Origin of the sequence: Paenibacillus sp. MER 180 (assembly GCF_023713665.1) — a bacterium.
GTDB lineage: Bacteria > Bacillota > Bacilli > Paenibacillales > Paenibacillaceae > Paenibacillus_B > Paenibacillus_B suaedae.
Genome location: NZ_JAMAVT010000021.1, coordinates 1 through 57,671, shown reverse-complemented (window position 1 = coordinate 57,671; position 57,671 = coordinate 1). Strand labels below are relative to the sequence as shown.

At 44.3% G+C, this 57,671-nt stretch carries 59 protein-coding genes and 3 pseudogenes (1 of these 62 running past the window's edge); 46 read left to right on the top strand and 16 right to left on the bottom strand.

The features are described from left to right. Positions 1-4,720: the 5' portion of a non-ribosomal peptide synthetase/type I polyketide synthase gene (locus tag M3661_RS25270; RefSeq protein WP_251489622.1), read on the bottom strand. The gene continues 5,234 nt to the left of window position 1, outside the view; only the first 4,720 of its 9,954 coding nucleotides appear in the window; the start codon lies at positions 4,718-4,720; its stop codon lies beyond the left edge, outside the window. A 315-nt stretch (positions 4,721-5,035) separates the two neighbouring features. Here M3661_RS25270 and M3661_RS25265 point away from each other — a divergent pair, with 315 nt between their 5' ends. The 4 genes from M3661_RS25265 (at position 5,036) to M3661_RS25250 (ending at position 10,087) form a co-directional block, all read left to right on the top strand. Beyond that, on the top strand, positions 5,036-5,719 hold the full coding sequence (locus M3661_RS25265; protein ID WP_065290734.1) for a response regulator transcription factor: 684 nt from the start codon (positions 5,036-5,038) through the stop codon (positions 5,717-5,719). Beyond that, on the top strand, positions 5,720-6,721 hold the full coding sequence (locus tag M3661_RS25260) for a sensor histidine kinase (RefSeq protein WP_251489620.1): 1,002 nt from the start codon (positions 5,720-5,722) through the stop codon (positions 6,719-6,721). Positions 6,722-6,815: 94 nt separating this feature from the next. Then, positions 6,816-7,499: an ABC transporter ATP-binding protein gene (locus M3661_RS25255; RefSeq protein WP_251489618.1), complete on the top strand. Its 684-nt coding sequence runs from the start codon at positions 6,816-6,818 to the stop codon at positions 7,497-7,499. Next, a complete protein-coding gene (locus M3661_RS25250) occupies positions 7,496-10,087 on the top strand; it encodes an ABC transporter permease (protein ID WP_251489616.1) in 2,592 nt (863 codons plus the stop codon). Before M3661_RS25255 ends, M3661_RS25250 begins: the two co-directional genes overlap by 4 nt. A gap of 86 nt (positions 10,088-10,173) precedes the next feature. Here the strand turns inward: M3661_RS25250 and M3661_RS25245 are convergent, their stop codons facing one another. After that, complete coding sequence (locus tag M3661_RS25245; RefSeq protein WP_251489614.1) at positions 10,174-11,514, bottom strand: lytic polysaccharide monooxygenase; 1,341 nt, start codon at positions 11,512-11,514, stop codon at positions 10,174-10,176. Between the two features lie 855 nt (positions 11,515-12,369). Between M3661_RS25245 and M3661_RS25240 the strand changes: the two genes are divergently transcribed. Both M3661_RS25240 and M3661_RS25235 read left to right on the top strand, forming a co-directional pair. Continuing rightward, a complete protein-coding gene (locus M3661_RS25240; protein WP_251489612.1) occupies positions 12,370-13,185 on the top strand; it encodes a lipase family protein in 816 nt (271 codons plus the stop codon). A gap of 35 nt (positions 13,186-13,220) precedes the next feature. Beyond that, complete coding sequence (locus tag M3661_RS25235; RefSeq protein WP_251489610.1) at positions 13,221-14,072, top strand: lipase family protein; 852 nt, start codon at positions 13,221-13,223, stop codon at positions 14,070-14,072. 201 nt (positions 14,073-14,273) lie between these two features. On the opposite strand, the gene M3661_RS25230 is transcribed toward M3661_RS25235, so the two are convergent. From M3661_RS25230 to M3661_RS25215, 4 genes are all read right to left on the bottom strand, one after another. Further along, positions 14,274-14,588 (bottom strand): hypothetical protein, encoded by a 315-nt coding sequence (locus tag M3661_RS25230; RefSeq protein ID WP_175400479.1) that lies wholly within the window; start codon positions 14,586-14,588, stop codon positions 14,274-14,276. Positions 14,589-14,800: 212 nt separating this feature from the next. Further along, positions 14,801-15,808 carry an alpha/beta hydrolase family protein gene (locus M3661_RS25225; protein ID WP_251489608.1) on the bottom strand — a complete coding sequence of 336 codons (1,008 nt, stop codon included), beginning with the start codon at positions 15,806-15,808 and terminating at the stop codon, positions 14,801-14,803. Between the two features lie 26 nt (positions 15,809-15,834). Then, a complete protein-coding gene (locus M3661_RS25220) occupies positions 15,835-16,467 on the bottom strand; it encodes a GNAT family N-acetyltransferase (protein WP_251489606.1) in 633 nt (210 codons plus the stop codon). Then, positions 16,442-17,254, bottom strand: coding sequence for a helix-turn-helix domain-containing protein (locus tag M3661_RS25215; RefSeq protein ID WP_251489604.1), 813 nt, complete (start codon positions 17,252-17,254; stop codon positions 16,442-16,444). Before M3661_RS25215 ends, M3661_RS25220 begins: the two co-directional genes overlap by 26 nt. Positions 17,255-17,632: 378 nt before the next feature. Here M3661_RS25215 and M3661_RS25210 point away from each other — a divergent pair, with 378 nt between their 5' ends. The 6 genes from M3661_RS25210 to M3661_RS25185 all read left to right on the top strand — a co-directional run bounded on the left by M3661_RS25210 (position 17,633) and on the right by M3661_RS25185 (position 22,983). Continuing rightward, the gene (locus M3661_RS25210) at positions 17,633-18,307 is read left to right on the top strand and encodes a hypothetical protein (protein WP_251489602.1); all 675 of its coding nucleotides are present in this window, start codon (positions 17,633-17,635) and stop codon (positions 18,305-18,307) included. Between the two features lie 91 nt (positions 18,308-18,398). Then, complete coding sequence (locus tag M3661_RS25205; protein WP_251489600.1) at positions 18,399-18,731, top strand: hypothetical protein; 333 nt, start codon at positions 18,399-18,401, stop codon at positions 18,729-18,731. 52 nt (positions 18,732-18,783) lie between these two features. After that, on the top strand, positions 18,784-20,079 hold the full coding sequence (locus tag M3661_RS25200; RefSeq protein ID WP_251489598.1) for a DUF1963 domain-containing protein: 1,296 nt from the start codon (positions 18,784-18,786) through the stop codon (positions 20,077-20,079). Between the two features lie 75 nt (positions 20,080-20,154). Then, positions 20,155-21,822: a DUF6138 family protein gene (locus tag M3661_RS25195; protein WP_251489595.1), complete on the top strand. Its 1,668-nt coding sequence runs from the start codon at positions 20,155-20,157 to the stop codon at positions 21,820-21,822. 121 nt (positions 21,823-21,943) lie between these two features. Next, positions 21,944-22,408: a DMP19 family protein gene (locus M3661_RS25190; RefSeq protein ID WP_251489593.1), complete on the top strand. Its 465-nt coding sequence runs from the start codon at positions 21,944-21,946 to the stop codon at positions 22,406-22,408. Between the two features lie 14 nt (positions 22,409-22,422). Then, positions 22,423-22,983: an SMI1/KNR4 family protein gene (locus M3661_RS25185; protein WP_251489591.1), complete on the top strand. Its 561-nt coding sequence runs from the start codon at positions 22,423-22,425 to the stop codon at positions 22,981-22,983. 136 nt (positions 22,984-23,119) lie between these two features. On the opposite strand, the gene M3661_RS25180 is transcribed toward M3661_RS25185, so the two are convergent. After that, a complete protein-coding gene (locus M3661_RS25180; protein ID WP_065290719.1) occupies positions 23,120-24,502 on the bottom strand; it encodes an SMI1/KNR4 family protein in 1,383 nt (460 codons plus the stop codon). Positions 24,503-24,686: 184 nt separating this feature from the next. Next, complete coding sequence (locus tag M3661_RS25175; protein WP_065290718.1) at positions 24,687-25,118, bottom strand: MarR family winged helix-turn-helix transcriptional regulator; 432 nt, start codon at positions 25,116-25,118, stop codon at positions 24,687-24,689. A gap of 230 nt (positions 25,119-25,348) precedes the next feature. Between M3661_RS25175 and M3661_RS25170 the strand changes: the two genes are divergently transcribed. Beyond that, on the top strand, positions 25,349-25,987 hold the full coding sequence (locus tag M3661_RS25170) for a nitroreductase family protein (protein ID WP_065290717.1): 639 nt from the start codon (positions 25,349-25,351) through the stop codon (positions 25,985-25,987). Positions 25,988-26,036: 49 nt separating this feature from the next. After that, positions 26,037-26,333 (top strand): putative quinol monooxygenase, encoded by a 297-nt coding sequence (locus tag M3661_RS25165; RefSeq protein ID WP_065290716.1) that lies wholly within the window; start codon positions 26,037-26,039, stop codon positions 26,331-26,333. Between the two features lie 87 nt (positions 26,334-26,420). On the opposite strand, the gene M3661_RS25160 is transcribed toward M3661_RS25165, so the two are convergent. After that, positions 26,421-26,984 (bottom strand): SMI1/KNR4 family protein, encoded by a 564-nt coding sequence (locus tag M3661_RS25160; RefSeq protein ID WP_065290715.1) that lies wholly within the window; start codon positions 26,982-26,984, stop codon positions 26,421-26,423. Between the two features lie 28 nt (positions 26,985-27,012). Continuing rightward, positions 27,013-27,456 (bottom strand): Lrp/AsnC family transcriptional regulator, encoded by a 444-nt coding sequence (locus tag M3661_RS25155; RefSeq protein ID WP_065290714.1) that lies wholly within the window; start codon positions 27,454-27,456, stop codon positions 27,013-27,015. A 143-nt stretch (positions 27,457-27,599) separates the two neighbouring features. Here M3661_RS25155 and M3661_RS25150 point away from each other — a divergent pair, with 143 nt between their 5' ends. The 3 genes from M3661_RS25150 (at position 27,600) to M3661_RS25140 (ending at position 29,387) form a co-directional block, all read left to right on the top strand. Beyond that, complete coding sequence (locus M3661_RS25150; RefSeq protein ID WP_065290713.1) at positions 27,600-28,181, top strand: DJ-1/PfpI family protein; 582 nt, start codon at positions 27,600-27,602, stop codon at positions 28,179-28,181. A 158-nt stretch (positions 28,182-28,339) separates the two neighbouring features. After that, positions 28,340-29,107 carry a GNAT family N-acetyltransferase gene (locus tag M3661_RS25145; RefSeq protein ID WP_251489589.1) on the top strand — a complete coding sequence of 256 codons (768 nt, stop codon included), beginning with the start codon at positions 28,340-28,342 and terminating at the stop codon, positions 29,105-29,107. Between the two features lie 67 nt (positions 29,108-29,174). Further along, a complete protein-coding gene (locus M3661_RS25140) occupies positions 29,175-29,387 on the top strand; it encodes a hypothetical protein (protein WP_175400478.1) in 213 nt (70 codons plus the stop codon). A gap of 98 nt (positions 29,388-29,485) precedes the next feature. On the opposite strand, the gene M3661_RS25135 is transcribed toward M3661_RS25140, so the two are convergent. After that, positions 29,486-30,079 carry a GNAT family N-acetyltransferase gene (locus tag M3661_RS25135; RefSeq protein WP_065290711.1) on the bottom strand — a complete coding sequence of 198 codons (594 nt, stop codon included), beginning with the start codon at positions 30,077-30,079 and terminating at the stop codon, positions 29,486-29,488. A gap of 113 nt (positions 30,080-30,192) precedes the next feature. Between M3661_RS25135 and M3661_RS25130 the strand changes: the two genes are divergently transcribed. From M3661_RS25130 to M3661_RS25100, 7 genes are all read left to right on the top strand, one after another. Then, positions 30,193-30,444, top strand: coding sequence for a phospholipase D-like domain-containing protein (locus M3661_RS25130; RefSeq protein ID WP_065290710.1), 252 nt, complete (start codon positions 30,193-30,195; stop codon positions 30,442-30,444). Between the two features lie 168 nt (positions 30,445-30,612). After that, on the top strand, positions 30,613-32,241 hold the full coding sequence (locus M3661_RS25125) for an ATP-binding protein (RefSeq protein ID WP_065290709.1): 1,629 nt from the start codon (positions 30,613-30,615) through the stop codon (positions 32,239-32,241). After that, positions 32,238-32,957: a response regulator gene (locus M3661_RS25120; protein WP_251489587.1), complete on the top strand. Its 720-nt coding sequence runs from the start codon at positions 32,238-32,240 to the stop codon at positions 32,955-32,957. Before M3661_RS25125 ends, M3661_RS25120 begins: the two co-directional genes overlap by 4 nt. Before the next feature lie 168 nt (positions 32,958-33,125). Beyond that, positions 33,126-34,457: a CitMHS family transporter gene (locus M3661_RS25115; protein WP_065290707.1), complete on the top strand. Its 1,332-nt coding sequence runs from the start codon at positions 33,126-33,128 to the stop codon at positions 34,455-34,457. Between the two features lie 183 nt (positions 34,458-34,640). Continuing rightward, the gene (locus tag M3661_RS25110; RefSeq protein WP_065290706.1) at positions 34,641-35,204 is read left to right on the top strand and encodes a sigma-70 family RNA polymerase sigma factor; all 564 of its coding nucleotides are present in this window, start codon (positions 34,641-34,643) and stop codon (positions 35,202-35,204) included. Continuing rightward, positions 35,170-36,459 (top strand): DUF4179 domain-containing protein, encoded by a 1,290-nt coding sequence (locus M3661_RS25105; protein ID WP_251489585.1) that lies wholly within the window; start codon positions 35,170-35,172, stop codon positions 36,457-36,459. Before M3661_RS25110 ends, M3661_RS25105 begins: the two co-directional genes overlap by 35 nt. 339 nt (positions 36,460-36,798) lie before the next feature. After that, positions 36,799-38,217 (top strand): MFS transporter, encoded by a 1,419-nt coding sequence (locus M3661_RS25100; protein ID WP_083189082.1) that lies wholly within the window; start codon positions 36,799-36,801, stop codon positions 38,215-38,217. A gap of 260 nt (positions 38,218-38,477) precedes the next feature. Here M3661_RS25100 and M3661_RS25095 read toward each other — a convergent pair whose 3' ends face one another. After that, positions 38,478-38,726 carry a hypothetical protein gene (locus M3661_RS25095; RefSeq protein WP_021255691.1) on the bottom strand — a complete coding sequence of 83 codons (249 nt, stop codon included), beginning with the start codon at positions 38,724-38,726 and terminating at the stop codon, positions 38,478-38,480. Positions 38,727-39,190: 464 nt separating this feature from the next. Between M3661_RS25095 and M3661_RS25090 the strand changes: the two genes are divergently transcribed. The 8 genes and pseudogenes from M3661_RS25090 to M3661_RS30875 all read left to right on the top strand — a co-directional run. Then, positions 39,191-39,496, top strand: a complete 306-nt coding sequence (locus tag M3661_RS25090; protein ID WP_251489583.1) for a hypothetical protein — start codon at positions 39,191-39,193, stop codon at positions 39,494-39,496. Between the two features lie 90 nt (positions 39,497-39,586). Then, entirely contained in the window at positions 39,587-40,144 is a 558-nt protein-coding gene (locus tag M3661_RS25085; protein WP_251489550.1) for a hypothetical protein, read from the top strand. Positions 40,145-40,225: 81 nt separating this feature from the next. Further along, positions 40,226-40,699 (top strand): VOC family protein, encoded by a 474-nt coding sequence (locus tag M3661_RS25080; RefSeq protein WP_251489546.1) that lies wholly within the window; start codon positions 40,226-40,228, stop codon positions 40,697-40,699. Positions 40,700-40,790: 91 nt separating this feature from the next. Then, entirely contained in the window at positions 40,791-41,681 is an 891-nt protein-coding gene (locus M3661_RS25075; RefSeq protein WP_251489545.1) for an alpha/beta hydrolase family protein, read from the top strand. A gap of 343 nt (positions 41,682-42,024) precedes the next feature. Next, positions 42,025-42,924: a GNAT family N-acetyltransferase gene (locus M3661_RS25070; protein ID WP_251489544.1), complete on the top strand. Its 900-nt coding sequence runs from the start codon at positions 42,025-42,027 to the stop codon at positions 42,922-42,924. Further along, positions 42,921-43,730: an aminoglycoside 3'-phosphotransferase gene (locus M3661_RS25065; RefSeq protein WP_311279635.1), complete on the top strand. Its 810-nt coding sequence runs from the start codon at positions 42,921-42,923 to the stop codon at positions 43,728-43,730. The genes M3661_RS25070 and M3661_RS25065 overlap by 4 nt, the downstream gene beginning before the upstream one ends. A gap of 84 nt (positions 43,731-43,814) precedes the next feature. After that, a complete protein-coding gene (locus tag M3661_RS25060) occupies positions 43,815-44,414 on the top strand; it encodes a DJ-1/PfpI family protein (protein ID WP_251489542.1) in 600 nt (199 codons plus the stop codon). Positions 44,415-45,002: 588 nt separating this feature from the next. Continuing rightward, a pseudogene (locus M3661_RS30875) lies at positions 45,003-45,077 on the top strand (IS3 family transposase); the annotation flags it as partial. Between the two features lie 343 nt (positions 45,078-45,420). Here the strand turns inward: M3661_RS30875 and M3661_RS25055 are convergent. From M3661_RS25055 to M3661_RS30870, 4 genes are all read right to left on the bottom strand, one after another. Continuing rightward, positions 45,421-46,773 (bottom strand): DJ-1/PfpI family protein, encoded by a 1,353-nt coding sequence (locus tag M3661_RS25055; RefSeq protein WP_251489541.1) that lies wholly within the window; start codon positions 46,771-46,773, stop codon positions 45,421-45,423. A gap of 248 nt (positions 46,774-47,021) precedes the next feature. Next, complete coding sequence (locus M3661_RS25050) at positions 47,022-47,504, bottom strand: hypothetical protein (RefSeq protein WP_251489540.1); 483 nt, start codon at positions 47,502-47,504, stop codon at positions 47,022-47,024. An 80-nt stretch (positions 47,505-47,584) separates the two neighbouring features. Further along, complete coding sequence (locus M3661_RS25045) at positions 47,585-47,797, bottom strand: hypothetical protein (protein WP_251489539.1); 213 nt, start codon at positions 47,795-47,797, stop codon at positions 47,585-47,587. Positions 47,798-47,921: 124 nt separating this feature from the next. Beyond that, a complete protein-coding gene (locus tag M3661_RS30870) occupies positions 47,922-48,071 on the bottom strand; it encodes a TetR-like C-terminal domain-containing protein (RefSeq protein WP_397376556.1) in 150 nt (49 codons plus the stop codon). A gap of 758 nt (positions 48,072-48,829) precedes the next feature. Here M3661_RS30870 and M3661_RS25040 point away from each other — a divergent pair. The 14 genes and pseudogenes from M3661_RS25040 to M3661_RS24975 all read left to right on the top strand — a co-directional run bounded on the left by M3661_RS25040 (position 48,830) and on the right by M3661_RS24975 (position 57,465). Continuing rightward, the gene (locus tag M3661_RS25040) at positions 48,830-49,411 is read left to right on the top strand and encodes a hypothetical protein (protein WP_251489538.1); all 582 of its coding nucleotides are present in this window, start codon (positions 48,830-48,832) and stop codon (positions 49,409-49,411) included. A gap of 687 nt (positions 49,412-50,098) precedes the next feature. Beyond that, positions 50,099-50,494 (top strand): VOC family protein, encoded by a 396-nt coding sequence (locus tag M3661_RS25035; protein ID WP_065293342.1) that lies wholly within the window; start codon positions 50,099-50,101, stop codon positions 50,492-50,494. Positions 50,495-50,532: 38 nt separating this feature from the next. Further along, on the top strand, positions 50,533-50,943 hold the full coding sequence (locus tag M3661_RS25030; RefSeq protein WP_065293341.1) for a VOC family protein: 411 nt from the start codon (positions 50,533-50,535) through the stop codon (positions 50,941-50,943). 19 nt (positions 50,944-50,962) lie between these two features. Beyond that, positions 50,963-51,409 (top strand): GyrI-like domain-containing protein, encoded by a 447-nt coding sequence (locus M3661_RS25025; RefSeq protein ID WP_251489537.1) that lies wholly within the window; start codon positions 50,963-50,965, stop codon positions 51,407-51,409. 9 nt (positions 51,410-51,418) lie between these two features. Further along, a pseudogene (locus M3661_RS30865) lies at positions 51,419-51,508 on the top strand (VOC family protein); the annotation flags it as partial. Between the two features lie 110 nt (positions 51,509-51,618). After that, positions 51,619-52,020 carry a VOC family protein gene (locus M3661_RS25015; protein WP_251489536.1) on the top strand — a complete coding sequence of 134 codons (402 nt, stop codon included), beginning with the start codon at positions 51,619-51,621 and terminating at the stop codon, positions 52,018-52,020. A 35-nt stretch (positions 52,021-52,055) separates the two neighbouring features. Continuing rightward, positions 52,056-52,475: an AMP-binding protein gene (locus M3661_RS25010; protein ID WP_251489535.1), complete on the top strand. Its 420-nt coding sequence runs from the start codon at positions 52,056-52,058 to the stop codon at positions 52,473-52,475. Then, positions 52,472-52,909, top strand: coding sequence for an AMP-binding protein (locus M3661_RS25005; RefSeq protein WP_251489534.1), 438 nt, complete (start codon positions 52,472-52,474; stop codon positions 52,907-52,909). Before M3661_RS25010 ends, M3661_RS25005 begins: the two co-directional genes overlap by 4 nt. A 23-nt stretch (positions 52,910-52,932) precedes the next feature. Then, positions 52,933-53,112 carry a hypothetical protein gene (locus tag M3661_RS25000; RefSeq protein WP_251489533.1) on the top strand — a complete coding sequence of 60 codons (180 nt, stop codon included), beginning with the start codon at positions 52,933-52,935 and terminating at the stop codon, positions 53,110-53,112. A gap of 120 nt (positions 53,113-53,232) precedes the next feature. Further along, entirely contained in the window at positions 53,233-53,730 is a 498-nt protein-coding gene (locus M3661_RS24995) for a serine hydrolase domain-containing protein (protein ID WP_251489532.1), read from the top strand. Positions 53,731-53,879: 149 nt separating this feature from the next. Continuing rightward, positions 53,880-54,845: a 2,3-diaminopropionate biosynthesis protein SbnB gene (gene sbnB, locus M3661_RS24990; RefSeq protein ID WP_251489531.1), complete on the top strand. Its 966-nt coding sequence runs from the start codon at positions 53,880-53,882 to the stop codon at positions 54,843-54,845. Between the two features lie 36 nt (positions 54,846-54,881). Next, positions 54,882-55,490: pseudogene (locus tag M3661_RS24985) on the top strand (iron-containing alcohol dehydrogenase); the annotation flags it as partial. A 677-nt stretch (positions 55,491-56,167) separates the two neighbouring features. Further along, positions 56,168-56,800 carry a class I SAM-dependent methyltransferase gene (locus M3661_RS24980; protein ID WP_251489530.1) on the top strand — a complete coding sequence of 211 codons (633 nt, stop codon included), beginning with the start codon at positions 56,168-56,170 and terminating at the stop codon, positions 56,798-56,800. Positions 56,801-56,946: 146 nt separating this feature from the next. Continuing rightward, positions 56,947-57,465, top strand: coding sequence for a DinB family protein (locus M3661_RS24975; RefSeq protein WP_251489529.1), 519 nt, complete (start codon positions 56,947-56,949; stop codon positions 57,463-57,465). Positions 57,466-57,671: the final 206 nt, after the last annotated feature.

Below are 57,671 nucleotides of genomic sequence, written 5' to 3'. Positions count from 1 at the left end.
GATTCAGCAACTGGGCGAATATTCCCTTGATCTCCATCATAATAGAAGTTCTGATATTGCTATCTTGGGTTGTTTTCACCAACTTTTCCTCCTTTGGCGATTCCGGATTCATATGACCGCCTTGCCAGCATTTTGTATAAGCAAACGGATAGTTCGGCAATTGCGCGCATTCATGAGTGTCCAATTGGTAGAGTGCCTCAAACTGGACTTGTCCGCCGGCGACGTACAGATTGCCTACAGCTTCGAGCAGCGAATATTCATCATCCCTTCCTTTTAGGAGAGAAGGAATCCATTTATAGGAACCATCATTGAATTCTCGCTGTCCAATCCGGGACAGTACGGCATGAGCACCGATTTCCAGAAAGATATTGCACCCGTCATTTACCAACGTATATAAAGAGTCTTTGAACCGAACAGCTTCCCGCGTATGCCTGATCCAATACTCGGCGGTAATTGACCCGATGAAATCGCCGGTTACGTTAGAGACAAGCGGAATTTGGGGAGGATTGAATTTTAATCGTTTTATGATATCGTAATAGTCTTGCAGCATTGGCTCGACTAATTGCGAATGAAATCCATAGTTTACCTCAAGCGGTACGGAATGAACGCCTGCCCGCTGCAGGTGGTTCGTAGCTTCAGCCACATCATCCGGGGCGCCTGCAATGACAAAGTTATTGCTGCTATTAATGGCGGAGATTTCTACGTTCGAATGGGCGTGAAGCACGCTTACCAGTTCATCCATATCTCCCATGACTGCCGCCATTGCTCCAGGATCGCACTTTTGTGTCATGAGCTTTCCTCGCTCGGCAACTACGGCCAAAGCATCATCAAGAGAAAATACCCCTGCAATGCATGCCGCCACATATTCGCCCACGCTATGTCCGACAACCGCAGCAGGTTCGATTCCAAGCGATAGCCATACTTGTGCTAGAGAGTACTCGATCGCGAAAAGAGCGCACTGCGTGTAGTCTGTACGGTGAAGGAGAGCTGACGCAGAATTATTTTCTACATCATAAATGACATCCAGGATAGAATGATCCAAACGCTCCTTTACTAAATCGGCACATCGATTCATGTTCTTGCGAAACACTTCTGAGCTTGCATACAAGTCGCGGGTCATATTAACATATTGGCTTCCTTGTCCCGTAAACATAAAAACGATTTTTGGAGAGTGGACGAGACTGCCTGCAATGTCGTCCACCCCGCGCGCGGAGAAGCTCCGGACTTTTTCATGTATCTCTTCAAGTGAGCCGCCAACGAATGATGCCCTGTGTAGGAATGCCGTTCGGCGGGTATTGGCCGTTCCGCATATGGCTCCTAATTGCTCCGAGGATGCATGCTGTAAATAGGAATCGTACGTGGAAGCGATTCTAACTAATCCGTCCGCGGTAGGGGATGATAATGTCAACAGATGCGCTCTCGATTCCATGGCATTGTTAGCTCGCTTAACGTCACGGGCGGGTGCCTCCTGCACAATAACGTGGGCATTCGTTCCGCCAAATCCGAACGAGCTTACCCCGGCTGCTTTTACAGGTTTGATCCAGCTTTCCGTCTCAACAGGGATGCGGAGGCGGGATCGATCGAGACTAATGTATCGATTTAGCCTGGTCATGTGTAAATGGGCAGGGATTTCGCCGTGTTGAATCGCCAGTACCGTTTTGATAAGTCCGGCAATGCCGGCAGCCGCTTCGAGATGTCCGATATTCGTTTTGACGGAACCAAGATAGCAGATGTCGTAATCGTTGAATCCTGCCGACGGACAACCATAAATCTCTTTAATTGCCTCAGCTTCAATAGGATCTCCCAAAGGCGTACCGGTGCCATGGGCCTCTACATAGCCGATGTCTGCAGGCTTCAGCTGCGCCTGCTCCATTGCTTTGCGTATCACTTGTCTTTGCGCGATCCCGTTAGGCGCGGTTAAGCCGTTGCTGCGACCGTCTTGATTAACGGCCGTTCCTTTAATGACAGCATGAATCCGGTCACCATCCGCAATCGCATCCTTTAAACGCTTCAAGATAACGACCCCGCAGCCTTCTCCGCGGACATAACCGTTGGCTCTTTCGTCGAATGTCTTGCATGTTCCGTCCTCAGACAGCATTTTGGCTTCCTGCAATCCTTCCGTGATGCTGGCGGAAAGCAATAAATTTACCCCTCCGGCTACTGCCGCATCGCATTCCCCGTTCAGTAGGCTTTGGCTTGCATAATGAATGGCCACTAATGACGACGAACAAGCAGAATCGATACACATGCTTGGACCTCGAAAATCATAAAAATACGAAATACGATTGGCGATTATGCTCAGCGCACCACCTGACACTTGATACGGCTCGGACTCATTCGTTTTGCTTGGTTTTGGCAAATAGATATAATCGGTTGCGCTGGCCCCTATAAATACACCTGTTGCGCTGCCCTTAAGATGAGCGGGGTTGATGTTGGCATTTTCGAATGCTCTCCATGTCACCTCCAGCAACAGCCGTTGTTGGGGATCCATGCTTGCCGCCTCTCTAGGGGAGATGGCGAAGAATTCACTGTCGAATAGTTCGATGCCTTCCAGAAATCCGCCGAACATATGAAAATTCGGATTTATTCCGCATAGCGCTTTCCTTTTGTCGTCCATATCGGAAATCGCGTTTTTTCCGCCCTTCAAAAGTTCCCAATATGCCGCGATGCCGTCCGCCCCAGGAAATTTCCCTTCCATGCCGACGATAGCGATTGAATCATCAATCGATCCGCGATCTGCATCAGGCTCTTGGACGGAAGGTTGGCTTGCGATAGAGTCTAGGTATTGCGCAAGCTTATTTGGCGTCGGATAGTCCCAGATTAAGGCAGGGGACAGCGTCATACCCAACCGGTCGGCAACATGATCGATCATTCTGACCGCCTCTAACGAATCCAGGCCGAATCTGACAAAGGATTCATGTTCGTTCAGATTGGTCTTGGCATTGCAATGATGATGCAAATAGGACATGATCATTTCTAGGGTTGAAGATTTTCGCTCCGTGGAAACAGGGGCAGGACTGATGTTGTCGCTTTCCTTCGCCTGCGAAGCGGCATAATTCTGTGCCAACTTGTACCTTTGCACTTTACCGCTTGTCGTTTTCGGCATTTGACGAATCGGTATTGCCTTTGCGATTTTCCAGCCTCCGCGCTGGAACAAATGGTCTACCAAGCTTTCGGAGAGCGAGGCGAAGTGAGCATCATTTTTTTTGCTGACGACAAATACGACGATATCATCCTCACCTCTCTCCTTGTTGTATACGCCGCAGGCAGCGATCTTCCCTAATTCAACGCCCTCGACTTCTTCCGCTGTCCGTTCAATATCATGCGGATAAATATTCTGGCCGTTCACAATAATCATGTCTTTGTAACGCCCTGTCATAACTAGATTTCCATCGATGAAAAAACCTAAATCTCCCGTTCTGACCCATTGATCCGCCGTGAACATGTCGGCAGTAGTCTCTCGGTTATTGTAATAACCAGCAGTTACATTTTTTCCTTGTATTTGAATATGGCCGATTACCTTATCCGGCAGAATGCGATCATGATCGTCGCAGATTCGGATCGCACAGTCATCAATTGCATGTCCAACTTCGACAAAGGTAAGAGTATGTTCAGTGGATCTGTCCGAAATGGCAATCTCTTGGCCAATGTTTAATAAGCTGCGATCCAGGTGAATCGGCGCAAACTCAGTTTTGCCATCAGTGAGGGAGACGGCAACAGTTGCCTCGGCTAGGCCATAAGCTGGCCTTATGCTTGTCCGCTGCAATCCATATGGCGCCATCTTATCCAAAAACTCATTGCAAAGCTCTGATGATATGGGTTCGGCACCATTTACAATAATTCGAAGTCTAGATAAATCCCAATCGGCGGCAATCTCAGGCTTGAACATTTTCAGAAAGTATTTGTAGCCGAAATTAGGGGAAGAAGTGATGGTAATATTGTGGTCGTTTATTTTTTTGAACCAAAGCGTCGGTCTGCGTATAAACACGGATGTCGGCATGATGTATTGATTTACGCCTTTGATGAGCGGGGTGATATGGAAGGAGATCAGCCCCATGTCATGAGTTAACGGCATCCATGACAAAAAGGAGTCGTCATCCCTCGTTTCGAACCGATTATTGATCGCACGCGTGTTGGAGTATACATTTTCATGCGTCACAATGACTCCTTTTGGATTGCCCGTTGAACCGGAAGAGAACTGAATGAAAGCAATCGTACGGGACGAACCTTGATGCATCGTTCCGTGGGCGGGGAGGGAACACTCCAACGCTTCCAGATACACAGTCTTATCGGCTATCATGTCCATGTCGTGCAATGTTTGTCGGTTATCGGAGACGTGCGCGCGCAATCTTTCCATTACAGGCGGCGAAGTTGCAAGGTAAGGGTTTTGGAGTGTATCCCAGATTTTAAAAAACTTGTTTTTGTGCTCCGCATTGCTGCCAACCGAGACGGGTACGGCAATGATTCCGCCTAGTATGCAGGCCCAGAACAAAAAAATAAAGTGCTCCGATTCGTCATCGTTCAATTGAAATACAAGCTCGTCGCCAGCACGAATGCCGTGAGCTTGCAAGGTATGCAAATACATAAGGGCATTATCAAAGACTTGCTTGTAACTGTGAAACCGTTCTTGCCGATCTCCTGTAATGAGCGTTACGCCATGTACATGGTTCTCGCGGACATCTCTTACTGCCTGAATAAGCGCAGATTCGGATTCGTTCATTGATTATCCTCCTTTGTGAAAATGAAAGGGACTTGTGCGACGACGGAAATCTTTAATTCTCAGTAAATAGAATGTAAACCATGAAATGGTTTCCCATTATTCACAACCCTTATTCTAGTTTATGATACAAAAAATGTATATCGATGATTTTGTCGCAATTTGGTTTTTTATGTCATAAATAATATATATTTTTATAATGTATGATAAATAATGTTGATTACGCATAAAACCTCTTCCCATCAGAAAATGATAGAGTATATAATGTCGACACGAGGAAGAAAGAATGAATTCAGTCTTAGAGTAGGGGAACTAGTGATGAAGATATTAGTTGTAGAAGACGATAAAACGATCGCGTCCGGATTGGAATATTCACTGCAGCAGGATCAATTTGATACCCTGTTGTGCCATGATGTCGCATCAGCTAAGAAAATGCTCACTGAAAACATTGATCAATTTGCGTTATGTCTGTTCGATTTGTCGCTTCCAGATGGAAGCGGGTATGAACTGTGTAAAATGGTGAAGGAGCGGCAAGATATTCCGGTTATCTTCTTAACCGCGATTGACGATGAGGTCAACGTCGTCATGGGTCTGGATATGGGGGCCGATGATTATATTACGAAGCCTTTTCGAGTTCGCGAACTTCTGTCACGGATCAAGTCGGTGTTGCGGAGATACCATAAACCATCGCAGGCAAAAACAATCATTGATATCGGGAATGTGCGTATCAATACGCTGGAAGGCAAAGTGTACAAGGATCGGGTTGAAATCCTATTGACCGCATTAGAATACCGCTTGCTGCTGATCTTTGCCAATCATATTGGGCAGGTTCTCACGAGAAATCAGCTGTTGGAGCAGATTTGGGATGTTGCCGGCGAATTCGTAAACGATAATACGCTAACTGTGTATATCAAGAGGCTGCGTGAAAAGCTGGAGGATGATCCGCAGCATCCGGCAATGATTAAAACGATCCGTGGATTCGGCTACAAGGTGGGTGATTAGATGCTCCGCAATCGAGAAATACAAATCCTATTGACAGTTATGGTCACAATCAGTGCAGCAGCGATCGCCGTCGCTGCTTTTATATCGCCTGCTGCATTGGCACTTGTTGTTATCTTGTCGCTTCTGCTTATAGGTAGCTGCTTGGCATTTACGAGATGGAGATATCGAGAACTTGAGAAACTTTCAATTTATTTGCGCGAAATCAGCAGCGGCAATGATTCGCTCGACGTACGCGATAACCAAGAAGGCGAGCTCAGCATTTTGAAGAACGATATATACAAAGTGACACTAATGCTATCCGAGCAGCGCTCACTGCTGCAGCGGGACAAAATGCAATTGACGGACGCCATTTCGGATATCTCGCATCAGCTCAAGACGCCGCTTACTTCCATGACGGTAATGGCCGATTTGTTAAGCAGCGCTGATCTGCCGCCAGTCAAAAGAATGGAATTCACCCACAACATTCGAATTCAACTGGAGCGAATCGATTGGCTTGTGTCATCTCTCCTAAAGCTCTCGAAAATAGATGCCAAAACAATTCCATTCAAAAAAGAGCCAGTATTGGTTAAACAGCTTATCCAGCAGGCGCTTGAGCCTGTCCTGATACCGATGGATATTAAGGAACAGACAGTTTCGATCAATGGAGATGACAACGTCTCATTTATAGGTGATTTCAATTGGACAAGTGAAGCGCTCATCAATATTTTGAAAAATGGCGTCGAGCATACGCAGGAAGGCGGAGCAATCGCCATTTCATTTACAGAAAATGCGCTATTTACGGAAATTGTCATTGCCGACAACGGCAAGGGCATACCAAAAGAAGATTTGCCTTACATTTTCAAACGATTTTATAAAGGGAAGCATGCTAGCGAGGGGAGTATCGGCATCGGTCTGGCCATGGCTCACAGTATTATCGCAAGTCAGGGCGGAGTGATCGATGTGAGGAGTGACGGCGGAAAGGGAACCGAGTTTCGGATTAAATTGTATAAGCAAGTCATTTAACCGAAAGTGACTAAATCGTCACTTTCACAGTCACTGGAGAGTCATGTTGGACAGATAAAATGATATCCATCAGCAAAGCTATGGAGGTTAACACATGGAAATTTTACGAATTGAACATCTGTCTAAACAATATGGGAAAGGTGAATCAGCAGTAACAGCACTTGATGATGTATCTTTTTCCGTGCGAAAAGGGGAATTCGTCGCGATTATTGGGCCCTCTGGGTCGGGGAAATCGACACTTCTACATATGCTGGGGGGTGTGGATCGGCCGACAAGCGGCAAAGTGTTCGTTGAGGATACAGACATGTATGCCTTGGACGAAACGCAGCTGGCCATCTTTCGCCGGAGACAAATCGGGCTGATTTATCAGTTCTTCAATCTCATTCCCGTCCTGACCGTGGAAGAGAATATGACGCTGCCGCTTTTGTTGGATAAACAAAAGGTAGATAAAAAACAATTGGAGGTCCTTGTAGGGACATTGAATTTGCAGCATCGGCTAAACCATCTGCCTAATCAGCTATCTGGCGGACAGCAGCAAAGGGTCTCGATTGGCAGAGCGCTCATTAGCAATCCTGCGATTATGCTTGCAGATGAGCCGACAGGGAATTTAGACAGCAAAAATAGCAGTGAGATTGTTGACTTGTTAAAGATGTTAAATAAAACCTATCAACAGACGCTGATCGTAATTACACACGACGAACGAATCGCCTTGCAGGCCGATAGGATCATTTCCATTGAAGACGGAAGGATTGCCAAGGACGAGGTGATCCGTCCATGAACATCGTCAATACACTCACGATCAGACATTTGAAGCAAAATAAAAGGCGCACGCTGGTTACGATCATAGGCGTCATCATTTCGGTTGCCATGGTGACGGCTACAGCAACGCTTGGCTTTTCTTTCTTGGATCTCATGAAAAGGCAAACCATCGCAGATAGTGGGGAGTGGCATGTCCTTTATAAAGGTTTAAGCAAAGAACAGCTTGCAGCAATACAGAACGATGATGCAACCAAAGTCGTCACGATCACCAAAGACATCGGATATGCGCCGTTAATAGGGGCGGAGAATTCAAGTAAGCCCTATTTGTTTATCCAGGCGTATAATGCACAGGGTTTCACACATTTTCCTATTCAGTTGAGCAAGGGACGACTTCCTCAAACGGACAAGGAGGTCGTGATTTCGGAAGCCATAGTGAAGAACGCAAAGGTCAACTATGAAATTGGCGATCACTTAACCTTGTCAATCGGCGAACGATTCGAGAAGGGCAGCGATCAACCGTTGGATCAAACGAGTTCATTGAGTCGCGAAGATGGAAAATTGACTGAATCCTTGCAGAAAATTACGAATAAGGAATACACGGTGGTAGGCTTCATCAAACGTCCTGTCATGGAACCAGCATGGTCCCCTGGTTATACCATCATAAGCTATATTGATGAAACCACTATAAAGGCAACGGATCGTGTCAATGCGGCAGTTGTCCTGAAAACCGTTAATCAATCCTTATTCGATCATGCTGAACAGCTGGCGAAAAGCAACAACATCGATTCCGTCCAATACAATTACGATTTGCTTCACTATTATGGCATGTCGAAAAGCGCCGCCTCGAACAGCATGATGTTCTCCTTAATGTTCATCATCATAGCGGTCATTATGATCGGTTCGGTTTCGTTGATTTACAATGCATTTGCAATTTCCGTCTCGGAGCGTTCCCGTCATCTAGGAATGCTAGCAAGCGTCGGGGCTACCAAGCGGCAGAAGCGGAATTCGGTGTTCTTAGAAGGTGTCATCATCGGAGTAATCAGCATACCTATCGGGATCCTGTGCGGTCTTGCTGGGATAGGGATAACCTTCTTGTTCATTAATCCCATCATTCAAGGGGCACTTGAGACTACAGAAAAATTAACACTCATCATTACGCCAATGTCGCTCCTGATTGCCTGTGTTGTTTCGATATTGACGATTTTCATTTCGACATTTGTCCCGGCAATTAAAGCTTCCAAAATCTCTGCTATTGACGCAATTCGCCAAACTGACGATGTGAAGCTTACAAGGAGAGCCGTGAGAACGTCGAAGCTCATGCGCAAGCTATTCGGCATCGAAGCTGAAATAGGATTAAAAAATATAAAACGAAATAAGCGAAGATACCATGCCACCGTATTTTCACTCGTTATCAGCATACTCCTATTTTTAACGGTGTCATTTTATACCGCCAATCTAAAGCAATCCCTAGTACTCTCACAGGAAGGTGTTAATTACGACATTCAACTCTGGTACAGCAATGGAAAACGATTAGACGATTCGACGGTTCAATCGATTGTATCCCTTGATGATGTGAGCGAATACAATGTGACTGAAAGCCACATGGTCAACGCCTGGATCGAGGAAGCTGCCATCGCCGATGAGCTGCAAGAAGCGGTCAAGAAGGATAGGAGCGTACTGAAGGAAGGAAAGTACCTTTATGACATAATGATTAATGCCATGAATGATTCGAGCCTACAAGCCTATGCCAAAGCGGTTGGCGCAAATGTCGAACAGCTGATGAATCCGGATCATCCCGCCGCGATCGTGGTGGATACGCTTCATTATGAGGACGAGGCGACCAATAAATTTGTGCAAACGAAGGCTATTAATGCCAAAATCGGTCAGAGTTTCCGGTTGAGCTATATAGATGAAGAAACAAATAAAGAAACAGAATCCAAAGAGGTAACCATCGCTACAATGACGGATCAATTGCCAATGGGAATGCGTTCAGATAGATTAGGGAGGTTAGATATTATCGTATCCAAACGCGTCTTCGAACGACTCATTGACGTAAAGAGAAAGGAATTCGTTTCGTCTCATTTATATGTAAAAAGCAAAGATCCTTTGAAGACTCAGCAAGAGATTGAAGAAATCAGAGATTCTAATCTGTTCTTTTTGAATGAATACCAGTCCAGAGTCACAGAAGAACGAAGAATTTTGGTCATGTCCGTATTCTCGTACGGCTTTATCATATTGATTTCAGCCATCTCTATCGCAAACATCTTCAATACGATCTCGACGAGCATATCGCTTCGGAAGCGGGAATTCGCGATGCTGAAATCCGTTGGAATGACGCCTAAAGGCTTTACGAAAATGATGAACTACGAGAGCATTTTTTATGGAATGAAATCGCTCTTGTTCGGCCTTCCTCTAAGCTTCGTCGTCATGTATCTCATTCATATGTCATCGTCGCGTCGATTTAGTTACGAATTTTCTCTTCCTTGGATGAGTATTCTCTTTGTAATTGCCGCCGTATTTGTCATCGTCGGTTCGGCCATGTTATATTCCAGTGCCAAGGTAAAGAAGGAGAACATTATCGATGCGTTGAAGCAGGAGAATATATAAGATCCCGAACAACCCAAAAATAGCCGACAGCAACTCGATTGAGATGCTATCGGCTATATGCATAGCTAATTGATAGCGCGCCGATTCTAAGGGATTACTTTCCACACATCAGCGCCTGAAGAGCCTGGCGTTTCGCCTTGCGTCCACCATTTTGCTTCATAATTCACACCGTTATGCGTTACTTTATTACCGGCTACATACACGGTCGTTGCGCTCCAAGACGGATATGTAGTAGGGGCGGACGGTGTAGTGACGTTTAGAACGTTGCTTGCTAACGATACGTTGCCAGCAGCATCAATCGCTTTAACGGTAAAGGAATACGAAGTGTTTGCCGTCAGACCCGTAACAAGGTATTCCACCGTTGAACCTGAGACAGTCGCAATCAACGTCGTGCCTTGAAATACTTGATAGCCCGTAACTCCGACATTATCCGTAGAAGCGTTCCACATTAATGGAACCGTTGTGGAAGTCGAGCTGCCCATAACATGAAGGCTGCTTGGCGCTGTAGGAGCTACTGTATCCGGACCCGTCACAGGAAGCGTCGTGAAGGTTACCGCATTGCTTGCTGAAGATAGATTTCCGGCGGCATCAACAGCTTTTACCGTAATCGTATACGAAGTATTCGAAGTTAAACCTGTCAAGTTGGCAGTTAACGCTCCGTTTGTCGTTGCGATTTGGTTGGATCCGTTAAAGATCTGGTAGCCGGTTACGCCAACGTTGTCTGTGGAAGCACCCCAAGTGATAGTTGCGTTTGTCGCCCCAATATTGGATGCCGCTGCACCGGTTGGGGCAGTCGGAGCTACATTATCAACGTTCCCACCAAAATTAACGTCAATTACATTATAGAAGGCATTCAAGGTATCGGAAATTTCCCAAACCGCAAGAATAACTTGATAGCCAGTTCGGCTCGGAACGTTGCAAGTGTCGGAGTATGTGTTGCCAGGCAATTTACCGTTGTAAGGCACGTTGCAGAAAGGAGTTAAATCGAAGGAGTCGCGAGTAAGCGGTGCATTAGGATTCCAATTTTGCTTTGTGATGTAATATTTCCAGCTTGTCGTTGCGTGCGGCACTTTAATTTTCCAATTAAATGTCGTCGGTCCCGGGCTTATGTTAACCTTAGTCCAACGCGTCGCGGATTGCTCGTCAAGAGGCGCAAATGCTCCATTAGCACTCGCAATTTTCCCATCGGCAGGGCCTCCCGCCGGGAATCCCTTATGTGCTTCCAAACTATAAGGTTCATAAATAATCAGACCACAGTTCTTATTAACGCCGTCTGCACAAAGACCTGCACGGCTATTGGTCACGTTACCGTGTGCGAATGCCTTATCCCCGAGTATGAGGGACATCGCGAAGAGAAGCACGAGCACGGTGCCGACAGCAAAAAGAAAGTTAAACCGTTTTGCTCCAGATGAACATAAAGTAGACATCAAGAATTTCCTCCATTTCATTCATTTTATTGGCAATGTATAACCGCTGAAATAATCAAATGACACCTCCTTCATAGGCTGATTATATATAAACTCTCATAGGAGCTTATATCAGTTCCTCGCATAACGAATAGATCTGTTGACCAGGTGATAGAAAAGAAATGCATATGATACTGCCGAATCGTGGAAGACGTATTTTAGAGAAATGGGAGTGGCATCATGAAGTAGCAGTAGCTGATTCTTGTCGTTGGGTGATTTGGTGTTAATGTGAGGGATTTCGGAATCGAGTTGCGTTATAGTGAACGCGGACAGTTCGTTCAATCGTTGATCATAGGGTAGGTCTCAAATGGATACGTAACTTGGCAGGAGTACCCGAGCAGAAGCGGGTAGTGCATGTGACAACATCAAATTTATACCCATAAATTACTATGCATTAAGAATATATCATTATATGTTTTCTGTGGCAATTAGTTTGTTTCTGGCAGCATAACTATGTGCATTTTCACCATTTCACCTACTTGCGGACTCAGCATATTTTCTCAGGCCTCACAGACGTATGGCGAAAGTGATAAATAAAAAAGGAGAGCCCGTCAAATGTCGAAGCAGGAGAGTATATAATTGGAAATGCGCTCCAAACCAAAAGCATACATTTGCATGCACGACAGGGTACCAGTGGCGTATACAAAAACTTGTAGGGTAGTGTCGTATGGTCCAACAGGCATATATACGAAGAACACCATATCAATCAGCTGGGCATATACTCAGAATAGGGGAGAATCAAGTTCATTAACCCCATTAATAATTAAGTTCATCATAAAAATTGATCGACTTGGATATAAGAGGAGAATCATTGATATGGGGTCATCTTTTCATAGCAAGACTGCAATCTTGCTTGCTGCTATGTGCTATCAGACGTATCCATTGTACTTAGAAGGAACACTTGTCTTGCCATCGGAGTATAAGCTTATCTATACGATTCGTGCACTTGCAAATGTTGAGAATCCTACTAAAATCGTATTTGGTTTTATTGCAGAGTCCCCAGATCAAATTATTATCGCGTTCAGAGGATATGCGGCCTATCCAGAAGATCTGTTAGCCGCCTATGACATATTACAGGTACAGTATCCCTACGTTCCTAATGCCGGGAATACCTCACGTGGATTTACATGTATATATCGCTCAACAAGAACTAAATTAATTCATGAGTTGAATAAGCTCTCAGCCACAAAGCAACTATATATTACCGGCCACAACTACGGTGGGGCTCTGGCCACGCTAGCCGCGCTGGATATTGCGGTCAACACCAAGTTTAAAAATCCTGTTGTATATACGTACGGGAGCCCTCGTATTGGAGACCCGCGCTTCGCTAACCAATTCAACAATGTGATTAGAAATAAAGTTAGGATTGTGAATATTCATGATTCATTTCCTACGTTTCCTGCTCAGCATTATCCGCCTCCTTTTACGAAGCAGGGGATACGATATCAGCATGTCAAAACTAAGTACCCGCTTGCCTTTCAACTGAATACGGTTACTCGAAATGACAGCATTGCATGTTACTTTACATCTCTCAGCGAGAAAGACCCTGTTTTCGCCGATATGTTATGCAGCAACAATCCCGGTTTTTGCCCCAATCCCGATATATGTGTTCCGTTTGGGGGAACATGCTAGAGGATGAAGATTTGATGAGAAAAGGGAGCTGCCTAATGAAAGAATCCAAATTAGAACACCATTTTGACGCAGAAGACGCCATCTTGCTATCAACCATGATCCATCAGGCCTATCAACTATTTGCACAAGAACCATTTGTACTCCCCAAGGGATTTTCCGTATCATTGATCATTCGTGCTCTTGCTGGCGTTGAAGAGCCGGAGGAGGAAGTGTTCGGTTATATTGCGCAATCCAGTCATCGAATCATTGTCGTCTTCAGAGGAACCCGAACATTTAAGGACAACGAGTCGGATCAAGATTTATATCAGATTCCGTATCCTTTTGTCCCCGAATCTGGACGTACTCATCGCGGATTCACATGTATCTATCATTCAGCAAGGGAAGCGTTGATTAGAGAACTTAGCAAGCTTTCTACATCGAAAACACTGTTCGTGACAGGCCATAGTTTAGGAGGAGCCTTAGCCGTACTGGCTGCTTATGATATTGCAGTTAACACTCCCTTTACGAGACCTATTGTATATACGTACGGAAGCCCACGTGTCGCAAGCCCTGCGTTTGCATCAAAATTCGATCTAACGGTTAAGAACAGCATTCGCATTGTCAATATTCATGACATTATTTCAACCTTGCCGGAACGATCGTATCCGCCTCCGTTTACGAAGGACGATTTAACCTATGAGCATGTGAAGACGAAGTATCCGGTCTCATTTCAGTTGAATAGTTTGGCCAATCGTAATCACGAGATTGTCTGTTATTTTAAAAATCTCAGTAAAAAGAATCCTTATTACGCGAGCTTACTTTGTGAAGAAAATCCAGGTTTGTGTCCGGATACAAGTTGGTGCGTACCGTTTAAAGGAATATGCAGTCCAGTGGAGGAGGAAGGGTAAGCCGATATTAGCCGACTTGAAAGACGGGAAGCTCCAGGAGTCCCCCTCCAGATTGCTGAACGAACTCCTTAATATAAGTCGGAAGACAGTGGAGGGGCTGGCTATACCACAATCATATCTAATTGAAAAAATTGATATTGGCGTAGAACATAAGACCAGCTGGGTTACCAGGCGTGACAGGCGGATTAGGACCCTAGTAGTTCACGACAGTGAACGAAGCGGAAGAATCCCGTATATTCCTCCTGCTGGCAGCGGATCACTGGATATGTTATAAATGCGAATGTTCTGCCAATTATAAGGTAGAATTTCAACCAATCCTGTATTGGCATCCATACTGCCGTCAGTCAATACGGGAGGAGTGAGTGTTGTGTTAAAAGCGGGATTCTGGCCTGAGAGATCGTAGACATCGAGACGTGCAACATGAGCATTATCTGCAAATACAGTAAGACTAACGTCAAGCGATACTGAACTTGCTTCACTACCAACCCCACCACTAAAGGCAGCAAATGCTCTCACCTGGTTATCTGTTGTTGTTGAATCCCAAATATATTCGAGAGTGATATTTGCAAATATACCATTATCATTACTGTACTTGGTGATGTTTGGCCAGACTGGATATTGAGAAATGATATTAATGCTCGAATCGAGCAATTCTTGCGTAAAGGTCAATAAAAAACGAATAGGGTCGGGAATAACCCCGCCCCATCTATCTATATCTGGGTATGATGTTATTTAGGAAGTTTCCTCAGAAACTGCTCAATCGCATCCATATAGCCCGGAATCGTAATTTGTCTGGGTGCGAACAGACTAATGAGCGTTGCTCGTAGATTCGAGTTCACCGTCTGCTTGCTGAGCATCGAGTGATCTGCATCAGGGAAGACTGCTACGGTCATCAACCCTGGCTTTACGATGTCTCGATAGACCCGCTCCGTATCCTTCACATCAACATTTATATCCTCTTGACCTAGAATTAACAATACAGGCGAGTTGAAGTTGTGAAGATCTTCCGTGGCATCCGACATCAAATTTTTGCCGGCAAATATCCATCTGTCTCTCGACATCAAGCTATTTTCACGTGCGATTTTGACATACTCTTCATAGGACGCATGTTTCTCTAACAACTGTCGTACTTGTCGGTTATAGGCAAGTCTGTCTTGAATTTCTGCTTCCGATTTTCCTGCAGCCAGCATTTCACTGCGTGTATTGTATTCACCTTGACTGATCCAGTTGATTGCAGGGGAGAGTAGGAGGCTAAATGCAAGCGGCTCCTGCTTGGCAAGCTTCGGAATGACCCAGCCCGCTTGACTAGCCCCCCACACCCCGATCTGCTTCTCGTCGATCATCGGCTGTTTTTTAGCCCAAGCAATCGCCTGACGGGCTTCTTCCACACGGTCATCAATGCTTTGATGCTCCCAATTGCCTTCCGAACCGTTAATGCCTCTTTTGTTAAGAGACAAAGAAGCATACCCAAGGGAAGCAAGCCGCTCCCATAGCGGCTTGTAGCCGTCCTCGTGCGTAGCGTCAATAGGGCCGTCCCCATGAATGAACAACACAAGTCCCAGCTTGTTTGTATATTTCTTAGGCAGTACGAAGCTGCCTGTTAATTTGCCTTGAGGCGTCTGGATTTGAACAGCTTGTTCATCCATGTCAAAGTTGTGTTGATTCAAAATATACAGTCCAGCACCGCCAAAAATCAGAACTATCAATAGTAAGGATATCGCTATCTTCTTTTTCATCTTATTTTCTCCTTGTGAAAAGCCCTCTATGATTTCAATTTTCGGGTCATATAATGCCATTTTCCTTCATTGAAGAAGAAGTGACGCAGAGTACTATATTCTTGTATATGGGTAGAGAAGGATAACTGCTCATACAGCTGTTTTGCCCGTGGATTCGTACCTGCGACATGCAAGCTTAGTATGCTCAGACTTGGTTCTGCTAGCGCAAACTGCTGCGCCCATTCCAACAGCAATCTTCCAATTCCCTTGCTTCGATGATCGGGGTGGACAGCCACGTCAGCAATATAACATTCCTTAGCTAACGGCTTATGCTCTAGTAGGGACAATCCGATTACCAGTTTAAGAAATGCCCATTTTCCAATGAAATGATAATCCTTCCACGAAGGAAGATTGCTTGTTGCCTGTTGAACTTCTGCATTCGCACTCCATTTGATCGATAAAGTGCCGATCACTTCACCCGCTTGCAGCGCGACAACCCTCAAGCTTGCCGGTTCAGCAGGAAAGGAATCCAGCATCTTCTCGAAAAAAAGCGCAAGATTCTCCTCACTCAAGTTCGCAAGGTGTTGGAATTTCCCGTGAAACCCGTGGACGAGCAATCGGCCAACGTCGGCATTGTACTTGGGCTGCATCGGTTCAATCGTTATCCGCGCCACAGACATGATCATAGCCTCCTTCAGATTTGGCAACCGGCTCTATTAACGTTTGTAGTTCGTAGTGAAGCTTGTTGTTGCTGAACAGTGACAAATACGATTTCTCAATGACAATCAAGGGCCCCAATACAACATAAGATTGCCCAGAAGCATATTCATAGAACTGTTCTACAACTTGATCAAGCTCATCGACTTCTTGAATGGCGCACTGCATCGCCAGGTAATCTCCCTCCGGCACAGAAAAATCGCCAGGGGCTTGCGTCTCCAGACATAAGGTGCTCAGACTAGAACCATCATCGATGTAGTGAATATCCATCTCAAATAAGTTCGGAATAGATTTCTGCTGCTCCACCAATTGTTTGGCAGTTAGCTTTGTCTGGGGATACATCTCGATCCACCGTGTGAAATACCTAGGTTCTCGCTGCTTGATTTGGTATGTGCTGGTCGAGTTTATTACGTTCTGCTGTTCGTGCAGCACCTTTTGGATAAACTGTTGGAGTTCCCTAAGACGCTGCATTTCCGCTTCGATATCTCGCAGGGATGAATGAAGCAGCTGTCGGTATTGAGCTCCAGAATAAGAGGTCATGCATTCCTTAATGGACGAGACAGGCACCTCCAGCTTGCGAAGCAGCAGAATTTGCGCCAGCTGGTATACTTGCTCCATGTCGTACATGCGATACTGGTTGTTATCTATGTAGCTCGGTTGAAGTACGCCTTTCTCTTCAAAATACCGGATTTGATGAACAGACACATTCATCAGCTTCGCTAACTCGCTAATTGTAATTTCACTTTTCATCACGTCCACTCCTAGGGGGGGGAAACTTGGAATAACTCAACGATACACCTTAGGTCTGACCTAAGGTCAAGTGTTTGTTGTAGATTTATTTTATATAACAGAAGTGGATGTGTCTTTTGATCTAATGACCGCATCAACATTTATAAGGAACAAAGACGCAAACAAGTAGGACTAAGGTATCTTTCCCTAAATACTAGTGGGCTGTAAGGTTGATTGCTAACTTCCTTACCCCGTATACTATCCATAATCAGGAATGGAATCCTTTCCTTCTACTTGATCTATCAATGGAACATAGGACTCCGATTTCCTGATTTTTTTATCTGTAGTATGAAGATGAAGGGATTGATCCTACTGATTAGCGACATGGGGAAGGTGCTAATGGATAAACAATCATACGCGAGATATTTACTCCAGCTCATGGATGAAGATGTAGAATCCGATGATGCGGTCATCGAAGATAATGAGCTGTATGGATATTTTCAAATGTATATGCCGAGCGGTAAAGGGGTGGAGGCTACCTTTGAACCGTTGCAAGATGGAGAGGCCTATTTACAGCGGATTGTACAGATGTATGACATCCTCGATCCCGCGGATTTTGGCGGAGACACAGTTCCAGGCTATTTTAACAGTAAAGTTGCAGATGTGCCTGAAGTGGTGCTGAGAGGACATGGCGAGCAGCTTATTAAAGGGCTGAAGGAGCTGCTTCAAGAGTTTGAACAAATTGAGGGTGCGGCAGATGCAGCAGCATACCTATCTAGAATCAAAGAAGTTCAGCTGCTGCCGCATGGGAAGATAGACAAGATCCGCCAATCTCACGATCCTGATGTTTATGAGGCGCTGTTTGAAGTTGTCAGTGAGCACAAGGATTACGATGCACCGATTGAAATACTGGATGAGGCCTATTACTCGATTGCCTGCGATTATTGGATATCTTATTATTTGCAGTGGCATCGCTACGGACTTAAGGGCGACCCGTTCGCACCTTATTTCGAGCTATATAGGCTCGGATATTCCGCAATCTTCTCAGAGTACAAATTGCTCATTGGCTCATGAACAGTAGTGGTATGCTAATGCGTTAAAACGAGAGACAAATAGAGTTGAAAGAGGCGAGGTTGCTGTGATAACACCAAATGAGATCTCAACTATGATTCGTGCCGACGGTTTCTTCGAACGTGTTTTCGAAAAAGAAGGGGACTGGGACGCACAATTAGACGCTAGAGAATCAACTGCATTCGATGCGGCATGGAACTCTAGCTACGAAACCATACATAAGAAAGACCCCACTGAAAGTGCGACAATTCGAGATATTAGAGAATATGCATTCAAGCAAACGTTTCGGCTCACGCAAAATTCCGAGCTGGCTAGTTATGTGTCTGACGACCTCGGTCTCATTGCTAAGGCCTTCGATAGCAAGCTCGCCAATGCATTTGTTAGTAAACTCTGGAGTTCCTATCTTAAAGGGCAGTTTCCGAAATGAATCGATTCGTGATCGATAAATAAAAGAAACATCAGATGGAGGGTACTCAGCTATGGCAGAACGAATTCCATGCAAAACGGAAGGCTGCAGCTCGACGATCCTGCCGACTACGGCGGCTAAAACAGGCGGTATCTGCATGCCCTGCCAACAGGAACAGGTACGTCAGGAACAGCAAGCGTATATTGAGCAGCATCGTAAAACAGTGAATTTGTATGAAGGCTTAACGAACCCGGTAGACATTTTGAAGGTTATGCATGCACAAAGAACGTATAACCCGCTAATTCAATATGTCGATTACCCGCATAGCAAGGAACACATCTATGTATCCTTAACGGCTGCAGAGGCGGAGCAAATGCTGAAGTATGCGGTGGAGCTACTGGATGCAGGGAATGAGGACGAAGCGGAACAAATTCTACTATCCCTCGTATGTTACCGAAACGATAATATCTCAGAAGTTCTGCCCAAGCTTATAGAGCGTGATATGTATTATCCCTCGATCTTATTTAAGGATGCGCCGTCCGAAATCCGGGATCACCTCCTGCAGCAAGTAGAATGGGACGTCGACAACCGTAATCATCTACTGCTCATACTGAGCTGGATCGGTGACGCAGAGGTTGTGAGACAATTTGAGCAATGGTGGCTGAATCCGCCGAAGTGGGTGGAGCAGTTGTTCGTCAATCCTGACGTGTATGCACTGGAGGCGGGCTGGGAGCTTGCATCGAATGGGGAAAGACGCGAATTGATTAGTGAGCTATGCTATGCGATTCGGTCAACGGATGAACAGCCGATACCTTCAGGAGCAAAAACGTCTGCTGCGCACTTCCTAAAGACGAGCAACTCCAATTGTCCATGGTGTGAGAGGAAGCTCACTGTCTTGATGGACGCGGACACCACTCATCCATCCTTGGCGTATCTCGGTATGCCTACGAAACGCCTGCAAGTGGCAACATGCGAGCTCTGCGGAGGCTTCAACACCATTTACATGGAGCTCGATCAACAGGGAGAACCGATCTGGAGTCGGTTTAATCAGAAGCCCGATTATTTGCCTAACTGGGATGACGAGGACAGCAGCGTTACGGTTGAAGAAATTAAGCTTACTCTATCATCCGAGCCGCACTCTCCGTACTATGCTGCGACTTGGACATTAACACAGCAAGATTCGCAAATCGGAGGCCACCCAAGCTGGGTGCAGGATGCAGACTATCCGCATTGCCCTTGCTGCGCCCAAAGAATGCGGTTTATCGGTCAGCTGGACTGGGCTGATTTCGACCAGTATGGTGAAGGCATTTTCTATATGTTTATTTGTACAGAGGATAGGATGACGGCTACATTATATCAGCAGAGTTGATCCACGCTCAGGGATCAGAGCTCAACTGAGTAGCCGGTGAAAGCATATTCACTTTTTAATCAGGAGGAGACACCATTGAATCACGCTGTAGAAGCTTTTCTGAATGATGTGTGGGAGGAAATCACTTCGATTTACGCAAAAGAAAGCAAAAGGATAAGCGAGTTTAAGGATAAAAGAAGTTTACAGGCTGGAGTCTACAATTACCTGCAAGTGGCGTGGAGAAAAGGCAAGTTTACATGGGCAAATGGGAGCATCCATATCGATATCTACGAGCCATTATCTTGGAGCGACAGCTCGTATAAAGTGGAAGCTGGCGCCTACATAACAGAGTTGACCAATGAACTTCTCACTGAGGAGTTCTTTCCTGCCTTATGCGAAAGAGCAGAGCAACTGTTCCTCTCTGAGGAGTTGGGTGCGCGTTTCTTTGATTACAAGTTTGAGGTTGTATTGGATTTTGAATGGGAAAATTCAAAGTTATCTTGTAAACAACAGTTTATGAATGAGCCAAAGCTAAATCAACTGAAACAGACACTGGAGCAATTTATTCAAACCAAGGTTTTATCAGATCCACCGGCGCAACCAGCAAAGGATGACTATTTCTTTTTTGCCAAGCATTTGGTCAATCCAGATTTAATGAAGCAGGAAGTAGAAGAAATCGAGCCATTGATCCGACGACTCAATGACAAGCTGAAGGAGAACCAGGAACGCAAAAAAGAATGGACCAGCCGATATACGTATTCCTTCAAACGTTGGGCGGAGAATCATTTTTTACCGCAGCATTTTAACCAAACCGGTTATTATCGAAACGAATGGGTGTTGAAGGAAGAAGCGATTCCTTCTCACGTAGATGCTGGAGAATTGGAGTTCTTTATTTATGCTGCCGTACAGATTGGCTTCACTGAGCCGGATAATCGGCTGAAATATCTGGGACTTGCGGCACAATTGGGTTCAAAGCGGGCAGCAGATTATTTGAAAATAGGCAGCGGTAAATTTGTGAGCACCTATCGGGGAGTGAAAATAGAGGCCCACAACAATGACGTGACGAAAACGATCGACATCCGGATTCTATCTGAAGAGGAGGCAGCATACGGAGAAGCGCTCGATTATATCATTGATCTGTTGCGGCAGGATTTTCCCAGAGAATACAACCTTAAGCTGAAAAGCAGCCAAAAGCTCGTGCTTCCGTATAAAAAGCTGGCGAAGTCCAAGCTTCATCGTTTTTTTGCCAATGCACTCAGCTATCCGGCGTTGTTTCCCAAGGTTGCAGAATATGCGGATACGGCAATGGAGGAGTTCGCATGGTACAGCGATGTGGAGCCGAGCGAGAAATCGGCTATGCCGGGCACTTATGCCGTACTAGGTCTTGGCTTATACAGTGAGGATTATTTCCCATTGGTATCCCGTTATATGGGCATGGTTGATACGGAACACCAAATGGTGCAGGACGGCTATACGCAGGCATTTATCGAGGCGCATGGCGTCAAGGCAGAGCATATGCCGGTGATCGTATCCATGTTGCTGGGAGGCATTGACGAGGGGACGAAGGTCAAAAATTTGACAATCGACCGTCCTGTGCTTGCCGATGCGCTTATCGAGGCATTGCAAGACAAAGAGAATTATCAATGTGAGATGGTTGTGTGCCGAATCTTTGGAAGCGTGAAGAAGCTGGAGGGAGCGGCACGAAAAGCAGAGTCGCCGCTAAAAGAAAAGCTGGAGCAACTACTTGCGCTCTCGCACTGTTAACTCTATAGAATATTAACCTAATAAATAAACAGGAAAGCAGCGACGTTTCGTATATAACAGAAGCGTATAAATGATGTTCTAATTTATGAAGATCCACACATTAAAAAGAGGGGGAAAGCAAATGGATAAGACGGATATCTGCAACATATGGTTCGATTATGCAATAGCCTTTGTTGATAAAAAAAATGATTCAGGCTGGGATGCCATGACCCCAGAGGAACAAGAGATCACTGCCTTGTGGCTGCTGGAAGTTGACCTATATAACGGCGGGTTTATTCAGTTTTTCTGCAATTGGGGAGAAGCGGCATATCACCATGCAATTCGAGCGTTACAAGCGATTGGAGCGGTTTATGCACTCGACATCATACAATCCGAATATGCCTGTATCGAACGTTTGTCAGGAGATAAGCGCCTTACAGAGCTCTGGGATATTCCGCAGTTCCTTACTGAGGAAGAGATAGAGAGACTAGATAAGTTGGATAAGCAATTTTGGGAAGACCCGGATCAAATCGCGGAAAAAGCACATCGATACTACGTGGAGCAGATGGGAATACATATTCCTAGTCCAGAACCCTTTATGATATAAGGAGGCTATGTTTTTTGGATAAACGGGACTACATCAAAAAAGGATTTGAAGCTTATTATCGCCGATATGACCAAGTAACGGAGGATGGATTTGGTAGATGGATGGGACCAGATGTTCCGGGTGAAATGAAGGCAACCGACTCTAATGAGGAGTGGTCGATATGGAGATTAGTTCCTTCTACCGTAACTGATGGCGACATTTGTGCGCTGGAAAAAGAATTCGGGCTGGACTTTCCGGAATGGTATCAAGCATTCATTTCAACCTATCATCACTATTTCGACATCGTGCCAGCACAACCGGTCGATGAGCCGTTACGCCGCATTCAAGATATGTATAATCCACTACTGTGCAAGTGGGGTTACCTTCCATTCGCCTGGGACTCCGAGTATGGTCACATATTATGCATGGATCTTACTGGTCCGGATGAGGAGCACTATGCAATCTATGAGATTGACCATGAAATATTATTTGATTTTGATGAAGAAAAGACAGGGCGCGATCAACTGAAAGCGTCGATGAGATTTTTGTATCCCAATTTCAAATCGTTTTTTGACGATGCTTTTGAATTGAAATAGTCCTTTATCTTTTTCTGACAGAAGGAAATATTCTTGTCCCTGCTGTATAGCGAATCTCCCATTACTAAAAAAGAAGAAGAGCCCTCGTCCGAACGTGGGCTCTTCTGATTGGTTGCATGATGCTTGCTCGGTCTTGTTAGGCTTCTTGCAGCTGCTGAACCAGTTCCTCAATCGACTGTTCCGTAAACCGAAGGTGTCCATTCACCTGTACGATCCGTCCTTCCTTCTTACGGCGATCCAGCCAATCCGAAATAAAGGATGGGGCGTAGCCGCCTTGACCGAACTCGCCGCCGAAGGCGATCATTTTCTCATAGATACCCAGGTACTGCTCGCGGCTGGTCTCTGGATATGACTTTGTATATAACCAAAACTGCACATCGTACATCAAATACGAACGCTCATCCGCATGAAAGGAAAAATGACCCTTCTCCTCAACAATGCGTGTACAGATACGCCGGATTCTCTGCTCAATCTGATCCACTTCGATGATGTTAGCGCATAGCTCCTCCAGCAACGGAGAAAATTTGCCATGAGCTACCCTATGAAGATCTTCTAGCTTATCCTCCTCAGAAGTATCATACTCCTCTGCGCTTACTAGACCTCTAATAAACGCTTCGAAATTATCGGCCAGGAACGTAACTTCATAATCGTCCTCCTGATCGACATGAATTACTTCCGGTTCGCCATCTCTTCCGCAGGCTCGGTAGTCCAGCATGACCACATCATGGCCTGCTGATGGACAATCACAAATCACGACGCCAATGTCAGGGTAACCCCAATCCTCAATCATGAACTGGCTGCCGAGATCCCCGCCGAGTGAATAGCTCTTCTCACGGCCGATACCCATAATTCCTGAGATTGCGATATGATCCTCAGCCCAAGAAGTAGGGTCCTCAGTCGGGAAGCAGGTGTTCTTCGGAACCCCACCATTGCGCTGCTTCATCAGTGCGATATAAGAGGAGGGGAGCTTATATCCCAATTCTTCCTCGATTGAGGCAATCAGCTCAGCCGTAGGAGGCTCGGATTGATATGCTTCTCTCGCATACTCGCTATCTTCCCAAAAATCATCAAGAGACATATCCGAAAAAGGCTCTACTACTTCCGATCCACTCGCTTTCAAGGCTGCTTCTTTCTTAGCTGCAATTCGGCGTTCTTGTCTTTGTTGCTTCTCCGCTCTTTGTACACTTAACTGCATTAAGTATTCAATATCCTCATCACCAGGTTCTAATTGATCAGCAATACGCAGTTCCTGAACTGCATCCACATAGCGGTTTACATGATAGAGAGCAAAACCTACCCGGTAGTGCCACAGCGGATCGTGCTGACCCGCTTCAGCTATGCTATCAAAATGATGGAGCGCTTCTTCATAGAGTTCCAAGTTATTATAAGCTCGGGCCAGTCGACTTATCGTTTCATAATCCCGCTCGTTCTCGGGTATGGCTAACAGTGCGTCCACAATTCGCTGGTGTTCATCATCTTCATGCCACTGATTCAATTGATCCATATGTACTTGGTTCATCTCTGCCTCCATGAATTTAATAGAATGTACTTCTCCAATACGTACGCTCCAATAGGTAATGATCGCATACAAAATTAAAATGGACAAGGTAAAAAACAAAGCCTACAAAAACGACGCCGCCTATAAACACACATTGGATCGTGTTCACGACGGCTCCCGCCATCAAAAGAAAAAATGTCATGACTTATGTTAATTTTTCTACGTTATGATCAAGCTTTTTCACTAAAATCTGCAGTTGCTTTACCTCTTGCTCTGAAAACCCGCCAAACAATTCAGCGATAAATTGGTTTTTATCTACATCACAGTTCCTTAAAATGTCCTTGCCTGCCTCTGTAATCTGAACAATCACTTCACGATTATTCTGCTCATTGCGATTGCGGGTAACAAAGCCTTTTCCCTCAAGTATTTTTAAATGTCTTGTAATTGCAGCTTGATCAATCTTCATCTCTTGTTGTAAACCGATTTGAGAAAGCAAGCCCATTTCAAGTAATTTGTACAAGATTTCATATCTCGTTAAGCTAATGCCTAATCGTTTCTCAAAGTGCTGGGTGACATGTCTTTCCATATTTTTGAACATGAGAAATATTTGCTTCATTTCCTGATGAGACACTTGCATTGTTTTTCCACCTCTATAGATGATTAATCAATCATTGATGCGTCAATTATAGAATACATGACCTCATTCTTCAAGGCGGACAGTAAGCATTCGTCTGAGTATATCTATAGAAATTCACTTGACTAAATGTCAGACATGATTTATATTGTTTGACATATCAATCATTGATCGGTCAACTATTGATTGATCAAAGGATTTACATTTATATAGATTAAGGAGTAGATCACATCATGTCTAACACAACAAAGAACAATGATTTTCAAAAAATACTGTTAGGACGCCGCTCTATTCGCAAATATGATTCGTCCGTAAAAATAAGCACAGAAGAAATGGCAAAAATGATTGAAGATGCTACTCGTGCACCATCATCTGTCAATATGCAACCATGGCGTTTTCTAGTCATTGAAAGTGAAGAAGGTAAGGCAACATTAGCACCTCTTGCTCGTTTTAACCAACTGCAAGTTGAAACTTCTTCAGCAATGATTGCCGTATTCGGGGACTTGAATAGCTTTGAAAATGGGGAAGCGATCTATAGCAAAGCTGTAGAATTAGGATATATGCCAACTGAAGTAAAAGAAAAACAGATGGCAGCATTAACAAACTACTATGCAAATCTGTCTCCAGAAGTAAACAAAGAAACCGTGCTAATTGACGGCGGACTCGTGTCGATGCAGTTCATGCTAACAGCTCGTGCCCATGGGTATGATACTTGTCCAATCGGTGGGTTTGAAAAAGATCAGATCGCTGAAGCTTTCGGTATGGATAAAGAGCGCTATGTTCCGATAATGCTCATTTCCATTGGAAAAGCAGATGGTGCAGGATACCAATCCGTACGTCTTCCTGTGGAGACAATAGCAGAGTGGAAATAAATTTTTATGTGAATTATGAATGAAAATTAACGTGCTGAGGGGGATTTAAATGATCATTATTCATGCTGTTTCAAGTGTAAATCCAGAAAAAGAACAAGCTTACGTTGAAGAGATTCAATCTCTAGTGAAAGCTTCTAGAGCGGAAAGTGGAAATATTGCTTATGATTTCTATAAAAGCGTAGAAACAGAACATGCCTATATCATGGTGGAAGTATGGAAAGACCAAGAAGCGGTGGCAGTACACAATTCAAGTGAACATTTCACTTCTTTTGTTGCAAAAGCTAAGGATTATTTAACAGCTCCGCTCGAAGTGAAAGTGTATGGTGGATCTGAAGTAAGAGCGTAAAGAATAGAACTATGATTTATAAAAAGATGGCCTCTAAAGCCACCACGATATTGTGGAATTTAGAGGTCATTGATGGTCTTACTGCATTCATTCATCATTACCGTAAAGTAAATCTTCAGCCGAGATTGTTCCCGTACATAGCTCTAAGAACGTTGAGGCGACTTGTGCGCTGTCCGCATAGCCTAAATTTCCAGAGTGAGATACAAGAATGGGATATTCATTTTCTTCTGAGCTGCTGCGCATATCCCAAGCATAATGAATACCACAGCCATCCATAGCAAAGGGGATCGCCTCTGGCATATACTCGGGAAATTCATAGGCCAGCATCATAGCTCGTAACTCATCGGCACTGAAAAACTGAAAATGCCGAGCACCATTTCCAAATTCACCGCCATTGGAATAACGAAGTAAATCAAGATAAGCGGCAGGGAGGCACTTATTCGGAATAGACCATTTTGCCGGATCGAACGGCTGGTATAGCTTATGTAAAGGATCGGTTACAGGGAAGGGATTGCGCTGCCTTTCCCGTATTTCCGCAATCTCCTCCTCAGATAGAGGGTTGTTCCAATGGCTAATAAAATCTTCCGCTTCTTGCTCCGTCAAACCGGGATATTTCTGGTAGCACACTTCGAATACAGACGCCCAATTCATCCGAGCGTTCCTCCTTTTGACCTGTTGATTATTTTTTTTCTTCACAAATATAAGGGTCGATTACTTTTTGCTCATAAGATGATAACACGATATTTGTTGAGGGCGTACCATATTGCATTGAATCATCAATAAATTGTTCTAAACTCTCTACAGAATACGTTGCTATTTTGACAATATAGCTAATTTCCCCTGCTACCCGGTGACACTCAAGCACATCTGGATGGTTACGGCAAAAGCTTGCTAACGATTTACAATCCTTCGATTCAAACAAAATAAGTGCAGAGATTGGACGGTTCATTTTTTTTAGAGAAACGCGTGCATGGTAACCCTCAATAATTTGTTGCTCCTCTAACTTTCGTACTCGCTCAGTTACGGATGGAGAAGATAAATGAACAGCTTCTGCTAAATCCTTCATGGAAATTTTTGCATTCGACTGTAATATTCTCACGATGTTTTTATCAATTTGATCCATAATATATCCAACCTTTTTTTATAATATAGAATAACCAAAATTATTAATAAATTAAAGTCAAACAACAAAATATCCTTTTCTAGCCTGTTCATGAGCCTTTAATATTTTTATAAAATAAGGATATGTGGGAGGAGATTTAGGATATGAAAAAGATATTATTATTATTAGCTAACGGATTTGAAGCAGTAGAAGCTAGTGTATTTACAGATGTGCTAGGTTGGAATAAATGGGAGGGAGATGGCTCAACTGAGGTCGTAACAGTGGGTCTCCGGAATAAATTAACCTGTACATGGAATTTTACTGTTATGCCTGAAAAAACGGTCAATGAAATTCAACTAGATGAGTTTGATGCACTCGCGATTCCAGGGGGATTTGAAGAAGCTGGATTTTATGAAGATGCCTTCAGTGCGCCATTTTTAAGTATCATTCAACATTTCTATTCCAATCAGAAACCGATTGCTAGTATTTGTGTTGCATCATTAGCGCTTGGCAAAAGCGGAATTCTTAAAGGAAAAAAAGCAACCACATACAATCATTCAACTAGTAAACGAAAAGAGCAGTTAAAGAATTTCGGCGCAGATGTTCAAAATGATTTAATTGTTCAGGATGGAAATATTATTACATCTTCAAATCCGGGTACAGCTTTTGATGTTGCATTTCTATTACTCGAAAAACTAACATCTAAAAAAAATGCGGAACATGTAAAGGATCTTATGGGATTTTGAATCATTCAGAAGCAATTGAATGTGCAAAAAATAAATATAGGAGAATTCAACATAGTAACAACAGACCTTTTCATTTACAGTTTGGGATATGGCTTCTTATATCAAGAAGCACATGCAAATGAGTAGACAAAAGTCTAAAGAAAAGGGTAATGATCAAGATGCCAAATCAACAAAATCAACTACTCCAAACGACAAGCATGCCTATATTTTCAGAGATGATTGCTGCCTTTTGGCGGGAGCAATTCGGAAACGGGGAAGTCCTTTATCACGATGAGGTCTTTACGCTTACCATCAATCCTGACCTAAGTGATGACAACCGGGTAATGGTATTGGAAATGACCAACGGGAAGGTAGTGGCGGTTCTGACGCCGGCAATGGCTGATAAGGCGGGACTTACTCAGCAAGCAGAACTGACTGAAGCCATCTTGAGACAAAAATTAAATGAAGCAGGGGTTACGCTGCATGGGGCAGATTATCTCTTTTATTTTACAAAAGCCGATAAGAATTCATTGATGCAAGAAGCCGTGGACGGTGACTTGCGGCAACTGACAGAGCAAGACCATGCTGTATTTTCCGAATTCCAAGCCTCTTCCTCAGAGCAGGATCTGGATGACGCCTATGTGAAATTGGATCACTGGGCTGTGTTTGGCTCGTTTGAGCATAACCGTTTAGTGAGTGCCGCTAGCATGTACCCATGGCTAAATTCGCATATAGCGGATACCGGAGTGCTCACGCTGAATGACTATCGAGGGAAAGGCCATGCCCGCAAAGTAGTGCGCTCCATTAGCAAGTTCGCCTACGCACAAGGGTACGAACCCCAATACAGATGCCAGCTTGATAACCACGCGTCCACTTCTTTAGCTCGAGCAGCGGGTTTGACGCTGTTTGGAAAATGGGAAGTCGTTTCATCTGACTCTGCGAACTGAGGGCTCGATCTAAATGAAATCGATTTGATTCATGATAAAGATGATATTGGTTCGCAAGCAGAAGGGAATGAATGTAATAGATAAGTATCTGCGTGATTGTGAAGAGATTTTTAATGAAATAGAAAAATTGCCGCTGCCGCTGAATGATGAAGATTACTATTTATTAATAAAGCGCGGATACGAATATCTTGTTATGTTGCATGATGGAGCTCTTTCAAGGGAACTCTCATCCATAGATGTATCGGTTGTTCGTCAACACGCCACGCGGCGCCAAGGCTAGTGCAACAATCAACAGTGTAATCGAACAATTAATCGAGCCCACATCTGTGTATCAGGGTGTGGGCTATTTGACGTTTATGTATAATTTTTATAATTTTTCTATTTGTAAGCTAATATATAGTAGGTCAATTCCTGGCTCAACGGTTGAACGCTGAGCGTATGCATACCGTAATGGCGGTAAATCTGTTCGTTTCGGAGACTGTCCGTCTCGAGGACGCAGGGAATGGAGCGGTCAGCCGCATAGCTCAGAATGAATTCCATTAGCTGCCGCATATAGCCTTGATGGCGGTACGGCTCGCGCACAACAATCATGAACACGAACACATAATCCTCCTCGCTCTTCATGAAGCTATCTGCCCGTCTTATTCGGGCGCTCTGCTTCGCGATCTGCACCAGCCGGCGAATCGGGAACAACTTGGCCAGCCCGAGCAGCTTCAATTTTTGCAGCGGCTTGATCCCGTTCCGCTTGGTCCAAAAGGCGCAAATTCCTTCATACTGCTCCGAGGTGGCATACACCATTTGGTTTGCGATTAAGATAGACAAAATGCAATCGAAAAAGTCGGTCAGCACGACTTCGCGCTCCTCAGAACCATCGCCCCATAGCAAAAATCCTGCATTATCTTTAAAGCTGTCTGCGATCGATTTGGCTAAGCGGTAGCGTTCGGTAGGGTCTAAATGTTGGACTAATATCATAGGATGACACCTCAATAGATCTCATTTTTCTTTATATAGTACCATGTTTTTTTACTTAGGGAAACTTTGTTTACTAAGGGAAAAACTAGACAGTACTTATCTGATAATCCCGCATGACTCACTTTTTCTCTATTTTCGCTTATAGAACCGACAAGACTCTACTCGAGGGAGCAGAGCAATCGATTCTGATCTCGATGTGGAAGGACGACTTCGCGGCCTATGTGTCGCTCTTGGAACGGTGGAAGCAGGAGGGTGTCCGTGTCGAGGCGATGGGGCCGACTATCATGTGCCGCAGGCCCAGCTGTCGAAGCTGCATACTCTTGCAGGACGAGGAAATGAAGGCTCTGTTGATGCAGCTTCTTTAATTTAGAAGGGAAAACACTCTTGTATGGCTCTGCCGGTTCGGGAGTGCTTTTATGTTGGTTCCTTACGGACATTCTCCCTTCCGATCAGAAAAGCGGTTCATGCTATAATGGAATTATTTGACGATAGGATACTCAAAACTAATCATTTTGATTTTTAGGAGTTGGCAAATGATCCGGTTGTTACATCTAAAATGTAATTTACGGTTGAAAATGATCTTGCTTATCAGCCTCTTGATTATTGGAATCTGTTCGATTTTCGGGGTGTTTCTGGAACACTTTATAGGGAAAATGGCAGAAGATCAGACGGGAAAAAGAGCGTTGAGTATGGCACAAAGTGTCGCGAATATCCCAGAAATTCAAAGCGCTTTCCGCTTGAATAATCCTTCCGTCGTTATACAACCGATTGTGAAGTCGATACAGAGGAAATCTGACGCGGAATTCATTGTTGTCGGTGATACGCAGGAAATCCGGCAATCCCATCCCAATGAAAGCATTATCGGGGCGAAGATGGTCGGAAGCGATAATGACAGGGCACTACTTCATGGCGAGTCGTACGTGTCAAAAACGGAGGGAACGCTCGGTTTGTCGATTCGAGGAAAGGTTCCTATTTTTGATGAAGGGAAGATCGTGGGGATCGTATCGGTCGGTTTTCTCAATAACGATGTACACCGCATCGTGGCGGAAGACAACAAATCCCTCTGGCTCACCTTGAGTCTCATTGTTCTGTTCGGCATCACGGGAGCGGTCTTTATTGCTTCTTATATCAAAAAATTATTACATAATATGGAGCCCGAGGAGATTTCAAATCTGTATCTGCAAAAAGAAGCGATTCTGCAGTCCACGCATGAAGGAATTATCGCGGTGACTAATGATGGGGCTATTTCGGCAATGAATAAAGCGGCTAAGGATATTCTCTTTGCGGGCACGAAGCAGAGACAAATGAATTATGCAGGAACATCCATCCATGAGATTGTTCCTTCTTTACATAGTGAAGTGCAGGGCAAGCAAAGAAGCCATCTAGTGAACCGGGAGATGGTGCTGGGCGAAAATATCGTACTCGTCAATCAAACTCCCATAGTAGGGGAAGATGCCATCACGGGGAGCGTCTATACGTTTCGCAAGAAGACGGAACTGGAGACGGTGACAGAGGAGTTGTCCCGTATTAAGCAATATGCGAATGCACAGCGGGCGCAGACGCATGAGTACTCCAATAAGCTGCATATCATCCTGGGGCTGGTGCAGAACCGGCGGATGAAGGAAGCGATCGATTTTATAAAAAAAGAAAGCAATATGCAGCAGGCCAGGTTAACATTTTTAATGGAAAAGGTAGCCGATCCCCTGCTTCAAGCCTTATTTCAAGGAAAATTCAATCAAGCGAATGAGTTGTGCATCGCCATGGTCATCCATCCGGACAGCCGTTTGGAATGCTCATTTGCAGATGAGAAGCAAGATGCGCTGTTAACCGCCCTGGGCAATATTATTGAGAATGCATTGGAAGCGGTAAGGCTAAAAGAAGAGGGCCAACGTAAGGTTGCCATCTTTTTTACGGATATCGGAGAGGATTGTATTTTTGAGATTGAAGATTCGGGTTCAGGGGTGGCCGAGACGGATATCCCCCGCATATTTGAGCAGGGATTTTCAACGAAACAAGGCAGCCATCGGGGAGTTGGCCTTACTCTTTCGAAGCTGATGCTCAATGGAGTCGGCGGGGAGATTTTGCTGGAAGCAGGGGAAGGTGAGCTCGGAGGAGCCTGTTTTATTATCATGATACCAAAGGACGAGGGGAGATCGCTGTGAAGGACTTGTTATCAGTGCTGATAATCGAGGATGACTTTCGAGTGGCGGATATTCATAGGCATTATGTCGAAAAATCAACCGGTTTTGCCTCTCCATACATTGCCAAGAACCGTAAAGAAGCGCTGGATTATTTAGAAAGCGGCGAAACTGTTCCGGATCTTATTTTATTGGATGTATATATTCCTGACGTGGAAAGGATGAATCTGTTATGGGAGCTTCGCCAGTCCTGTCATGATGCTGATATCATTATCGTCACGGCGGAGAAGGATGCTAAGGCGGTTCAGGAAGCACTTCGCGCCGGGGTGTTCGATTATATTGTCAAGCCGGTAGACGAGGAACGCTTCAGCCTTGCCTTGGCAAGATATAAGGGATGTCGGGGCTTGCTATGCTCCACCAAAGAAATGAAACAGAGAGATATCGATGCTGTATTCGGCATGCATCGAGCTTCGGGTTCCATACAGTCGGATGAGGCTCTCCCGAAGGGGATTGATTCTATTACACTGGACAAGATTCACTGCGTCTTCACGCAGCAATTGATCGGGGGAATTACGGCTGTTGAATTAAGCTCCGAGCTTGGTATAAGTCGATCAACGGCGCGGCGTTATTTAGAATATTTAGTATCATTGAAGATGGTACGAACGATGCTTATCTATGGTACGGTGGGAAGACCAGAACGCAGATATATCCTTTGTGAAACTTATGAACAAAATCGATAAAATGAATCCTATCATTCTTATGGCCGCAATATTTATCGTCCGCTTTATCCGTGATAAATTTCATTTAAGCTAAGCGATGTTTCGTTCATGGTGAATTGTAAACGCATTCACCCATTACGGGATACAGAATGGTGAGTAAAGTCGCGATCACGGAAAGGAGATATCCTATTGAGTCTGAGCTTGATTGGTCTAATTACAATTTTAATTATCGTCGCCTTGCTTATTAGCGGCAAAGTGACCCCGATTGTTGCCATGGTGATACCACCGATACTCGGCGCATTACTCGCAGGGTATAGTTTTACGGAAATTGGCGGCTTTTTTGGAAAAGGCGTCAGCTCGGTTATCCAGGTCGCGATTATGTTTATTTTCGCGATAATCTTTTTCGGCATTATGCAGGATGTCGGACTTTTTGAACCATTAATCAATAAAATGGTCGCTTTTTCGCGCGGAAATGTCATCACGGTAAGTGTCGGAACAGTTTTAGTTGCAGCAATTGCCCATTTGGACGGTTCGGGCGCCTCGACCTTCTTAATTACGATACCCGCGCTGCTACCCGTGTATAGACGCTTGCAGATGAATCCGTATCTGCTGCTCCTCTTGGTCGGAGGAAGCGCAAGTATTATGAATATGCTTCCGTGGGCTGGCCCTCTGGGCCGAACGGCTACCGTCCTGAAGGCGGATGTCACGGAATTATGGCAGCCTCTTATTCCTGTCCAGCTCATCGGCATGGTGTTTATGCTTGGATTGGCCGTTCTTCTCGGCATCCGGGAGAAGCGGAGAATCATCCGCAAGTATGGATCATTAGAGGAGGCGGCCACGCTGGAGGTGACAGCGGCTGGAGCGGATGCCTCCACTTCTGTCCAGGCCGAACAGGTGAAAGGCCTCGCTCGCCCCGGACTTCTGTGGGTTAATGCCTGTCTCGCCTTGTCGGTTATTGGCGTGCTTGTGGCTGGAATTATCCCGGCGGGCCTGGCTTTTATGATCGGGGTAAGCATCGCATTGCCGCTCAACTTCTTCAATGTGAATGAGCAGATGGAACGATTGCGCGCCCATGCGCCTAATGCGCTCACGATGGCCTCAATCATTCTTGCAGCCGGCTTATTTTTGGGTATCCTGAACGGAACCGGCATGCTTACGGCCATTGCCAACGATGCCGTGAAGATACTTCCGGGCAGCATTGCGCCTTATCTGCATGTTATCGTAGGGATACTAGGCGTACCTTTCGATTTAATATTGAGCACGGATGCGTATTACTTCGCCCTGCTGCCCGTCGTCGATCAGATTGCATCCGGCTTCGGCGTTGCTTCGTTGTCCACTGCGTACGCGATGGTGATCGGCAATATCGTCGGAACTTTCGTAAGCCCGATGTCACCGGCCCTGTGGCTGGCGCTCGGTTTAGCGGGACTGGAGATGGGCCGCCATATCCGCTACTCACTGTTCTGGATATGGGGCATAAGTATTGTTCTTGTCGTTACTGCTCTATTGATAGGAGTTGTTTAGGATGAATAGCAGAAAATAATTCTTCTAAATGAACCTTGATTGGATTAGCTCCAATCAAGGTTTTTCCATTGATCCTGCTATGTTGTGCGCTGCCAGCAGTCCGTTGTGACAAATGAAAATTTTTTATATAAAATGAACTTTTCTGATCCCCGCGATCTCTTATCTATGAAAAGGGGAGTGAACATGAGCGTAAGCCATCTTGTCAAACAAGCCAAAAAAGGCAACAAAGAAGCATTATTACAGCTCATTATGGCCGATAAGGACGCTTATTACCGTCTTGCCTATACATATATGGGCAATGAGCATGATGCGATGGATGCAATGGAAGATATGATCGTTGCACTATATGAAAAAATTGAGCAACTGCAAAATAGCGAAGCTTTCTACAGTTGGAGCAAGACGATTCTAGTCAATCGCTGCAAAACATTACTTCGCAAAAAGGATCGATTCGTACCGCTGGAAGATGAGCAAGAACCATCTCTTGCGCAATTAACGGACATTAATCCCTATCGTGATAGCGAGTCCGAAATGGACATGCAGGTGCTGCTGTCGCATCTGAATGCGCAGCAACGGGAAGCGATCGAGCTTCGCTATGTTCATGATCTTCCGTATCAGACGATTGCGGACATGACCGGGGCTCCGCTTGGAACGATCAAATCAAGAATCTCACAGGGCATACAAAAACTAAAAGTGATGATCGGAGGTGATCGTTATGACAACGATCGAGGAGAAGTTACAGGAGCATAAAGAAACCTTAAATCAAATCCAGGCTCCGTCTGACCTTGAAAGCAGACTTCGAGATGCGCTTCGAAATGTTCCCGCCAAAAAAAGAAACCGAAATAAAGCCCGAGCATGGATTGCGTCTGTTGTCGCAGCGATCATCCTCATAATTGGCGTATACGAGTATCCAGCCTTAGCTTATTACGGCAGCAAGTTGTTTGGCGGCGTCAACTTCAACAGCATTGCGGATGTGATGAAGCAGGGGGTCGCACAAGAAGTAAACAAGAGCACAACGCTTAAGGATGGCACTGTCCTTACTATTAATGGCGTAATTGCGGACGATAACGTATTCCGCATATATTACACGATTGATCGACCTGAAGGTACCGAATTTACTAACGATGATTTTATACGTTATAGCTTTGGTAGAGTCCGAGGCTTCTTGACCGATTCCAACTCAATAAGAGCTGGTGGAAGTCCCGGAAAAAATAAAAGCCAGTTCGTGGGAGATGCTGATTTCGAACCGGTTAGCCCATTTTCTCGAACATTAACCCTTACATTCACTGAGTGGCTGGCTGAAGGGGAGAAGATAACTTATCCGATCTCCTTCGATTTTGAAGCGAACAAAGCGATGAAGAGTATAATTAAAGAGGATATTTCCGAATCCATCGCTGTCGATAAAGGGACCATTCATTATGACTACATTACGGCTTCCCCAACCTCAACCATCGTGAAGGGACATTATGAATTAGAGGAATATCCTAGATTTTCAGGCCAAACCAAGCTCTATGTGAATGGAAAAGAAGTTAGTTGGACTAGAGGAGGGGGAAGTAATCCAGACTTCCGACTTAAATTTGATCCGTTCCCTACAGACAATATTCATTCCATTGAGCTTGAACTCGTCAATTTTGAAGGATATCACAACATACAAGAGCCTATCTCGCTTGCATCACCATCCGATCGCTCCATTCAAATTGGAGATGAAAAGTTCTGGATTCGCAGCGTTACCAAAACGGCTACAGGTCATGATGTCGTCATTGCGAGAAAACAATTTACTTTCTTGAAGACGGACACATTGTCCATACAGGCTGGCAGTAAAGTTATTCCTGTATCGTCAATATCGAAAGAACGACAATGGGATTTGAAGAACGGCAACATTCTGTGGGAACAGACGTATTCGTTTAACACAACCGATGAACCAGAATTCCTACTGGTGGACGGCTACCAATATATAAAAACCTATAAGAAGAAAATATTGATTCCTGTAGATAATAATAAATAAAATCACGCTTACTGCGGTTCATAATCATACGTTACACAAACCAAAATAGAGGAATAACCAGATTTAGAGTATATGAAAGCCCAGAAGATAGACACTTGTGACAAAAAGTGGATATTCGCTGGGTTTTTATACTTTGCACACAAAATACAGCGCGTGCATTTTATAACGCAATGTATATTAATTATAAACTTTACAGGATATGGTGATAAGAATGCATGCAAAAAATGAGCTTATTGTCATCGAGGGCTACGGACATGTAGGAAGAACCATTTGCGCGAAACTGGGGCCGGTATTCGATACCCGGCAAGCTGCTCTTCCGCTAAAGGGGAGGGAAAACTGTTGAGCGTTGCTGCACACGAAAGACTAGGAACAGCTGACGGAAAACGGGCATGGATGATGACGGCGATTTGTCTCAGCGCATTCTTGTCTCACTTTACCGCCGGGGTAGTGAATGTGTCGCTTCCCCGATTCGTCTCCGTGTTCCAGTCCGATATTGGGACAGTGCATTGGATGACGACCGGATATCTCCTCGCTATTACGTCGCTCCTCCCCTTGATGGGCAAGTTAGGCGATCGCTGGGGGCATCGCCGCATCCATAACTGCGGCATAGCCCTATTCACAATTAGCTCTGTTCTGGTTGCGCTCTCGCCGAATCTCACCGTGCTCCTCTTCATGCGAGTTGTGCAAGCGACAGGTACAGCAATGTTCCAGGCGACAAATATGGCAATTATCACGTTTCATATGCCGGGCACACATAGAGGGCGGGCTCTCGGTTTTGTGAGCACCGCTGTTGCCCTAGGCGGCATGGCGGGACCGGTTGCAGGCAGCTTCACCGCGGCATGGTTGAGCTGGCAATGGGCGTTCCTGATTCATGTTCCCGTGGCAGTCGCGGCAACCGGGTTAGCGCTGCGCTTCATCCCTGCTGATCAGAAGAAAGAGACGAGAAAAGCCTCATTGGACGTAATTGGAGCCATTTTGTTCATGTGCAGCATCGGTATTGGAATCTACGCCATTGTGAACGGAGGAGCGATAGGGTGGGGATCCCCGAATATGCTTCTACTGTATGCAGTCCTGCTAATTGTTTGTCCTTTGGGCTGGCTGTGGCAGTCCCGGCAGAAAGAGCCTTTTCTGCCGCTCTCGGCGTTCCGTATTCCAGCCGTAGCCTGTGGTCTGATCATTAGCTGCGCATCTTTCCTGATGGCCAATATTGCATTGGTTCTCATGCCTTTTTATATTTCCGGAACCACCTCGGTATCCACGGCGGATACAGGCTATGTCATGCTGGCATATCCGCTGCTCTTGGCTGTAATCGGCCCCGTCGCAGGGCACTTATCTGATCGGATTGGATCACGTTACTTAATGGGACTTGGATTATGCGCCATGGCAGGCGGGTTCCTGCTATTCTCTGGGGTATTCGGCGTATTGCCGCTGTGGGCAATTATTTGTACGCTGGCCTTGATCGGTTCGGGGATGGGGCTTATCGCTTCGCCGAATAACAGCTTCATTATGAGCCATGCGGTGAAGGATGACGCAGGATCGCTCGGGAGTATGATTGCATTGACGCGTAACGTGGGCTTGGTGCTTGGTGCCGCGCTAGGATTGGGACTTATGGACGACGGCGATCCTGCCAAGCCGTTGGAGGCATATCTGAACATCTTTGGTTTCGGCGCATGGATCGGCGCTGCCAGCCTGCTGCCGCTCTGTTACAGTTGGTACGTACGGAGAAGGATGGTAAAGCGGCGACAAGAATCAGTGTAGAAAAATGACGGTAAACCAAGATGCTATGTGGGTACTGCCAGGTATAAATATAGCAACTTGTAACCGCGAAACGGCGTAAATCGATGGAATTATCTTGGAAAATGTAGAGGAGATTCACACAGGGGAGAAACGGCGAGAGTGCGAAAATAGGGAGGATAAAGCGGCTCTACAATTCCTCAACTGAACCATTATCATGGTATGGGACGAATTTTTAGAGCCGCTTTATGTACAAGAATGAAATTAATTGTTAGTGAACCGAATTAGTTCTGGGCAATACATCCGCTACGGGTTTCTGTCTCTGTCCATGTTTTGGTCTCCGATTGGCCGTTGTCATACTTGCAGGTTTGCATGTAGTGTTTAGTGATGTAGGTTTTTCCATTGAGGCAGTTTGTTTCGGTTCTGATTAAAGTTTTTCCGCCGCACCAGGCTGCATGGGACGGGCTTGGCAACGCCACGAGGAACGCAGAAGCGCACACAACAACAGCCATCATTTTTGTTATTTTGTTCATATGATCACCCCCTTTTATGAATATATTCTACCTATTAATAAGTTTTCCTCCTTTAATATAGAAATAAATCCTATTTTTTCCCATCATATTACTGTTATCAATCAACTACGACCAGCTAATCCAGACTATGTGAGCGGGTCATGGTACATGAGTGACAACCAGCTTGCGAGTAGCAGTAGGTTCGAGCATGTCCAACTACCGGAGCTCTTTTAATTACCAATAACTCTTCTACATGGAGCGGAAACCCGGAAGATCGCCACTAGAGACAAAAAGAGGCTATCATCCGAGTTTTTTTATGTGTTACTTATACAGATTGCTGCACTTGCTCCGGAAAAGAAGGTTTATCGAAATCCTTAAAGAATATGAAACGTAATGGAATTTCATGGATGACTTGCGATTAAGGGATAGCTGCTAATAGACTGATGATGGGTTTGAGTTCGATAATTGGTTAGGGGGCAATTGCTGTGATGGAGCGGAATATTGTTGTCGGCATTGATGGAGGCGGCACGAATACAAGAGTTATGATCTGTGATCTAAACGGAAATGAGCTTGCTTATGCGGAAGGCAGCTGTGCATCCAAGTATAAAGATGAGAACGCAGCTGAGAATGTGAAAGCGACGATTAAGAATGCGCTTGCGATAGAGGGCGAGATACAACCTCTGTGGCCGCGCTTGTTGCTGGCCTTGCGGGCTATGACTCAGAAGCAGATGACGAATGGATTCATGCATTTACTGACTTACCGGGGCTTGATTGTCCCAAGCTGCATTTGAATGACTCCGATGTTGCTCACGCAGGAGCACTTCAAAATCAACCAGGTATCATTGCCATTGCCGGAACAGGAACGATGATTATGGGCATCAATGAATACCGTACACGAACCCGAAACTTGGATTATCGCCATTACGCATATAGCGCCAGCACGTCATCTTGCCTATGATGCTGTGTATGAAGTACTTGCAGGTCGCCCAGATGATTCGAATGAAGGACTGATTGCAGAGATGATGCAGCATTGGAAAACGAACAGCTTAGAGCAGTTCCAGGTTCTTGCTCGGCGGGGATTTGAGCCAGATATGATGAAGCGCGATCAACAGTTTGGGCAATTCGCTCCATATGTGACACTGGCTGCAGAACAGGGCAGCAGTATAGCAAGAAGCGTATGCAACCGCGCAGTAGAGCAGCTCCGATTAGGGGTTGAGCTTGTCGGCTCCAACTTCGCTGAACGCAGCATCGATGTCGCGCTAATCGGCAGCGTCATCTGCAGTTCCTACATGCGCAGCAAACTAACTGAAATGCTTATAGCGCATCCAGTTAAGCAATATCGCTTGGTTGATCCACTATTTCCACCCGTAGTCGGTGCCATTCTGCTTGCCTATAAGGAGCTCGGCGTACAAGCGGACATGAATGTAGCAATGAAGTAGAACATGATTATCTAACATAGATCGTATTGTTAACATAGCTATGTAGATAAAAAGGAGCTGTTTGTATTAACGGATGATTTCATGAATCATGATGGATTTGGGCAAAACATCGAACGAGAAGTCCTGCGTGCAATTGTCACGCATTGCTACAATCGAATTCCTGTATCGGATTTGAAAAAAGCGATAGCCTGGTATACCGACACCTTTGGCATGAAGGTTCTTGGAGAACCGGACGAAGATTGGGAGGAAGCCATGCTTTATCTGGATGGAGGCGAACGTCTCGGAGTTCCAAACTTATACTTGGTTGAGAATCAAGATGAACAGCGACTTGCTTTTACGAATACATATACGAATGTAACCCATAGTGTAATCGACTTCTACTCCGCTAATGTGGAGCAGATGATGTCAGGGTTGCGTTCTCGGAATGTAGAGATGAATGGAGTTAGTGGATTTTTTGATCCGGACGGGAATTCATTAGCCGTATGCAGCGCAGTACATCGTGGACAAGTGAATAAACAAGACGACACAACATCCGACAGTACCTTCGCAAAATAGTTCAACACGATATTATGAATTACCGTATAGTATAAATGAATTCACATTCCAATCGAGTCTACATCTTACTATCTCAGGGGGAACACATAATATGGACATAAATGAAATCAAAAAACCAAATCAGGCAGGACTCCGCAAAGTCGAAATATCGGATAAGGCTTTGGGCATTACGTTTCCAATGTGGGTGATGTATCCGACGGGCACGGCTGAGCATGTCGTTCAATTAGGACCCTATTCGATCGAGCTAGCGAAGGATGCAGAGGTATTGGCAGGAACGTTCCCGTTGGTGCTGATCTCTCACGGTACTGGCAGCACTCCATTCGCCTATCGTATGTTAGCTCAGCATTTAGCGCGGCACGGTTTTATCGTAGGGATGCCTGAACATCCATACAACAATAGAAATGATAATAGCTGGGAAGGTACGGTTCAAAATCTGACGAACAGACCCCGTCACATTCGGATGGCCATCGACTGGTTTTTTGAAAATGAGAGGTTTGCTGGGAAAGTGAACCCGAATGACGTTTCGATTATCGGTCATTCTCTCGGTGGCTACACGGCATTGGCAGCGGCAGGTGGGGAGCCTACCTCATTTCCTCATGAGTCATCAGATGGGCAACCGCGACACATAGAAGTCATACCAGATTCCCGCATTCAGTCGCTCGTACTTCTAGCGCCAGCATCGGTTTGGTTTCAATCCGAAGAAGCGTTACGCATGGTTGATATCCCTATTTTGATGCTTGACGCCGAAAAAGACCCCTATACACCCGCTTTTCACGCGCAAATTATTGTGAATGGGGTTGCTGATCGAAATAAAGTTCAGTATAGAACCGTGCAAAATGCCGGACACTTTTCCTTTTTGAGCCCATTTCCACCTTCGATGAGTTCACCATCATTTCTGCCATCACAGGATCCTCCCGGCTTTGATCGAATTCAATTTCACAAGGAGCTGTGCGCAGAAATCACGAGCTTCCTGAAGCGGTAGTAATCATTGTTGCATGCCTCGAAGAATGATTTGGCTAACGGGACGATAACTCAATAAAGATAATTGGCGGCAGCCGACTCCTTGGGGTCAGCTGCCTTTTTTCACGAATGGAGAAGCGAGTTGAATTAATGTCCCCTAAGTGCATCATTATAGCAGGTGAAAAGGGTGGAGGAGTGAGAGCCCCTTTATCACTGTCCATAAGGTGACGACAGTTTATGTAGGGATACAGAGATTGCGAATTGTTCGTGTAGAAGACTGTTAAAAAATAACTAGTACTTACACATATACATGTGGTAAAATATGACTCCCTAAAATCAACTGGCTAACGAGAGGGAGTGTACGCGTGGAAGATCTGATAATAGAACCATACCAACCTGAAAGGGATAAAAATTCAATCAGAGCTATGTTGTTTGGAGATGAACAGATTAAAGAATTGCTAAGATGCGAGAAAATGTTCCCGGATGGTATATTTGTAGCCCGCTACAATGGCATAACAGTAGGTTTCCTATCCATTGATGGGATTAAGAGAAAAGCACAGACAATGATATATGTTAGCGAGGAATACAGAAGGAAGGGGATTGGAACTGCCCTCATGGCGAAGGTAGACCACTTGCTCACCCCACATAAGATCGTAGAACGTTCGATGGGTGGATGCATGGATGGCGATCGTTCTACTTTGCAATTTTTATATAAGAATGGTTACTACATCAGTTGGTCGTCTCACATCATGGAGCGGGAAGGTGGCTATCTTCCTGAACAGCATATTTCGGTTAGACCTTATGAAGATGATGATTATGAGACCTGTCATGTACTTATCGAGGTCGCTTTTTACAAGTTGCATGATAATCTGGGAATGCTTCCAACCTATTATTTCCCTCCGAATGAAAATGAACGAAAGCGCATGTTCGATAACAAAAGCAACATATACGTGCTTCTTGTTGAAGAGGAAATCGCAGGGGTTGGACAAATTGATGGCAATGAGCTGAGTCATGTCTCTGTTCGGCATGATCTCCAATCTCAAGGATATGGCAGACCATTCGTTTCATTTCTTGTAAACGAAATCATGCGTCGCGGCAATACCATCGTTCAGCTGGGGGTTGTGAAAGGCAATTATGCGAGGAAGTTATATGAAAGTCTTGGTTTCGATGAAAAGTCATTGTACCACTGGCTAACCAAATACTATAGACCTGACACCCGAATGAGCAGACCGCCAAGTGAGATATTGTCAGTTGAATCGAGGTGAGGGTTATAACCGAACTATTTCCAATCGAGATACAAGCCTACTTCAGTGAAGCAGAAGTGACAGTCGTTAAGAAAACCGCAAGATCATCAGTATATCACATGAAAAATCAATCCCACGATGTCTTCCTAAAAGTAACTCCAAAAGAACAAATGCAGCGTGAAGCCATCATGTCGAGCTATTTGCATCATAAAGGCATATGCCCAAGCGTACTACACTATAGTTCCAATGATATCAACGATTATTTGGTCACCGAACGAGTTCCCGGTTCACATGCAGCAAGCGATGAATTTATAGCTCACCCAGAGCATTTATGCGTTGTATTTGCGGAAAGCCTTCTACATTTGCATCAAATTGCACGTACAGATTGCCCTGTTACAAACGGATTAGAGGATATGTTCATCTGGGCAGAGCGCAATTACAGGGAAGGGAAGGCAGAAAAGAGCCTTCTTCACTATATGGGATATACCAGTAGAGAATCCGCATATAAAGATATGGTGTCTCTATATAAATACGCTGAAGAAGACAAAGTGATCATACATGGCGACTATTGCTTGCCGAACTTAATTCTGCAAGATAATAAACGGAATGGCTTCATAGATGTAGGGTATGGCGGGATAGGAGATCGGCATTATGATATCTTCTGGGCGCTATGGTCTCTACAATTCAACTTGAAAAGCGCTGACTATGCCAATAGATTTGTAAAAGCATATGGCGAACATGTTATTGATCAAAATCGGCTTCGTCTTTGTGGGCTCCTATCGGTATTTAACGGCTTTAGAGGGCAAGATTATTATATACAAAATTAATACGGAACCTTTCTTTATTCATGGGAACTCAGCGAACTGGCAGAAGAATACAAAATTCTTTCCGAACATGGACGGTGTTCAAAAATGAAAATACAAATTGTATTGTTTGACGGCTTCGGAGAGCTTGTCTCTTTCGCACCTTTTGAGGTACTCAAAAGAGCAATAGAAGAAGGGGCTCCTTTCACGGTTGACCTCATATCAAGTGAACCAAAACAAGAAATGACTACTTCGTTTGGAGTTACGCTTAAACTAAATTATTTTTTACGAATGGATAATCGTCCTGATCTGTTAATTGTACCTGGTGGTGGCTGGAATCATAAAGCTGAACTTGGGGCGCGAAAGCAAGCAAAGCTTGGAACCCTAACCAAACTGATTAGCGAGATGCACAACGAAGGAACGATTGTTGCTGGAGTTTGTACAGGAGGTATGCTGCTAGCTGCCTCCGGTATATTGAATGGTCGAAAGGCGACGATGCACGATTTGGCGCAAAATGAACTCATTGAATACGGGGCAGAGCTTCTTCGTTACAGAATTGTTGATCAAGGGGATATTATCACTGCAAGAGGAGTCACTTCAGGAATTGATTTAGGACTTTGGATCACGGAAAGGTTCGCAAGTGCCAAAATTGCAGCTGCCGTTGAATATCGGATGGAATACGAAAGGCGAGGTGTTGTTTGGAGTTAGGAGTACTACCCCAATGGGCTTTGATCCATTCAAATCGTAATATTAAAGCCGCACGAACTATTACCTAGTCCTGCGGCTTGTTCACACGTTAAGATTGAAACTTCGAAGATCTCCAGTTCGTACCGATCATACTATTCAACAGTACGGAAAGCGCACAACCAATTACCAAGCCCAAAAAAACATGATCCGGCAATATGTACATTGGAACGAAACACAAGCAAAAAGCCGTTATTATGAAGTTCATGCTGTTTGAAAGTTTGGGATGTGATGACCACCATTTTTTCATGCTATTCACCCTCCCTCATTCTTTATCCTTCCATTATATATCATTTGTAAAACAATTTGAATGAAAGAACCCAATCATAACGGTTAGGCCGGGTACTGTAATCGCTTGCCCAACCTCGGAGCCGATGGCAAATCTTGATTCACTTTAAACTGAATCGTTGCATAATGCTTATTTGCACTAACGACAGACTTCAGTAGAGTAGGAGGCATTTGCTTAAATAGATTCTCAAGCTGCTCCTCGTCAAAAGTGAAATCGTGATTACCAGTCATTTGAAGCAGGAGCTGTGGTAAGCTCGTAACTTCTTTTACAACAACGAACGGTTACAAGCAAAACTAAACGGCCTCAGTCCGATGGAATTTAGGACTAATGCCGCTTAATTGATTTTCATTATTTGTACTGTCTACTTGACGGGGTGCAGTTCAGTCCTAGACTAACCGCTGTTGTATTGAACTATTGTTTCCCAGTAGTTGAATCAGCCACTTATAGTCTCTCTATTCCAAAATCCGCATTCGATCAGCACTTTCAGTCTAAAGCTTTATTTTTTTCACTTACTCCCAACCGCCGAAATCGGATTCCCCTCATAAGAAACCCAGTTGCTCCAACTACCCCCATATAGCTTAGACCGAACCATCTAGTTGAGATGTACGAAACGCTGACTTTCAACCAGCCTCCTGCCCCGGCTGCCCTTTGTCGGATGCACCGTTTCACTCGATGCGCGAGCTATCCTTTTTTCCTGCCGATAAGACGCTTATCGATGAGCCGAGCGACAAGCAAAGACAGGATACCAAGCAAAATCGGTATGCCAAACGCTTCAAAGGAGAAAGGGCGGCCCTCCAGTTTCAGGTGGTCGGTGGCACGATATTCAAGCCGCTTGGCGGCAAATTTCGCTGTCTGGATATCCTCCTGTTTTGCCAAATCCTCGAATGCAGAGTCCATTGCAAACCGGCCTGACATATCACGATGCAAGAACATCAGCTTCGCACTATTGCCGCTGTTATTCCACTGTTTGATGTCCTCGGCAGCTTCAGACTCGGCATCGGCACCGACGACAATCATTTTCGCGAGCGTCGGCACGTCTTTTGTCTGATAACGCGCGACCAGGTTCAGGCCATGTTTCGTTACGATGGCTACATTCTTGCTGGAAACCGTTAGTGTGGTTGTCGTACCGGAAGCGGCATACGTGTCAAATGCGGCTGACAAATCCAGCTCATCTGCACCGTTATAGAGAAGCACGCCCGCTTTGACTTTGTTCCATTGATAAGCATTATTCAGTACGTACGTTATATCACTCAACCCGGCATTGAATGGCTTTATTTTCGGATTTGTCACGTAATCGTAAGAAGGATAATTCATATTTTCCGCTACTTTTCTCGCAGCAGCATCGCCCAACTGCTGAGAGATGACATATAGCGTTGCGTCGATCCCCGATGTCAGACCGGCAGAAGATACGATATTGCCCTGCGGAACGTAGCGCTGATCTTTCACCCACTGAATGTCTGGATATTTTTTGATAAGCCGGTTAATGTCTCCCCAGTGCGTCGCGGCTGATTTGCCGTTCAGAAAGCCAGTATCTGCCAGATTTTCTGCTCCGTTGCAAATAGAGAGCAATGTCGTATTAACGTCCGAGTGCTTTCGAATCCATTCCCGGACAGGTGCATATTTCTTATCATCCAAAATCGGCATAAACGGAATGACGATAATGTCCGGACTTTTGCCTAGCATCGCGTCCATTTCATCAAATGAATAATGTGGGACAACATCGAGTCCCCCGGTTAGGGATTTAATTTCGCGGTCAGGGGCAACGCCATATACATTGTAAGCCTCTGTCATCGAAAACATCTCGTACGGGACGAGAAAGTCGAACACTTCCGTCACTTCGTTCGCCAGTAGCACAGCCACTGTCGGTTTGCCGGCATCATATTTCGGTACCTGCACATTTGTTAAGGCGGGGACTGCTTTATCGTAAATCGACATTCCGTTATTCATTGTGTTGATGAATCCGATCGCTCCTGCCCCTCCCACGACAACGACAAAAACGATGAGATAAATCGTGACGCGTAATACAACTTTCACTTGTCATTTCTCCTTTAGCTCCGGCTTCTTTACCAAACAAAATATAACAACCCAAGATGAATTTATCATCGGTCTATGGTCGGTTAGAGGAGCTCGACCAATATTGGAACGGATGCTGGACCTAAGACTGTTCTACTTTTTTTGCAAGACTCGATAGGTCTATAATTTTTCTGAAAAGGGCGAAACATCAACGAAATTTCTACAAATTTCCCGTATACACGTTCTCATGGATTAGGGGCAATCGAGAGCTATTCCACCACATATTCCGAGGCGATTCCTAACAAGATTGCCATGGTAGACATAACTTCATCCTTCACTTCGCCCAGAATGATCGGCATGCCTCCTGCTTTAACGGCAATCTTTGAATCGAAGTTACTATTATCAATAAGTTGATTGATTTCCCGATTGATACGGGCATAGGTCATGATGTCTGTATTTTTGGACGTATTCAGTACGATGATAATATGCTCACCGTTATCGGAGATCATCGGAGAAAGTTGAGCAGGAATTTTCCCCTTGTCCGAATACACGAGTTGATGCAGCAAATCGTCATTCATATCCTGCACAGCAGGCAATGCTTGAAGTAGCTGACTAGCCATAGCCGCTTGTTGCTGCGGCGTGAGTAAGCCTTGAGCGTAAATCGCAATTGCGTCGTTTTGATGTTTGGTAATAATACCGTGCAGGATGGCGTTTTGCTGCTCAACTGTATTCTTCTCAGCAAGATTGGCCATTTTCGCGGAAGCTGTTGTTGATTCTTAGTTAATTGACTGAGCGTATAATTTTGCAGATCCGCTTGCTGTCGTTCCGTTAACTATAGTAAGCATTCCCCGCCAAATTGCTCCTGATAGGTTGAAGTGCGTTTGAATACATCAGACGCTTCATTGACGAATACATTGTTGCCCATTTGCATCTCAAGCTTCGGGAGACCAGAAGCAAAAAACACGGTCAATATCGTGAACACGATAATCGTGAATTTGGATCGTCGAATGATGAAATCCCCGAATTTAGTAAATAATCTGTCCAACTCATGCTCCTCCTTCGTTTTTGTCATGACGAATATAGCAGAGTGGATAGTGGGGACACGACATTCAATTTGAGATCTATGATTCAAAATGAGACATCCGTCTCAAATTGTGTTTTTATTCCATCTATTTCTGGAGTGTTTCGGTTAATTCTCGTTTCGAAATTTTGTAATTTTCACCAATCCAATTCTTTAATATCTGGATTAGGCCACTCATGTAAAAGTCGCACGCAAGCTTGGGTATCGTTTCTGACAGGGAGTGAGAATGAATGTACAAGATAATAAATTTATTATGAAGATAGATTCCAGCAGACTCAAGTCAGTTGATACAAAAACTGTTGCTGAATTGAAAAATGTGATGAGAAGCGGCATTAAGTTAACAGTAATTTTATTATGTTAACAATAAGATTGTTTAGTTAAATACGTTTTTTATATACCGCGATTCACTTGATTTCAATTCGAATAACAGCAAATTACAGCAAGAAGCCGCTAAACACTATGCGGAGGTTGCTTCAGTACTCGGGGAATTTCATGAACTTTTTCCTTTTCCACATGGAGCTAATCCGTCTGATTCCAAAGCTACGAAGACAGCTATACGACTACTGCGAATTGCCAAGGGCGCAGAGGAGCAGGGGTTACAGGTTCCGGCCCGCATGCAATATGATTCATAATTTGTTTAATGAGTAAAATGGTTTACTGCGTGAATTATTGAATGGAGATGCCGCGGCCAACTCTTTTTATTGACTATTGCGTTAGAATAACTGGGCGTAAACCAATCTGAGCTATTCTGTCAGTAGCTGGATTGTTTTAGCGAATTCTGCGCTTACCCGGGAAATTTCAAGCAACAAATACTTGTATCTATAAAACTGCTTTGTTTGATGTTTTATTGAAGTAACCGGCAGATTAGTGGAACAAAGAGGAGAAAGACTGATTACAGAGAAAATTATAATTTATGAAATACGCGACCACGGCCGAACTTAGTAATAACTATAATTTATTTTCATTAAAAAAGGGTGCAATTGTAGGGGAGAGCTAATGATGAGGAGTTTCTACTTATGTTTACTTATTATAGTTATTTTGTTTTTATCGGCTTGTCGATCATCAGAACAAATAAAGCCGATAAGAGAAGAAACAATTGATTTCGACATGAAGACTGCCATTGAAATGGTTGAGAAGAAAGAAAAAATGATCATTGATTTAGCGTTGAGGGAAAAGGTATCAAAACTGGAGTATAAGGAATTAGAGAAATCTTTTACCGAAGAGTTTGGAAACAATGCTGATATTATTCTATCCATATTATTTACTCATAATATGGATGCCGATCCAGAGTCAGATATGTATGTACAACAGAACACATTATACCCAACTGTCTTTCATAAAGGAATATCGATAACAAATGCGGTCATCAATAAGAGTTACTTTGTGAATGATCAAACTCAAACTAGATTAAGCATTAAGGAAGAATATAATGGTGATGATGAGAAGTTAAAGGATTGGGAAAGAGAATACTTCTTTACTCTTAACGAGAATGGAGAGTGGGGATTTAATGGATTTTCTGGAGAGGTGAATTTTTTAGGAGAAGATTATAATATGAATTATTTAGAGTTAAAGAGGTAAATAGTTAACCTTTGAAGACCTCCCAAGTAGATCGCCGACATCTTCTAACACCGTACTCACGCTGCGGGCCCAACAAATGCTTGATTTACCCTAGGTTTTTCAAGGAAGTGAAGTCAGGCAGATAACCCTGGGAAGCAAAGTGGAAAAGCCTCTCGGCAATATTCGCCTTAAGCCTCTTGAATTCGTGAATACAAAGGCTACGCGATATTTCCGAATAAAATTCAATTGTTATATTTACAACTAGGAACGAATGTTCTATTATGTTTAATATCTAAACTAACCAGAAACCAATGATTTTGAGCACTAACTTCTGAAATCATAGTATTCACGTAACGTGCTAGCATTCGCACCCCTCGCTCTTCCAAGGCAAGTCGATGGAGAGAACTCTAGAAACCCACCAACAAGACTTCACATTAGCACACCAACACATTCTAACATGTTCCAATGGAGCCATAAGGCTGTTCGCCGTAAAACACATGAGACATTTTATGAAATTGCCGAAGAACCTAAAAATCTTAAGTATTCAGAAATGATCTTCTTGACCGTCTCGACTGAGATTGTACACCTCAAGAAAACGATATTCAAGGTAGTCCTTGCACATGTCTAACGAATATGGGGAATAAAGTCGAAATTGTAAGAACCTAAATTTTTGGGAAATCGACAATGACCCTGAGAGGAGGCAATATGATGAGTGACGGGAAAATCCTTGGCATTGCATACAATGTCATTCCTGTGGCTAACATCGAGAAATCAGCAGAATGGTATGTGAAACACTTTGGATTTAACATTCGACACCAGCGGGAAGGATATTTAAGTTTGTTTAGGTACAATAGGCCTATATTAGACTTAATTCAAAGTGATAACGACACGAGAGCTGTATTCGAAATCAACAATAAGAAGAGATGGATCATAACCTTTTTCACAAATGATATTGGGTCTTTACATACCTATTTGAAATCAGAAGACGTGAAAGTCGGAAACATTAGCGATGAGGGGAAGTACGGGAAATTCTTTGTATTGGAAGATCTGGATGGCAACCTATTTGATATTTGGGAAAATCACGACTGCGAACTAAATTACTGACTTGTTAGATTTTCAACAAATCAGATGAGGTGACTTCGATGGGTGCTATTATTAGAGAAATCGGAAGTATCTTTATTCCAGTCAAAAATCTTGAAGAGTCCATTCACTGGTATGAGAGCATCTTAGGATTTCAACTAACCGTGAATTGGGGATTGGGTGCAACATTGAAACTGAATCATACTCCTACTGTATTAGGACTGATACAAGTAGATGAAAAGCAGCCGGTTACATTTAAGAACAAAGATGCATTAATCACACCTTACTATAACTTCTTAACCGAGGATGTCCACTCTGCTCATGAGTATCTGAAGAACAATGGAGTAAACGTGTTTGATATCCGTGACAATGGCGATTTTTATTTAATGGATTTTGAGGATCCGGATGGAAACTTGCTCAGTATGATAGATTTGAATCAAGATTCAAGATGGCTCAAAAGCTTTACGAAATAATTTCAAAGGAGAAATGAATATGAACCAAAACCAAGTCGAGATTGTTCACCTCCAGGAAAAAAAATTTATCGGCATTCCAGTAACATCTAGTTTTCAGAATCATGACCCAAAGAGAGTTGAAGCTACAAAAGAATCATTCTTGAATCGCAAACATGAAATCAAAAACGTAATTAATTCAAATGAATATGTGTGTCCACACTTCTCATCGGAAGTACTATTCACTTATTTTTTCTGCATGGAAGTAAGTGCCCTTGAGGATATCCCTGAAGGCATGATTGGTTTTACAACTCCGCCTCATTCCTATGCGACAACAAGAACAGAAAAAGACCCTTATGAAGAAATCCATACTTACCTTGCAAACAATGGATTTGAAAACAATTCGAAGGCTCTTGCACTCGAGGTTTATCAATTTGAAGATCCTGAATGGCCAGGAAAAGTAGATGTATTCGTTCCAGTTATCGATTAAGTAAGCAATATTGAGAACGCAAGAGATTGGTATTGCAAATTACTCGGCTTGCCAACTGATGGAGAAATATTATTTGGCCATATTTATGTGCTTCCAATAGTAAAAAGGTACATAATAGCATGTTCAGCACCCCGCCAAAGCTTTAAGCCGATGGGGAATTGTGATTGCAGAAGCCTTGAAATCAATATATTTAACAAGGAGGAATACACATGATGGCAATAAAGATAAAAAACTATGCAGTTGTTTCATTGCCGGTTCGTGATCTAGAGGTTTCCGTTAGGTGGTACAATGAGGGACTCGGTATTCCGTTCACTTTCGAATACTCCCCGGGTGACCAAGAGGCTTGGCTTAACGTCGGGGGAGTCGGACTTGGGCTTATTCGATGCCCAGAGGTGCCAAAGCTGGACTTTACGAATAGCAGTGGAGAGCATCAGCCAATCATCTCGCTGGAGGTAGACAATATTCATGAAGTGTACGAGGAGTTAAAGAAGAAAGGGAACGATATCGGCGAAATGGTGTACAAGCCACAGGGCGGGTACGGCTTCACTTTCCGCGATCCGGACGGTCATATGGGGCATTTGTGGGGCGGTTGGCCAAAGGAAGAAAGCTGATTATTTTCTCACACAACAAAGAGGCGGTATTTCATATGGATGTTCCATTGGCCGATTTCGATATATTTTCCGAGGAAGAGAAGCAGATCCTCCTTATCGTTAATCAGTTGAATACAGAGTATCCATTCCATCAATCGATCAGCGAGCTTTTTGAAGCACAGGTTTCCCGTACTCCAAGTCATATTGCCGGTGTTTGCGAAGGGCGGCAAATTACTTATAAGGAATTGAATGAAAGGGCAAACCAGGTTGCCTGGCACTTGCGCAGATATGGCGTAGGTGAAGATTCTGTCGTAGGCGTTATGATGGAGTCCTCTTTTGAACTGATCATCGGAATTCTGGGGATTTTGAAGGCGGGAGCTGCTGATGTCCCAATCGATACTACCTATCCGCAAGATCGTATCCATTACTTGATGCAGCATGCAGAGTGCGTAGTAGTGCTCACAAAGGGGTCATGATTAAATCTCATGCCTTTGTGAATCTAATGCATTGGTACACGCACGAATTTATATTTAGCGAATCGGATTGTGTACTGTTGATTGCTTCAATCAGTTTTGACTTGGCGCAAAAATACTTGTATGCTCCGCTACTAACCGGTGGACGCCTTTTTCTTTTTCCAGCAGGCGTCAATGATTATGCAGGCATATCTGAAACGATCGAACGAGAGCAAGTAACTGTGATCAACTGTGCGCCTAGCCTTATATATCCCTTGATCGACTTGCATGTGCCTGAGGAAGATCAAAAGGATCTCGGGCATCATTTTTCGCGGCTCCGCTCTGTCAATCGATGGTTTTTGGGAGGCGAACCAATCAATTTATTAAAATTACGACCATGGACAACGTCGCCTTCTTTCTGCGCAGAGATTATCAATACATACGGCCCAACCGAATGAACCTACAGGTGCTTCCGCTTGGGATGGTCGGTGAACTCTATATTGGAGGTGTTGGACTGGCTCGCGGATATTACCGGGCGAAAGAGCAGACGATGGAGAAGTTTTTAGATAGTCCAGTATCCGGCAGCTGCTCAGCCATACGGGCGGCGTCAATGTTCCTGGATTTCCAGGATATAAAGCTAACGGAGACATACCGTCTCTAGGTTAGTTACTAAGGGGAGAATCTCCGAGTTTAACGTCTGACGTGAAGGTTAGATTGCTTCCAGGCGTGCGGCATCAATATTCAGGCGGCGGGTATCTCATATTGCAGCAGTTGCTTGAAGATGTGTCGTGCATGCCATTCTCAGGAAGCAATAATCGGCAAGTCGGATGTGTTCCTGAGAAACTCCTCCGTGAACGAGATGATGAAACCGTACCGAGATCTATACACGGGGCTAGGTTTTGCGTTAGGCGGACAGGATGAGTATCATCGTTTTGGACAGCAAGGTATTAATGAAGGATACTGCAGCCGCTTTGTTGGCTACAGCAAGCTTGGATACGGGGCAGTTGTGATGGTAAATACAGATCACAGTTTACCGATCATACGAAATATCCTTTCGGCTATTGCCGAAGAGTATCATTGGCCGAACTACTATCCGGGCCAAAAAATGGCCATTGAGGTATCTCCAAGCGCCTTCACAGACGTTGTCGGAGAGTACGAGCTGGATGGCGATTACAAACTGGTAATTGATAGCGATGGAACAAGCCTGTTAATCGGCAAGATCAGTCCAAGTTTGAGTTATTCCCGCTATCCGAGCTATCATATTTTGCCAAAGCGGTAGAGATTGAAATTGAATTCATTAAGGTCGAAGAGTGCGTAATCGGAGTTCTATGCTCGCAGGACGGCACCCAGCAATTTGGAAAAAAGCTTTCGAAAATCACTTCTTAGCTGGCGGTCAAAGTCCATATAAATGACGGGAGGGGTCACTTAATGCTGTATTTGAATCATACTGACATTTTGAATCTCGGCGTGGATTGGGATACCAATATTGATGTCATCGAACGAGCGGTTCGTTGCATCGCGAATGAGGAATACTCGCAACCGATTAAACCTTATTTGCGATTCCAGAATCAAGCCAACCGCATCATTGCGATGCCTGCCTACGCAGGCGGCGCATTTCAGATCGCGGGAATAAAGTGGATTGCCAGTTTTCCAGATAATATACAAAAAGGATTGCCTCGGGCAAATTCGGTAACGATCCTGAACGACGCTGAGACGGGTGTACCGATAGCGACAATTAATACTTCGCTGATAAGCGTCATACGCACATCAGCCGTATCTGGCTTAATCGTGAAATACTATGAAAATACGAAACGGCTGGAAAATATTCAAGCAGGCATTGTAGGATTTGGCCCGATCGGTAAATTTCATTTGAAGATGTTATGCTCATTGCTCGGAGAGCGCTTAAGCAAAATATATATTTACGATGTGGCAGGAGTTCAACCAGAGGAAATTTCGCATTTAGAGGGGAAAGTGGAGATTTGCAAGAGCTGGGAAGACGCATATGTAAACTCGGATATATTTATCACGTGCACGGTGTCCAAATCTGGTTATATAGATCGAAAACCTAAGGACAATGCTCTTATTCTGAATGTATCCTTACGGGATTTTAGGCCTGAAATTCTGAATCACACGAAATCAATTATAGTCGATAACTGGGAAGAGGTTTGTCGGGAAAATACGGATATCCTGCACATGAATGAACAAATGGGATTGCAAAAAGAGCACACGAAATCCATTGTGGACATTGTGCTGGAAAACGAGCTAAAACAACGAAGACCAAACGATGCTATCATGTTTAATCCTATGGGCATGGCGATATTCGATATCGCAATGGCCCATCACTACTATAAGCTGGCTATGAACCGAGGGATAGGAACCCTCTTGAGCAGCTAGAAATGAGACAATGCTACAATTAAGGAGGAAGACGCGAAAGCAGTCGCGGTAGGAGCCAAATACGAGGGAGATTTCTGGGATATCGTTATCCACAAAGGAGTACCTGGAGACGCATTGCCTTTGGGTACAGTGCTGACGATTGCCGCCACCGGCTCGGAAATGAACGGACTCTCCGTCATTACCAATTGGGAAATACGGGAAAACTTGGCTGGTCTGCTTAGCAGCACGCTGGCCTTAAATGGAACCCTCGCCATAGGCACCACGGGCGATTGGGCTTCTCATTCTCTTGAGCATGCGGTATCGGCAGTTCACGATATTCCGCATGGCGGAGGTCTTGCTATCTTGTTTCCAAACTGGATGACGTACACGTTAGATGCCAACATTGGCCGATTCAAACAATTCGCAGAACGTGTTTTTAACATCAATCCTGAAGGCAAAAACGATCAACAAGTTGCTGAAGAAGGTATCGCCGAGCTTAGGAAATTCTTTGCATCCCTTTCTGCACCAAGCAGATTAGCGGATTATGGCATCTACGATTCAACGATTGAATTAATGGCGGATAAAGCAATGATATATGGTGATTTAGGAAACTTTAAGAAATTGAGCCGCTCCGATGTCTTGCATATATACCGGATGTCGCTATAAGAGAACAATAATTCATATTACCGATCCTACTCCTTCCATGTAAAGGGAGCCAGGATCGGTTTTTATTATGTGTCTGGAGTATGGGAATATGTAGTGATGCCTCACTAATCATCAGCGTTGCTCTATGTTGCAGGGTATGACATGCATTTCACTTCGGGATAATTAACGCAGTTTAATGTCGGTTGGATTGCCAAGGTGGACAAGGAGCAAGGTGAGCAGTATCTCAATTTCAAGATGCGACGAAATTCTAATCTGGTTCCGTGAACCACATCGTGTCAACCGTATACATATGACTAAGGGCGTGGCCAATAGTAGGAAAAGGGGTGTTCACTTTTTGACTTAGATCCTCGATTCTCTTTTGGAGCGGTTGAATAGGGAAAATTGACTTACGTACTTCGCATCTGTACAATAATAGACAAATGGGATCTATAATATCTTTTGAAATTGTCCTCTTTCTTTTCAATATGATGACACAAGCAAAACCTATTTTAGAGCGCATCTGCAGAACAAAAAAGTTACTAAAGTAACCCAATATGCTTACAATTAATGAAGTTAAGTAACACTCACTTCATCAGAGATGTTTTTTTATAATCTAATTACAGAGATAAGATATCTACAATATACATTATATGCTTTTGTATTATATCGCATTTGAAACCATCACTGAGGAGAAAGCTATGACAGAATTCTGGGAAGCAAGCTTTATTGAGAAACAAATGATGTGGGGATTGGAACCTTCCGACTCTGCTTTTATGGCAAAGGACTTTTTCCTCGAGAAGAAAGTGAAGGACGTATTGATACCTGGTTTTGGTTACGGAAGAAATGCAAAGATATTCTCAGATAACGGAATGTATGTGACAGGTATTGAGATATCAAAAACAGCAATTGATTTAGCTAGGAAAAACGGGGTAACTGCTACTATTTATCATGGTTCAGTGACGAATATGCCATTTGATAACAAGCGATATGATGCGATATTCTGCTACGCCCTGATTCATTTACTGAACCGTCGTGAACGGGAAAAATTGATTCAAGATTGCTACAATCAGTTAAAACCCGATGGATACATGATGTTTACTGCTGTTACAAAAAAGGCTCCCATGTATGGCAAAGGCAGAGAACTGAGTAAAGATCGATTTGAGATTATGGAAGGCGTCAAAATGTTCTACTATGATTCGAATTCAGTAAGACGAGAATTTGAGAAGTATGGATTAATCGAGTTCTCAGAGATTGACGAGCCCAATAAAAATATGAAAGATAAGCTTGCTATGAATTTTGTAATTATAACATGTAAAAAGGGAGCTATCTAAAGTTTAAATCAACTCGTTAAAAGTCATAAATGCTTTGTTTCCAATTACCCTACAGCTGGTCTTGCAAATTTTGAGCTGCCCGCATAGCAAGTACCTCATAATGGGGGGGATATGATATAATTTTTGGAAAAGGAGCGTGGGGAAACATGTTAACACTGCCACTTCCGTCAGAGTATGGGGAAGCTTTTGCAAATTACATTAGCCAGGTGCCAGCAGGGGATCTGCAGGAGATGCTAGCTGAGCAGCTAGAGCAGACGACGGAATTATTCGCTAATCTGTCGAAGGAGCAGGGAGATTATCGTTATGCGCCTGGTAAATGGTCTATCAAGGAAATGCTAGGCCATATCGCTGACACTGAACGCGTCATGGCATATCGGCTGCTGCGTATTGCAAGAGGGGATCAGACCCCTCTGCCAGTATTCGATGAGGGTCTATTCATGAGTGGCTCCACTTTCGATTCAATGCCGATGTCCGAGCTGATCGAAGACTACCGAGCCGTACGCCAAGCGACGCTTACACTGCTGCGCGGTCTTACTGACGAAGCTGTGCTGCGTACCGGTACCACGAACAATATGACGATATCGGCGCGTGCGCTTGCTTATACGATCGCGGGGCATGAGCTGCATCATTTGCATGTGCTGGAGGAACGTTATTTGGGAGAATAGAGGATTGATGGGAAGAAAGAGGTAATGAAAAGACTCATTACTATGGATATCGAAGCCGCAAGGATTATTCCTTGCGGCTTCAGATTGTTGAGAAACCCTGTCTTTTTAAAGGCACAGGGTTTCTTTTGTTTTGCATTCTAGGGATGAAAAGAGAACCCCTGGTGGTTATCCTCGTCTTTCTAGGCGATCCAGGTGGATCGCCATCT

Bases quoted from the DNA above. Each gene is read 5' to 3' on its own strand.
- M3661_RS25265 (WP_065290734.1), top strand. From the start codon at position 5,036: ATGAAGATATTAGTTGTAGAAGACGATAAAACGATCGCGTCCGGATTG.
- M3661_RS25260 (WP_251489620.1), top strand. From the start codon at position 5,720: ATGCTCCGCAATCGAGAAATACAAATCCTATTGACAGTTATGGTCACA.
- M3661_RS25255 (WP_251489618.1), top strand. From the start codon at position 6,816: ATGGAAATTTTACGAATTGAACATCTGTCTAAACAATATGGGAAAGGT.
- M3661_RS25250 (WP_251489616.1), top strand. From the start codon at position 7,496: ATGAACATCGTCAATACACTCACGATCAGACATTTGAAGCAAAATAAA.
- M3661_RS25245 (WP_251489614.1), bottom strand. From the start codon at position 11,514: ATGTCTACTTTATGTTCATCTGGAGCAAAACGGTTTAACTTTCTTTTT.
- M3661_RS25240 (WP_251489612.1), top strand. From the start codon at position 12,370: ATGGGGTCATCTTTTCATAGCAAGACTGCAATCTTGCTTGCTGCTATG.
- M3661_RS25235 (WP_251489610.1), top strand. From the start codon at position 13,221: ATGAAAGAATCCAAATTAGAACACCATTTTGACGCAGAAGACGCCATC.
- M3661_RS25225 (WP_251489608.1), bottom strand. From the start codon at position 15,808: ATGAAAAAGAAGATAGCGATATCCTTACTATTGATAGTTCTGATTTTT.
- M3661_RS25220 (WP_251489606.1), bottom strand. From the start codon at position 16,467: ATGTCTGTGGCGCGGATAACGATTGAACCGATGCAGCCCAAGTACAAT.
- M3661_RS25215 (WP_251489604.1), bottom strand. From the start codon at position 17,254: ATGAAAAGTGAAATTACAATTAGCGAGTTAGCGAAGCTGATGAATGTG.
- M3661_RS25210 (WP_251489602.1), top strand. From the start codon at position 17,633: ATGGATAAACAATCATACGCGAGATATTTACTCCAGCTCATGGATGAA.
- M3661_RS25205 (WP_251489600.1), top strand. From the start codon at position 18,399: ATGATTCGTGCCGACGGTTTCTTCGAACGTGTTTTCGAAAAAGAAGGG.
- M3661_RS25200 (WP_251489598.1), top strand. From the start codon at position 18,784: ATGGCAGAACGAATTCCATGCAAAACGGAAGGCTGCAGCTCGACGATC.
- M3661_RS25190 (WP_251489593.1), top strand. From the start codon at position 21,944: ATGGATAAGACGGATATCTGCAACATATGGTTCGATTATGCAATAGCC.
- M3661_RS25180 (WP_065290719.1), bottom strand. From the start codon at position 24,502: ATGAACCAAGTACATATGGATCAATTGAATCAGTGGCATGAAGATGAT.
- M3661_RS25175 (WP_065290718.1), bottom strand. From the start codon at position 25,118: ATGCAAGTGTCTCATCAGGAAATGAAGCAAATATTTCTCATGTTCAAA.
- M3661_RS25170 (WP_065290717.1), top strand. From the start codon at position 25,349: ATGTCTAACACAACAAAGAACAATGATTTTCAAAAAATACTGTTAGGA.
- M3661_RS25165 (WP_065290716.1), top strand. From the start codon at position 26,037: ATGATCATTATTCATGCTGTTTCAAGTGTAAATCCAGAAAAAGAACAA.
- M3661_RS25160 (WP_065290715.1), bottom strand. From the start codon at position 26,984: ATGAATTGGGCGTCTGTATTCGAAGTGTGCTACCAGAAATATCCCGGT.
- M3661_RS25155 (WP_065290714.1), bottom strand. From the start codon at position 27,456: ATGGATCAAATTGATAAAAACATCGTGAGAATATTACAGTCGAATGCA.
- M3661_RS25150 (WP_065290713.1), top strand. From the start codon at position 27,600: ATGAAAAAGATATTATTATTATTAGCTAACGGATTTGAAGCAGTAGAA.
- M3661_RS25145 (WP_251489589.1), top strand. From the start codon at position 28,340: ATGCCAAATCAACAAAATCAACTACTCCAAACGACAAGCATGCCTATA.
- M3661_RS25140 (WP_175400478.1), top strand. From the start codon at position 29,175: ATGAATGTAATAGATAAGTATCTGCGTGATTGTGAAGAGATTTTTAAT.
- M3661_RS25135 (WP_065290711.1), bottom strand. From the start codon at position 30,079: ATGATATTAGTCCAACATTTAGACCCTACCGAACGCTACCGCTTAGCC.
- M3661_RS25130 (WP_065290710.1), top strand. From the start codon at position 30,193: ATGACTCACTTTTTCTCTATTTTCGCTTATAGAACCGACAAGACTCTA.
- M3661_RS25125 (WP_065290709.1), top strand. From the start codon at position 30,613: ATGATCCGGTTGTTACATCTAAAATGTAATTTACGGTTGAAAATGATC.
- M3661_RS25110 (WP_065290706.1), top strand. From the start codon at position 34,641: ATGAGCGTAAGCCATCTTGTCAAACAAGCCAAAAAAGGCAACAAAGAA.
- M3661_RS25105 (WP_251489585.1), top strand. From the start codon at position 35,170: ATGACAACGATCGAGGAGAAGTTACAGGAGCATAAAGAAACCTTAAAT.
- M3661_RS25095 (WP_021255691.1), bottom strand. From the start codon at position 38,726: ATGAACAAAATAACAAAAATGATGGCTGTTGTTGTGTGCGCTTCTGCG.
- M3661_RS25085 (WP_251489550.1), top strand. From the start codon at position 39,587: ATGAATACCGTACACGAACCCGAAACTTGGATTATCGCCATTACGCAT.
- M3661_RS25080 (WP_251489546.1), top strand. From the start codon at position 40,226: ATGAATCATGATGGATTTGGGCAAAACATCGAACGAGAAGTCCTGCGT.
- M3661_RS25075 (WP_251489545.1), top strand. From the start codon at position 40,791: ATGGACATAAATGAAATCAAAAAACCAAATCAGGCAGGACTCCGCAAA.
- M3661_RS25060 (WP_251489542.1), top strand. From the start codon at position 43,815: ATGAAAATACAAATTGTATTGTTTGACGGCTTCGGAGAGCTTGTCTCT.
- M3661_RS25050 (WP_251489540.1), bottom strand. From the start codon at position 47,504: ATGGCCAATCTTGCTGAGAAGAATACAGTTGAGCAGCAAAACGCCATC.
- M3661_RS25040 (WP_251489538.1), top strand. From the start codon at position 48,830: ATGATGAGGAGTTTCTACTTATGTTTACTTATTATAGTTATTTTGTTT.
- M3661_RS25035 (WP_065293342.1), top strand. From the start codon at position 50,099: ATGAGTGACGGGAAAATCCTTGGCATTGCATACAATGTCATTCCTGTG.
- M3661_RS25030 (WP_065293341.1), top strand. From the start codon at position 50,533: ATGGGTGCTATTATTAGAGAAATCGGAAGTATCTTTATTCCAGTCAAA.
- M3661_RS25025 (WP_251489537.1), top strand. From the start codon at position 50,963: ATGAACCAAAACCAAGTCGAGATTGTTCACCTCCAGGAAAAAAAATTT.
- M3661_RS25015 (WP_251489536.1), top strand. From the start codon at position 51,619: ATGATGGCAATAAAGATAAAAAACTATGCAGTTGTTTCATTGCCGGTT.
- M3661_RS25010 (WP_251489535.1), top strand. From the start codon at position 52,056: ATGGATGTTCCATTGGCCGATTTCGATATATTTTCCGAGGAAGAGAAG.
- M3661_RS25005 (WP_251489534.1), top strand. From the start codon at position 52,472: ATGATTAAATCTCATGCCTTTGTGAATCTAATGCATTGGTACACGCAC.
- M3661_RS25000 (WP_251489533.1), top strand. From the start codon at position 52,933: ATGGTCGGTGAACTCTATATTGGAGGTGTTGGACTGGCTCGCGGATAT.
- M3661_RS24995 (WP_251489532.1), top strand. From the start codon at position 53,233: ATGTGTCGTGCATGCCATTCTCAGGAAGCAATAATCGGCAAGTCGGAT.
- sbnB (WP_251489531.1), top strand. From the start codon at position 53,880: ATGCTGTATTTGAATCATACTGACATTTTGAATCTCGGCGTGGATTGG.
- M3661_RS24980 (WP_251489530.1), top strand. From the start codon at position 56,168: ATGACAGAATTCTGGGAAGCAAGCTTTATTGAGAAACAAATGATGTGG.
- M3661_RS24975 (WP_251489529.1), top strand. From the start codon at position 56,947: ATGTTAACACTGCCACTTCCGTCAGAGTATGGGGAAGCTTTTGCAAAT.